This window comes from Streptomyces daqingensis, from assembly GCF_014645895.1.
Taxonomy (GTDB): Bacteria; Actinomycetota; Actinomycetes; order Streptomycetales; family Streptomycetaceae; genus Streptomyces; species Streptomyces daqingensis.
This window is the reverse complement of sequence record NZ_BMMP01000003.1, coordinates 1-57671: the sequence shown is the minus strand read 5'-3', so window position 1 is coordinate 57671 and position 57671 is coordinate 1. Positions and strand designations below refer to the sequence as shown.

Genomic DNA, 57671 nt, shown 5'->3' with positions numbered 1-57671 from the left:
CCGGCGGAGCAGTCGCCGCTGCCGCCGGAGGTCATGCCGAGAGCCTTGTCGCCGGCGAAGAGGGAGCCGCCGCTGTCGCCGGGCTCGGCGCAGACGTCGGTCTGGATGAGGCCGTTGACGGTGCCCTCCGGGTAGGAGACGGAGGCGTCGACCGCCGTGACGGTGCCGTCGTGGACCTGGGTGGTGCTGCCGCTGCGGGTGACCTCCTGGCCGACCTCGGCCTCGGCGGCGCCGGTGATCTCCTGCGTGCTGCCGTCGTAGAGGTTCACCTCGCTCGGGTGCTCGGTGTCGCCGGTGTAGGTGGCGATGCCGTAGTCGGCACCCGGGAACTCGCCGTCGCCGCTCTCGGCGATGACCGGACCGCCCTCGGACTCCGACCAGCTGGCGATCGCCGTGGTGCAGTGGCCCGCCGAGAGGAAGGCCGGCTTGCCGTCGAGCGTCACGTTGAAGCCGAGCGAGCAGCGTCCGCCGTCACCGTGGATGGCGTCGCCACCCGCGATCTTGGTGGTGAACTTGCCCTCGCTGCGCTTGATCTCGACCGCGCCGCCCTGCGCCTTCGCCTGCTTCTTCAGCTTGGCCAGCTTTTCGCCCTTGACCGTCTGGTCGGCGGTGATGACGACCTTGTTGGACTTCACGTCCACGGCGCGGGCGGTACCCGTCATGTCGTTCTTGGTGAGCGTGTCCTTCACCGAGGCCAGCTTGGCCATCGTGTGCTTGACGACCTTGGCCTCGGCGCCGGCGGCCTCGACCTGCTGCTTGTCGGCGGCGTCGGTGACGTTGACGACCAGCTTCTTGGCCTTGGCGTCGTAGTAGGAGCCGGCGTCGGCCTTGATGTCGGACGTGAGCTGCGAGGCAAGCTTCGAAGCCGACGCGCTCGACAGGGACTTGAGGCTCGGCGCGTCCTCGGACGCGCTGGCGCTCCAGGTCAGCGAACCGGCGACCAGTGCCGCGACACCCGCGCCGGCGATAGCCATCCGCCGCTTCGTTATCTGCTTCTTGTCGCTCAACTCAAAACCTCCAGTGGGGGGTTGGGGCGACCCGGACCAGAGGGAACGCCCCGGAGGAAGTACGGACGCCGAATCTCCCCGGCAGGGAAGTCACGTCCATGCCAACTCGTACCGAGGAGTATTACGAGAACGAAGCGCACCACACAAGGCCGATTTCACTTCTGCCCGTGAAAAACTGGCCCGTCGCAGGCAGTCGCACTTGTCGAAATGTGACGCGCGTCGATCCACAGACACAAGGCACGGCCCCAATAACGAGCAGTCATGCCCTGAACTGGCACAAGATGCAGACTTGTCCTGTTTCGTCCCCCAATTACGGCCCCACTCACGGGATTTCAACCGCGAAAAGCGGGAGCTAATCAGGAAAGCCATTCCGGGGAAACTCGCACCCGCGAAGAACCATCTTCACGGGGATTTCACATTCGTTTCGGCGGCTACTCCGCCGTTTCCGTTCGCGCGCTTCTCCATCCGCCGCCGACCACCGCCACGGGACGGCCCGCGCATCCCGTCGGCCCGTACAGGAGGCCTCGGCAGCGGAATATCAGCCGGGTCGCGCCGTAGCTCCGACGCGCCCGCACGTGGCCCCGACGCCGCAGGCGCCTGTCTCCGGGACCGAGGGCACGCGTCTCAGGCGCCGCAGTCACAGCAGTCGCAGCAGCAGCCGTCGCCCTCGCAGCAGGAGCAGCCCTCACAACCGCAGTCGCAGCAGTCGCACTTGTGGCACCAGCCTTCGCGGGACTCCCCCGTCCACGGGTCGTGGTACGGGTCCCTGCAGCAGATCTGGCCAGTGCAGCAGAGCCCCGACCAGACGGCACAGCCGGCGAGGAGGCCGCGGCGCCGCTGCGGCGGGGGCGGCGGGCCGGTGGGGTCACGGGTGATCCACGGCGACTGGCCGGGAGGCCGCTCACCTGACGCCTGCGACGGCAGGGCGTCCTGCGGCTCCTCACCGGACGGCGCATGCGCGCAGCCGCCGGCACCGGAGCCGAAGACCCGCCGCACCGAGCGCTGCAGCTCGTGTGCGAGCAGTACGTGCGCCAGCCCGCCGTCCACGAAGTCGACTTCGCGCAGCGCCAGCCGCACCCCGTGCACGGCGTCGTCGCACAGCCGCCGCGCCTCCGCCAGATCGGTGCCCGTCGCGGTCAGGGGGTTCCACAGGCCCGCTTCCTCGTCGGCCGCCAAGTCCTCGACGGCGTCGAGGAGATGGGCGAGCCTCCCGAAGAGGCGTCCCGCCTCCGCGAGGGGTTCGGCGTTCGCGGGGCGTCCCGCCAGTACGGCGGTGTGCGCGAAGGCCGCGGCGGTGGCCGTCTCCGTCGGCTCGGTCACCGTCAGCAGCGATCCGCCCCGCACGACGGCCAGTTCGGCATCCTGCTGCCGCTCCACGGCGTCGACCAGGACCGCCGTGTCGAAGCCGAGCTCAGCCCCCGTACGCGCACCCGCCTGCGCCCAGCCGGACGCGATCCGCCGGGCCACGGCGGCCACCGGCCTGCGGCCCAACACGCCGTCGCCGTCCACCACATGGTCCTGCACCTTCGCGGAAGCGAGCACGAGCGAGACCGAGGCGGCCAGGCGCGCGCCCTCCCCCTGCGCGACCGGCGCACTGCGCATGCCGCGCAACGGGCAGGGGCCCGCGGTGCGCCGGCGGCCGTCGGCAGCGCCCGTCCGCCGCGACTGGGCGTCGACGAGCACCGAGACGATGAGGCCGTCGTAGTTGGTGGCCACCCTGCTGAACTGGCCCTTCGCCCCGCGCAGCGCGAGACAGAGCCCGCAGAGGTGCGCCATCCACTCCGTCTTCAGATGGCCGCCGAGCCGATGGCTGCACGGCCGTATGATTCCGAACAACGTTCCCCCGCTTGCCCGTTGACCCCTCGCACAGTGTTTCGCACGCGTCGTGCGGCGGCATCACTTTATCGGCAGGCCAACATGGTGTGCGGGCCGCCCGCATCCTTCTGCCCGAACTCGGAACCGACCCGGTCCGCACCTCGCAGGCCGCGAAACTTGCACACCGTCACCACGCGGGCCCCACTGTTTCCCTGACCGAGCGCCATATGTTCTGCACCAGTACCGTCACGAATCCCGTTCTGGGCAGGTATCCGCTTGGCGCAACATCCGCATCATGGACGACGATAGGGATGCGGATCCGCGGCGGAGCCGCTCGATGGCAATGCGGACGACCGCGCAGAGGAGAGGAGGCGTCCATGGGATCGGTGCGCAAGGCGAGTGCCTGGCTGGGCCTCGTCGACGACAGCGAAATGCGTTACTACGACGACGATTACGCCGAGGGGCCGGAGCCCGGGGACGCCGCGCGGGAGCCGTGGGTGACGGATCCGCGGGTCAGGGTGACAGCCGAGGCCGCGCAGGACCAGGGCACCCGAATCGCCACGGTCACACCCGACGGGTTCCGCGACGCCCGCGGCATCGGCGAACTCTTCCGCGACGGCGTTCCCGTCATCATCAACCTCACGATGATGGAGTCCGCCGACGCCAAGCGCGTCGTGGACTTCGCCGCCGGGCTCACCTTCGGGCTGCGCGGGTCCATCGAAAGGGTGGCGACGCGCGTGTTCCTGCTGACTCCCGACGACTACAAGATCGTGGGGGGCGAGAGCCGCCGCGCCGCCGAAGGCGGCTTCTTCAACCAGAGCTGACCCCCGCGTCGCCGGCCCCGGCACGGCCCGAGCCGGCGGTCACGCGGGGGCGGCCCCGGAGGCCGCTGCCTCCGGCGGTCGCTACGGCCGGGTACCGGCGCTCGGCAGCAGGGCTTCGTCGTCGCCGGAGCGCGGCGCGCCCGGCGCCCGGGGCGACGCGCCGCGGCTGCGGTCCGGCTGCCTCGGCAGCCTCCCCGCCGCCGTCCCGCGCTCGCCGGCAGCCTCCTGCCCGCCCCGCGCGGCGCCCGCCGCACGCTCCTCCATCGCCGCGCTCCCGCGCTTCGGCGCCTGGTCCGTCCCGCCCGCCGCGGCTGCGGTCTTCACGCCCTCGGCCGAGCCGAACTCCGCCTGGCCCTCGTCCGCCGAAGCGGCCTCCGGGAGGTCCTTAGCCTCGTCCCGCCCGGGCTCCATCGTGCGCGGCAGCCTGAGGGCAGCGAGCGCGCCGAGGAGCAGCAGGACGGCGCTGACGGCCAGCGTGACGTGCATGCCGTGCACGAACGCCTCACGCGCGGCCGAACGGAGCGCCTCGCCGGCGGGCCCTCCCAATCGGGCGGCGATGCCGTACGCCTCGCCGAGCGAGTGCCCGGCACCGGCTCCGGCGGCGTCGGAGACGCCCGGCACGTCGCGCACACCGGGGGCGTACGCGGCGTTCATGACGGTCCCGAGCACGGCGATGCCCATGCCCGCCCCCAGCTGGTACGCCGTCTCGCCGATCGCGGCGGCACCGCCCGCGGTGGACGCCGGAGCCTCGCTGAGCATGGACTCGTAGCAGCCGAAGAGCGTGGTCTCCAGGCCGAAGCCGAGCAGCACGAACCCGCCGATGAGCAGCGCGGGCCGGTCCTCCTGGCCGACTCCCGTCAGCACGAGCACCGCGAGCGCGGTGAGGACGAAGCCGAACCCGACCATGGTGCGCGGTCCCAACACGCCCAGCAGGCGCGATCCGGCGAGCCCGGCGGCGACGGCCGCCAGCGAGAGGGGCAGCAGCCGCAGTCCGGTCTCCAGCGGAGAGAGACCGAGGACCAGCTGGAGGTACTGGGCGGCGATCAGCGCGAGGCCGACCAGCGCGAGGACGGTGAGGACGATGCAGCCGACCGCCGTGCCGAAGGCCCGGCGTGCCACTGCGCGTACGTCGATGAGCGGGTACGGACGCCGGCGCTGGCGCCGTACGAAGAGCGCGAGGAGCGCCGCGCCCGCCAGGAGCGGGACGGCCGCCTGGGGCGAGAACGGGTCGCCGCTGCCCGCCTCCTTGACTCCGAGGATGACGCCGAAGAGGCCTCCCGCGGCCATCACCGCACCGAGAACGTCCCAGGGGCCCTCGCGGCTGCCCGTGGACTCCGGGAGCAGCCAGCGGCCGACGGGCAGGCTGGCGGCCATCAGCGGGATGTTGATGATGAAGACCGAGCCCCACCAGAAATGCTCGAGCAGCGCACCGCCCACCAGGGGGCCGACTGCGGCGCCGACCGCGGCCACGGCGCTCCAGATGCCGATGGCGAGCGCACGCTCGCGCCGGTCGGGGAAGACCTGGCGCAGTATCGAAAGAGTGGCGGGCATGATCATCGCGCCGCCGACGCCGAGCAGGGCCCGCGCCGCTATGAGTATGTCCGGTGTCTGTGCGTAGGCGGCGGCGGCGGAGGCCACAGCGAAGAGCGCGTAGCCGAAGAGCAGCACGCGGCGCCGCCCGATCCGGTCGCCGAGCGTGCCGAAGAGGATGAGCAGCGAGGCGCAGACGAGCGGATAGGTGTCCACGATCCACAGCAGCTCGACGGAGCCGGGCCGCAGATCGCCGGAGACCGCCGGTACGGCCACGTGCAGCACGGTGGCGTCGATGGCGACCAGCAGCAGGCTGGTGCACAGGACGACGAGCACGACCCAGCGGTTCGCGGCTGGCGCGGCGGCAGAGGCAGGGCGTCCTGCCCCGTGCACGGGAGCATTCGCCTTGGGCCCTTCGGCTCCGGCTGTGGTCGTCCCGGACATCTGCGCACCTCCTCTCGCGCTCGCCCTGGGCGGCGGGGGGCGGCACCGGGCGGCGGTGCGACGCCTCTGTCCGCCACGGCGGAGACGGACGTCGTCGAGCCCGGAGCAACTAGGGCGAGTGGCCGTCAGGGTACGCGAGTCTGCCGGACGACCGCGTGGCGCATGTCACCAGCGCACAGTGGGCACACGCCCGCTCACAGCCGCGCGCGCCGGGGCACCGCCGCCCGTCGCGCCGTCAACTGGCTTGCGCGGAAGGGGAACACGAGGGGAAAAGGACGGCGGAATTCCCTGGCAACCGACGGTGAACAGAAATTCGCCCAGGAGCACCGGAAGGCACTGGAGAGCATCCGGAATGCACGGGTTAAACCCTGGATAAGCCACAGGAATTCACGCCCCCAAACACCGCCATGAGACACACTCCACATCACATCGTCATCACGAACCCCCTGACGTGTACAGGCATCTCTCAGAGCCGTTGTAACGTCGATTGGGTGCGTATCGACCGACTACTCGCCCGGCTGGAACAGGAGCCCGAGCGACCGAGCACCAGCGGCGTCCCGCGGATGAGCCGGACCCGCAAGCTGTTGTTCGGCGCGACAACCGGGCTCTATGCGGTGATTGTCATAGCCGTCCTGTTCAGCACGGACCTGGTGCGGCTGGACTGGCAGGTCATGCTGTTCCGGCCGTACAAGCAGTGGCCCGAAATGCACGCATTCCTGGACTACTTCGTCGTGCTCGGGCAGCGCGGCCCCACGGCCGTGCTCGTCGCCGCCTGGCTCGGCTGGCGCTCCTGGCGGCAGCGCACGCTGCGGCCGCTTCTCGTGCTCGGGACGTCCCTGCTGGCCCTCAACATCACCGTGGGGGCAGTCAAGATCGGCCTGGGCAGGCTCGGCCCGCACTACGCGACCTCCGTCGGATCGGCCGAACTCTTCGCCGGCGGCGACATATTCCCGTCGGGTCACACGGCGAACGCCGTCGTGACCTGGGGCGTCCTCGCCTATCTCGCCACCACGCCGCGCGCCCGCCGCGTGCTGTCCGTGGTCGCCGCGTTCTTCGCTCTCGGAGTCGGCGCGACGACCGCCTATCTCGGCACGCACTGGGTGAGCGACGTACTGCTCGGCTGGGCCGCGGGACTGCTGATCCTGCTGGCGCTGCCCTGGGCTGAGCCGGCCATCGCCACCGCCGAGGACCACGTCCTCGCCTGGCGGGACCGCAGGAGCACCTCGCGGATCCCCGGCCTGGCTCCCTCGCCGCTCTCCCCCGTCACGCGGCAGCCCCTGCTTCCGTCCGGCAGGGCACGCCCTGCCGAGGAGATGACGGCGGAGGAGGCGCAGCACGACACCGCCGTCGTCGGGGGCCGCGCCCCGGCCCAGCCCTCCCCGGGCACGGGAGTGGGCGCCGCCCGGCTGCACCACGCTCCCGGACGGCAGCACCCGCTGCGCGCGGAGCGGGCGCCCGTCACGCCGCAGCCGCCCGCGGGACCCAGGCGCCCGTACGGGGACCGCTCGCAGCCCCGCCCCGCACCTCTGGGGCCGCGCGGCAAGTAACCACGCGCGGCAGGGGTACCGGCCCGCGCCGGACCGGTACGCGCCGCATGAGTGTGGCCCCGGAACCCTTGAGGGTTCCGGGGCCACACTCGTGTGCGCAGCGGGGCCGGCGCGGGCTCAGCCCGGCCAGCAGCGCACCACTGTGCCGGTGTCCTTCGCGACGGAGAAGTTGAGCCGTCCGCTGAGGTACTCCATGGTGATGATCGCGTCCGGCGGGAGCGACCGCACGGTGGTCCAGCCGCGTGCGTAGGCGCGCTCCTCGGCCTCGGACGCGGAGAGTCCGACGTAGCTCTCCGGCTCGTCCTGCGGTGTGCCCTGGGGGGTGGATTCCGGTGCCATGACGCAACCGTACCGCCGGAGGTACGGGACGTATCGTCACCTCGTCACACTCTTGTCACAGTGACCGGCGGCTGCTCCGGGCTTCCCGGTGTCACTCGTACGAGGCATGTACGCGGACTGGAATTGCCGCGCACCGGACGCTTCCCTTTCCTTGCCGAATTCTTTCGCGAACGCTCCGTCAGAAACCCTGCGGGGCGGGCGGATTACTTCGGCGGTGGTTCTTCCCGCGAAGCCGCGTGCGGTCCCGGAAATAGACCCGGGCTCTCGCGCGAACGCTTTCCGGGAACCGACCGGACGCGCGCTACGACTCGAAGGGGAAGTCGCGGCGCGTGACCGATCATGCGATTACCGTCACTCGAAGTCGTGACCGTGTGACTGCCAGTGCGGCAAGCGCCGATACGGAAGTCGGAAGTGAAACCCGGACTTCCGGTCCGTCAGTTTTCGCCCCGGGCCCTCTCCAGCCGGTCCCGCAGGGTCTCGACCAGCGGCAACAGCTCTGCCGGTTCCCGCACTTCGAAGTCGAAGCCGAGCATGAGGATGTAGGGGAGGATCACTTCCAGCGAAGGCCCCGCCGTACGGAAGAGGCAGCTCTCCCCGTCCACCGCCTCCAGCGTCCCCCAGGAGCGGGAGACGACCTCCGCGGCCCGCTCGACCGGCACGCGCAGCAGCACCGCGGCCTGAGCCGGGTAGGCCCGTACGGAGACGCCCTCCGAGACCCAGGCGGCGAGGTCGTCCGCCGGAGGCGTGCGGGGCGTGAAGCGGGACCCGTGGGGCGGCGTGAGCGTGATGCGGTCGACTCGGAAGGTGCGCCAGTCGGCGCGTTCCACGTCCCAGGCCACGAGGTACCAGCGCCGGTAGGTGCTCACCAGGCGGTGGGGCTCCACGACCCGCCGCGTGGCCGTTCCGTCGTGCGCCTCGTAGGCGAACCGGAGCTGCTGGTGATCGCGGCAGGAGTGGGCGAGCTCCGTGATGACCGACGCCTCGACGGACGGGGCCCGGTGCGTCGGCAGCATGGGCACGGTGTAGGCGTTGAGGGCGCTCACCCTGCGCCGCAGGCGGTGCGGCAGCACCTGTTCGAGCTTCGCCAGGGCCCGCTCGGAGGACTCCTCGATGCCCTGCACCCCGCCGTTCGCAGCCGTACGCAGACCGACGGCGACGGCGACGGCCTCCTCGTCGTCGAGCAGCAGCGGAGGCAACTGCGCACCCGCGCCGAGCTGGTACCCGCCGGCCGTGCCCGTCGTGGAGTGCACCGGGTAGCCGAGGCCGCGCAGTCGGTCCACGTCCCGGCGCACGGTGCGCGGCGTGACTCCCAGGCGAGCGGCCAGCTCGGCGCCGGACCATTCGCGGGTGGATTGCAGCAGGGACAGCAGACGCAGCAGCCGTGCCGAGGTCTCGACCATGCCGCCGAGTCTGCCACCGCTTGCGGACAGCTAGAGTCCGCAGGGGCCCGGCCGATGGCCGGGCCCCTGCCCTTGTTCGCTGTAAGAGTGCTCCGCCGGAAGTCATTCGCCTCCCGCTACGGGGCGATCGCCGTCTACCAGCGATACCAGCGTGCCTTGCCTCCGCCCGCATTGGTGGTGCGCAGCAGGAAGCCGAGCAACCAGATCACGAGTACCGCTACCGCGATCCACCACAGGGCCTTCAACGCGAAGCCCGCTCCGAAGAGGAGCAGGGCCAACAGCAGTACGAGCAGAATAGGAACCATGTGAACGACACCTCCATGGCTTCGAGTTGCCCACTTCACTGCTTCTACGCATCCGAAAGGCAAACCCTTAGGGAAAGGTCGTTGTCGAGCGTGTAGTACGGCCGCACCGTCCGCTCTCCCCCGGCGTCGGTCACACGCTGCGGCGGATAGCTGAAGATCAGCCTCTTGTCGGGGATGTCATCGAGGATCCGGGCGATCCGGACCGGTCCGGCGTCCCCGTCCGGACGCAGCCACAGGTCCCATACCCGGTGTCCCGGCCCCAGCGCGGCGAGCTGCAGTTCGGCCGTGAAGCCCGTCGCCGCCTCCGGCTCGGCTCCGGTCTTCCAGGCGGTCCGCCCCCCGGGACGGCCGGGCGCACGTACCTCTGGGGCCACCGGACTGCACACCGCGGGCCCGCCGTCACGGGGCCGTGCCTCGATCCGGGCGCCGCTGTCGAGCCGCGCGCCGAAGAGCACGCCGCGCAGCCGCATCAGGCCGTCCTCGACGTGCAGCTGCCCCGCCTCCGCGTGCGGCCAGCGCAGCCACGAACGCACCGTGAGGTTGCCGTACTTGGTGGCGTAGGGGATGCGCACGCCCAGCCAGGTACGTCCCTGCCGCGGTACGCGGTCCACGAGTGAACGCAGGTCGTTCAGCCCGGAGCGCAGCCGCTGCGGCTCCGCTTCGGCCACGGCGAGGAAGGCGTCCCAACGGCCCTCGGGCAGCGTCATGATGCTCGGCAGGACGGCGCGCATCACGCCCTCCGTCCCGGCGGGGCCGAGCGGCAGCCGGACGGTGTCCTCCGGGCCCTCTCCCCCGCCGCGGCGTCTCAGGAGCAGCGCGGCGCCGCCCTCCACCGCCCGCGCCATGCCGGAGGCGGCAGCCTGCCCCTCGGAAACGCGCACGTCGATGGTGATCCCGCCCGCGGTGTCCGCCGTGCAATCGGCTTGCGGGCGGAGGGACTTGGGCTTCGGGGAGTGCGGCGGCCAGTCCACCGGGGGGCGCACCTGTGCGGCCGGGGCGGCGCCCGCTGCCTCTCCCCCGTATGCGGCTGCCGGCGGTGTCCCGGTGGCGCGGGTGGTCATGCCTGTCCTCCCTGCAGTGCGATGCGTCGGGCGCACAGGGCGTCCTTGGCCGCGTACGCCCCGCTCAGCAGCGCGGCGCGTGCTCTGTGGACCGTGGCTCCGCGGCGGTTGACCAGCTGCGTCAGAAGGTCCTCGTAACGTGCCGCGACGTGCGCGGGGTCGAACCGCGCGGACGCGGCAAGTGCGGTCCGTCCCATGCGCTGCCTGAGAGCGTCGTCGTTCATCAGACGCAGCAGGGCGCCGGTGACGGCGGGAACGTCGCCCGTCGGTACGAGCAGCCCGTCGGACCCGTCGCGGATGATCTCGCCGGGACCGTGCGGGCAGTCGGTCGCCACGACGGGGAGACCGCACCGCATGGCTTCGACGATGGTCATGCCGAACGACTCCAGGCTCGAAGTGACGGCCCCGATGGCCCCCTTGGCCCATTCGGCCTCGATGGGGTGCGCGGGCCCCATCAGGAACACGTGGTTGTAGAGACCGAGTTCGTCGATGAGAGCCCGGAGGCCGTCCCGTTCGCGGCCGTTGCCGTAGATCCGCAGGCCCCAGTCGGGGCGTTCCGCGACGACGCCCGCGAAAGCGCGTATCAGCACGTCGTAGCGCTTGGCCGGGGCCAGACGCCCGGCGGCGACGACCCACTTGCCGCTGCTGTCCGCCGGGCCGACCTGCGGCGCGGGGACGCTGTTGGGCAGCGCCTCGACGCGGACACCCGGCAGGCGGAGTATCCGCCGGTAGTCGCGGGCGTCGGCCTCGGTGACCGTCGTGACCGCGTCGAGGCGGGGGTAGGTGTCGCGCAGCATCAGCTTCATGCGCGCCGAGTGCGTGGCCAGCGTGAGGTGCTCCTGGCCCAGCCGGGCGGGCCCGCGGCGCGTCTGGCGCGCTATGTGGGCGTTGAGCCCGGGGCGGGTGCCGATGACGACGTCCGCCTCCGTGGCCGCCAGGTACTCGCCGATGCGGCGGTCGGTGAGGGCGCTGTACTGCGGATGACGGCCGTCGCAGTCCGGGAACACGCGGGCGTGAAGGGCGTGTTGGGGATCGTCTCCCGCATAGTGCGGGCTGTGCCGCCGCATGTCGACGAGCGAGCGCAGCCGGACTCCGGGACCAGGGTCGAAGAACGGCCGGTCCCTGTACCGGAACACGGAGACGACCTCGACGTCGTGCTGCTCCGCCAGCTTCGACGCCAGGTTGTACGTGGTACGGATCGTCCCGCCCATCCCGTAGCCGCTGTTGATCAGAAACGCGATGTGCATGTGCCCGCCCCCCACGCGTTCGACGCGGTCAGTCCCCTGCTGTCCGCCTTCCGATGGGTAGACCGGGCAGGAAGGGTGATGGTTGGGCGCTATCACGTACTTGTCCCAGAACAGTTTCGAAACTGTGAAGAAGATTCTGGAACTTGCCTGCCCACTACACCGGTTGACCACTCCCGGAGCAGGACACGGTGCCCTCCCCCGAGCATTCCGGTCGTCCCCCGCGCGTGACCGCGACCACGGCTCTCCCGTTGTCCATGGGACAAGAACCGAACGCCAGGAGCCCCTGTGTCCCCCTTGCTCGATGTCAGCGACGACGTACGCGCCGAGATCGGCGACGATGAAGCCGACAGGCTGCTCGCCGGCGAGAACGCCCCGGGCGCCTACGACTGCACCTCGTGCCGCACTCCCGGCGACACCGGTCGCATGCCCACCACCGCCGTGCTGTTCGTGGGCGAGGAGACGGCCGTCCTCGCCTTCGCGCACGCCGCGTGCATCCCCTCGCAGGTGGTGAAGGTCTCGGAGGAGCAGGTGCAGGGAGCGGTCCGCACGATCACCGCCGAGGCCGGGGCCGCCGGCACCGCGGGCGCGGCCGCCGCGGACCCGGGGTACGGCTACGGCGCCGGTCCGGCAGCGGGCCACAACGGCGGCTACGGCTACGCGCCCGATCACGGCCAGGGCTTCGGGAACGCCCCCGGTCCCGTCCAGCAGTTCGGAAGCGTCCCCGGCCAGGCCGCGCACTACGGTGACGGCTACCGGGAGGGGTACGGCGGCGGCTACGGCTACCAGGAGGGCGTCCCGGCCCCTGCCGGGTACGCCGCGCCACCGTCCGGCCACCCCGGACGACCGGCTCCCGACGCGTACGGGACGTCTGCGGGCGCGGCGGCCCCCTCGGGCACGGTGCCCCGGCCCGCCTCACCCGCCGCGCCCGGCCGTCCGTCCCCGGAGCGTGCGGTGCTGAGCGTCACGTGCGGGCAGGTGCTGATCGGGCGGACCGTCCACGCCGCCGTCGTCGTCGAGCCGACGTCCCGCATCGCGCGTCCGGGCGCGAGCGGCCCCGGCGACGACTTCCTGCCGCTCCTCGCCGAGCAGGGCTTCCAGCACGTCACCGGCCTCGGGGAGCCGCCGGCACCCGTGTCCGGCTGGTCCGTGCTGGTCGCCATGGGCCAGCTCCACGCCATCCTCCAGCCGCCCTCCGGCGGAACCGGCCAGCCCACCGCCTGGTGGCAGGCGCACCAGGCGCTGCCCGTCACCGAGGAGTGGCGGGAGTCCGCCAACAGGAACGGGACGGTGCTCGTCTACGCGGCGCCCACCGGCTCCATCGGCCACCAGCCCCGGGAGGACCTGCTCCGGGAGGCCCTCGTCCAGGCCGCGGCACGAGGAGTGCTGGTCGCGGCCACGATGCCTCTGCAGGGCTGACGGTCTCCCGCGGTCCTCCGGGCGGCGGGAGCCCCCGGACGTGCCGTGCGGGCCATGCCCCGCACGGCGCTCCGTTCGCACGTACGCCCCTGACCCACCCCTGCGAACAGGTCATTCGCCGCGCCGCCCCGCATCCGCCGGGCGGCGCGGTCGTTTGGCCAGACGTGCAGCCTTACGAACCTTCCAGAGCCCACCGCCCGTACCGCGACCAGGGACTCATCCCCGGTATGCGCCACAGCCGCGAATCCCCCTCGCCCGGCTCCGGCACACCCATCTACGACGCCCTGTACGCCGAGTACAGCAGGCTCTTCCGTACGCTGCCCGGCGACCGCTCCGGCGAGGAGGAGCTGCGGTTCGAGGGCTTCGGCCTGACGCACGGCACGGCGGCCGGCCAGCTGGGCGGCGGGAGCTGGCGCGGCGGCGAGTGGCCGCACGAACTGCTGCCGAAGCGCACCGGCGGCAAGCCCGCCGCCCTGCCTCCGGGACAGCAGAACGGACGCACGTACGGACACTGAACGACGGCGACGGCACCGGAACCGTCGCACGGGCGCCGCACACCGCAGCGGGTGCGGCGCCGGCCGGCCCGCGAAGGCCGGCTACTTCTTCTTGCCGCGCTTCTCACGCACCCGCACCGACATGTGCACGGGCGTCCCCTCGAAGCCGAACTCCTCGCGCAGCCGCCGCTCGATGAAGCGCCGGTAGCCCGCCTCCAGGAACCCGGAGGCGAACAGCACGAACCGCGGCGGCCTGACCCCGGCCTGCGTGCCGAAGAGGATGCGGGGCTGCTTGCCGCCCCGCACCGGGTGCGGGTTCGCCGCGACGATCTCGCCGAGGAAGGAGTTGAGCTTCCCGGTGGGGACGCGGGTCTCCCACCCTTCGAGCGCCGTCTCGATGGCCGGTACGAGCTTCTCCATGTGCCGTCCGGTGCGGGCCGAGATGTTCACCCGCGGCGCCCAGCGCACCTGGACCAGGTCCCTCTCGATCTCCCGCTCCAGGTAGAAGCGGCGCTCGTCGTCGAGGTTGTCCCACTTGTTGTAGGCGATGACGAGTGCGCGTCCGGCCTCCACGGCCATGGTGATGATGCGCAGGTCCTGGACGCTGATCGACTCCGTCACATCGATCAGGACGACCGCGACCTCGGCCTTCTCCAGGGCGGCCGCGGTGCGCAGCGAGGCGTAGTAGTCGGCGCCCTCCTGGAGGTGCACGCGGCGGCGGATGCCCGCGGTGTCGACGAACATCCAGGTGCGGCCGGCGAGTTCGATCAGCTCGTCGACCGGGTCCCGCGTGGTGCCCGCCTCCTCGTTGACGACGACGCGGTCCTCCTTCGCCACCTTGTTCAGCAGCGAGGACTTGCCGACGTTGGGACGCCCGATCAGCGCCACGCGCCTCGGGCCGCCGACTCCGCCGGCGCCGAAGGTCTGCTCAGGGGCCTCCGGCAGGGCGTCGAGGGCCACGTCGAGAAGGTCGCCCGTACCGCGTCCGTGGAGGGCGGAGACGGGGTGCGGTTCACCGAGGCCGAGGCCCCACAGGTAGGCGGCGTCGGCCTCGCCCGTCGGCCCGTCGACCTTGTTGGCGCAGAGCACGACCGGCTTGCCGGCCTTGCGCAGCATCCGCACGACGGCCTCGTCGGTGTCCGTGGCCCCGACCTGGGCGTCCACCACGAAGACGACCGCGTCGGCGGCCTCCACCGCGAACTCGGCCTGGGCCGCCACCGACGCCTCCATGCCGAGCACGTCGAGCTCCCAGCCGCCGGTGTCGACGACCTTGAAGCGGCGGCCCGCCCACTCGGCCTCGTAGGTGACGCGGTCCCGGGTCACGCCCGGGCGGTCCTCGACGACGGCCTCGCGCCGGCCGAGGATGCGGTTCACCAGAGTCGACTTGCCGACGTTGGGGCGGCCGACGACGGCGAGCACCGGCAGCGGCCCGTGCGAGGCCTCCTCCAGGGCACCCTCTACCTCTTCGGCTTCGAAGCCCTCTTCCGCGGCGAGCTCCATGAACTGGGCGAACTCGGCGTCGCCGAGCTCACCGTGCTCGTGCGCCGGCTCGTCGCCGTGCTGGTTCTGGTCGTTCATGCCGTCTCGTCCTCGTCGTTCCTGATCAGGTGGTCCGCGTCCGCCCGGAGGTCTCCGGGCGGCTCGCTGCTGCAAGTGTGCCGGGCCGGCCGTCCGCGGCGGCCGGCCCGTGGTGCCTGTGGGGCGCCCCGCGGGCGCCGGGGCGTGCTCAGCGTTCCGTCTGCCGCCGCGCGCCCGCCAGGTGGTCCGTCAGTCTGCGCTGGATGCGCGAGGTGGCCTCGTCGAGCGCCTTGCGGGTACGGCGCCCGCTGCCGTCTCCCGCTTCGAAGGGGTCGCCGAAGACGACGTCGACCCGGCTGCGCAGTGCGGGAAGCGCCCTGACAAGTCTGCCCGGCCGGTCGTTGCTGCCCAGCACCGCCACCGGGACGACGGGCGCTCCGGAGCGTACGGCGAAGTAGGCGAGTCCCGAGCGCAGCGAGGCGAAGTCGCCCTCGCCGCGGGTCCCTTCGGGGAATATCCCCAGTACCCCGCCGCCCTCCAGCACGGCCAGCGCCCGCTGGATCGCGGCGCGGTCGGCCGAGCTGCGGTCGACCTCGATCTGCCCGATGCCCCGCAGGAACGGGCCGAGCGGGCCCACGAACGCCTCCCGCTTGATGAGGAAGTGGACGGGGCGGGGCGCGATGCCCATCAGCATCGGTCCGTCGATGATGTGCGAGTGGTTGACGGCGAGGATCACCGGACCGCTCGCGGGCACTCGCCGCGCACCGAGCACGCGGGGACGCCACAGGCCGTGCATCAGGCCGAGGCCGATACGGCGCCCCGTCGCGGCCCCCCGCGCACCGGGTGCTCCCCCGGTGGACGTCACTTGGAGATCTGCCCCGCCTTCTCGTTCGCCACGGAGGCCGTGCCGGCTTCGCGGGACTTCTCCGACGCCGCGTTCTCGACGAGCGTCACCACGCACTCGACGACCTGTTCCAGGGAGAGTTCCGTGGTGTCCACCTCGACGGCGTCGTCCGCCTTCTTCAGCGGGGACGTCTTGCGGCTGGAGTCGGCCTGGTCCCGCTTGATCAGCGCTTCACGGGTGGTGGAGACGTCGGAGGCGTCCTTGCCCTTCAGCTCGCCGCTGCGGCGGGAGGCGCGGGCCTCCGGCGAGGCGGTGAGGAAGACCTTCAGGTCGGCGTCCGGAAGGACGGTGGTGCCGATGTCCCGGCCCTCGACGACGATGCCGCCCGCCGCTCCGGCCGCGATGGACCGCTGCAGATCGGTGATGCGGGCACGCACCTCGGGCACCGCGCTGACGGCGCTGACCGCGGCCGTGACCTCCTGCGTGCGGATCGGGCCCGAGGCGTCCGCGCCGTCCACGGAGATGGCGGGCGCCGCCGGGTCGGTCCCGGAGACGATCACGGGCTTGCCGGAAGCGGCCGCCACCGCCTCCGCGTCGTCGACGGGAACGCCGTTGGTCAGCATCCACCACGTGATGGCGCGGTACTGGGCGCCGGTGTCCAGGTAGCTCAGGCCCAGCGCCGAAGCCACCGCCTTCGAGGTGCTGGACTTGCCCGTGCCGGAGGGGCCGTCGATGGCGACAATCACTGCAGACACGCTGAGGAGGACCTTTCTCTACACGGGCAGGGCGGGCAGGGCCGAACGGCCACGGGCCAAGGCTACCGGCTGCGGGGACCGCCCAGTTCTGCCGGTGGGAACCTCACAGGCGCCGCAGCGACCAGCCGCGGTCGCGCAGCGCCGACTCCAGCGCCGAGGCGGCACCCGGCTCCACCATGAGCTGGACGTGGCCGGCCTGCTGACCGGTGGCGTGCTCGATCCGTACGTCCTCGATGTTGACGCCGGCGGCACCGGCGTCCGCGAAGATACGGGCCAGCTCGCCCGGGCGGTCGCTGATGAGCACCGCCACCGTCCGGTAGACCGCGGGCGCCTGGCCGTGCTTGCCCGGGACGCGGGCCCTGCCGGCGTTGCCCCGGCGCAGCACGTCCTCGATGCCGGCGGCGCCTCCGCCCCGCTTCTCCTCGTCCGCGGAGTCGAGCGCGCGCAGTGCCCGTACGGCCTCGTCCAGGTCACCGGCGACGGCGGCGAGGACGTCGGCGACGGGCCCCGGGTTGGCGGCGAGGATCTCCACCCACATGTCCGGATCGGACGCGGCGATGCGCGTGACGTCCCGGATGCCCTGCCCGCACAGGCGGACCGCCGTCTCGTCCGCGGACTCCAGGCGGGCCGCGATCATGCTGGAGAGCAGCTGCGGGGTGTGTGAGACGAGCGCGACGGCGCGGTCGTGGGCGTCGGCGTCCATGACCACGGGGACCGCGCCGCACAGCGCGATCAGTTCGAGCGCGAGGTTCAGCACCTCGGTGTCGGTCTCGGGCGTCGGCGTGAGCACCCAGGGCCGCCCCTCGAAGAGGTCGGCGGTGGCGGCGAGCGGACCGTTCTGCTCGCGGCCCGACATGGGGTGACTGCCCAGGTAGGCGACGGGATCGCCGCCGAGTTCGCGCAGCTCACGGCGGGGGCCGCCCTTCACGCTGGCCACGTCGATGCAGCCGCGTGCCAGGCCGAGACGCTGCACGTCCGCGACGACGCGCGCCACATGGGCGGGCGGCACCGCCACCACCGCGAGGTCGACGGGGCCGTCCGGCTCGGCGTCCGTGCCCGCTCCGAGGGACGCCGCGGTACGGATCCGCTGCGGATCGGTGTCCCGCAGATGCACCCGCACGCCGCGCGCCGTCATGGCGAGCGCCGCTGAGGTGCCGATGAGGCCCGTGCCGACGACGAGGGCGGTACGCATTACTGGGCGATGTCCTTGCGGAGAGCGGCGGCGGCGCCGAGGTACACGTGGTTGACCTCGGACCTGGGGAGATCCGACTCGATGTGGGCCAGCACGCGCACCACGCGCGGCATGGCACCCGCGACGTCCAGCTCCTGGGCGCAGATGAGCGGCACGTCGGTGATGCCGATCTTGCGGGCGGCCGCGGCGGGGAAGTCGCTGTGCAGGTCGGGAGTGGCCGTGAACCAGACGCTTATCAGGTCCTCCGGAGTGAGGCTGTTGCGCTCCAGGACGCTCGTCATCAGCGCCGAGACCTGCTCGTGCATGTGCCCGGCCTCGTCCCGCTCCAGCTGGACGGCTCCCCGCACCGCTCGTACCGCCACGTGCCCGCTCCGCTCCTTGTGCGCCGTGTGCTGCCCGGTCCAGCGTAGATCCGTCCACGGCGGGCGCGTACCGGCGGACCGACCAGTGAGACGGCCGTGACCGGCGGGGAGGGGCGCCCGGGCCGGGCGTGGGCGCCGGCCCGGCCCCCACGCCCTTCACGGCCGGAGAGTCAGAGGCCGACCTCGTCCATCAACATGCCGACCTCGGTGTTCGTCATGCGGCGCAGCCATCCGGACTTCTGGTCGCCCAACGCGATGGGCCCGAAGCGGGTGCGGACGAGCTTGTCGACCGGGAACCCCGCCTCCGACAGCATGCGCCGCACGATGTGCTTGCGCCCCTCGTGCAGGGAGACCTCGACCAGGTAGTTCTTGCCGGTGTTCTCGACGACCTTGAAGTGGTCGGCCCGCGCGTAGCCGTCGTCGAGCTTGATGCCGTCCTTGAGGCGCTTGCCCAGGTCGCGCGGGAGCGGCCCCTGTATCGCGGCGAGGTAGGTCTTCTTCACCCCGTACCGGGGGTGGGTCAGCCGGTGGGCCAGCTCACCGTGGTTGGTGAGCAGGATCAGGCCCTCGGTCTCCGTGTCGAGCCGGCCGACGTGGAAGAGGCGCGTCTCCCGGTTCTGCACGTAGTCGCCGAGGCACTGGCGCCCCTCCGGGTCCTCCATCGAGGCCACGACACCGGCGGGCTTGTTGAGCGCGAAGAACACGTGGGACTGGGACGCGATGGTCAGGCCGTCGACCTTGATCTCGTCCTTGTCCGGCTCGACGCGGACGCCCTGCTCCACGACGATCGAGCCGTTGACCTCGACGCGGCCCTGCTCGATCAGGTCCTCGCAGGCACGCCGGGAGCCCATGCCGGCACGGGCGAGCACCTTCTGCAGCCGCTCGCCCTCCTGCTCGCCGAAGGTCTTCGGGAGCTTCACCGCCGGCTTGCTGTGCCGCGCGCGGTTACGGGCCTCGATCTGGGCGTCGTACTCCCTCGGGCGTGCGGGCGCGGAGGCGTTGCGCGCGCGGGCCTTCGGGGCACCCGACTTCGTCACCTTCCCGGGGCCGCTCTTGGCGGCGTTCCTCGCCGCGACGCCCCTGGCCGCCGAGCCCTTGGGGCCGCCCGCCGAGGACTTGCCCGCACCCGCCTTGGGGCTCTTGGGGCCGCCCTTGGGGGGCTTACCCGCCGAACTCTTCGCGGCGCCCTTGGGGCCGCCGCCCTGCCCGGCACGCTGGCCGCGGCCGTCAGGCCGGGACCCGGCCGAGCGCGGGCCGCCGCCCGCCTGCCCCTCGCCCTTGCCGTAGCGGCGCTCCTCCGGCCGCGGGCGTCCCGCACGCTGCTGCTTCCCTGCGCCCCCTCCGGCTGCGCGGGGGGACGGCTTCTTGCCCCCGCCCCTGTTCTGTCGGTTTCCGCCGGTGCTGCTGCCGCTGCTTCGCATCAATGATCCGTCTGCGTTCTGTCAAGGACTTCGTCGCCGCTGTCGTCTACGTCGAACGACGGCATGCCTTCCTGGGAGTCCCCCTCGACGGCCTCGGCCTCGGGGAGGAAGGGCGCCAGTTCCGGAAGCTCGTCGAGGCCGCGAAGGCCCAGCCGCTCCAGAAAGTAATGCGTCGTCCTGTACAGGATCGCACCTGTCTCGGGTTCCGCGCCCGCCTCCTCCACAAGGCCCCGCTGCAGGAGCGTACGCATCACGCCGTCGCAGTTGACTCCGCGCACCGCGGAGACCCGTGAGCGGCTCACAGGCTGGCGGTACGCGACCACGGCGAGCGTCTCCAGCGCGGCCTGCGTGAGGCGCGCCTGCTGCCCGTCGAGCACGAAGTTCTCGACGGCTTCGGCGTATTCGGGGCGCGTGTAGAAGCGCCAGCCCTCCGCGACGAGACGCAGCTCGAAGCCGCGCCGCTCGCGGTCGTACTCGTCGGCCAGCTCGCGGAGGGCGTCCGAGACCTGCCGACGGCGGCGCCCCAGCACCTTCGCCAGGTGATCCTCCGTGGCCGGCTCGTCCACGACCATCAGCACGGCCTCGAGGGCGGGCTTGAGCTCCAGCTCCGCCACGCCGCCCTCCCCGGGGGCCTCGTCCGGCAGCGGACCGTCGGGTGCCTCGCGGGTCGTGTCCGCTCCGAGGGCTTCCTGGATCTCGTACGTCTCCTCGCTCATGCGTGGATCTCCTCCTCGGGCTCCGGGGGCCCCGGCGGGCTCTGTGCGGGCTCGGTCGGCCCGGGCGCCGGCTCGGGCTCATGTGCGGGCGCGGGTACGGGCGCCGGCGCGGCGGGCTCGGGCGCGGACTTCTGTCCCGGCTGCGGCGGCTCCTGGTCGAACTCGTCGGTCACCAGCGGCTCCAGGTCCTCGGGGCCGCTCCAGCGGACCGTGAGCGCGCCCAGCGCCTCCTCCTGGTCCAGCGACACGGCACGCTCGCGGTACAGCTCGAGAAGGGCGAGGAAGCGGGCGACGACGGTGAGGGTGTCCGCGGCGTCCTCCGTGAGCTGGAGGAAGCTGGCCTCTCCCAGCTCACGCAGCCGCGCCACCACCACTTCCGCCTGCTCCCGCACGCTCACCAGCGGTGCGTGGATGTGCTCGACGTAGACCTGCGGCTTCGGCTTGGGCTGCATCGCCTTAACCGCGAGGCGCGCGAACCCCTCCGGCCCGATGCTGATCACCACGTCGGGCAGCAGCTCGGCGTGGTGCGGCTCCAGCCCGACGGTACGGGGATGGCGGTGCGCCTCGTCGGCCATGCGCCCGGCGAAGATCCCGGCGATCTCCTTGTACGCCCGGTACTGCAGCAGCCGCGCGAACAGCAGGTCGCGGGCCTCCAGCAGCGCCAGGTCGGCCTCGTCCTCGACTTCGGCGGCGGGCAGCAGCCTCGCGGCCTTCAGGTCGAGCAACGTGGCGGCGACGACGAGGAATTCGGTGGTCTGGTCGAGGTCCCAGTCCGGGCCCATGGCGCGGATGTGGGCCATGAACTCGTCCGTGACCTTCGACAGCGCGACCTCGGTGACGTCCAGCTTGTGCTTGGAGATCAGCTGGAGGAGGAGGTCGAAGGGGCCTTCGAAGTTGTCGAGGACGACCTTGAAGCGACCGTCGTCGGCGGCCTGTCGCTCCTCGTCCGGTTCCCCGTCGGCCTGCTCCCGCGGGGCGCCGCCCTGCTCGGGCGCATCCTCGGCGGCCGGCTCGGCGGTGGCGCCTTCCGCGCCCGCGGTCTCCGGCGTACCGGCCGCGTCCAGGGCGGCGGCCGCGCCCGGGTCGGCGTCCGTGTCCGGGTCGGCGTCCGTGTCCGGGACAGGGGTGGCGTCCGCCTCCGTGCCCGGAGTGGCGGGTGCCACGTCGCCGTCCGGACCGGGCGGTCCGTCTGCCGCCTCCTGCCCCGGGGCGTCCAGCGGCGGTGCCCCTGCGAGTGGTTGCTGTGCGGCGTCCACGTCCGGCTCGACGACACCGGGCGTATCCGGTACGTCTACCGACGCGGCCTCGCCGGCGGGCCCTGCCGGGCGGAAGTCTGCCGACTCCCGCGCAGGCGCTGCGGGTTGGTCCGGCGCGGTCGGCTCCGGTGGCGTCTGCTCCGTCGTGGAGCGTTCCGGCTCGGCGGCCGGTCCGGCTGGCGCGGCCGGCTCAGCGGCGGCGGGCGGAGCTCCCGAAGCCGACGAAGTCCCCGGCCCCCGCCCGAGAGTGCGGCGGGCGGCGCGGGGTGCGGAGCCGGCGTCGTGGTCAGGAGTGGGCATCGCCGGGCAGCGTACTGGGGAAGGGCCCGCTCAGGCGCTCCGCCTCACTCATGTCCCCGTGCTTTCGGGCGCGGTCACCGGAGACGCGAGGCCGTGCCCCCGGCCGCCATCGGTGCGGAACCGTCAACGTCCCCGCAGCCTCCGTACGAGGATGCTCGCCTCGCCGCGTGATTCCAGGTCCGCGAGGACGACCGCGACCGCCTCGCGCACGATGCGTCCGCGGTCCACCGCGAGTCCGTGCTCGCCCCGCAGCACGAGCCGGGCGTGCTCCAGGTCCATCAGCTCTTCCGCCGAGACGTAGACGGTGATCTTCTCGTCGTGGCGTTCGCGGCCGCTGGGGCGGCGGTTGGCGCCACGGCCGCGGCGGGGGGCCGCCGTCTGACGGCTGCGGGGCTCGGCGCCCCGGCCGGACTTGGGCTTGGGCTGCGACTGCGCCCGGACCTCCGCTGCCGGCTGGAGCGGCTGGGGCTGCGACTGCGCGCCGAGACGCTGCGAGTCGGCCGCGACGCGTCCGGCGTTCTGCGAGGTGCCCTGGCTCCGGGCGCCCTGGCCCGGGACGGTGTGCCGCCGGCCACCGGGCTGCTTGCCCTCCCCCGCGGTCTCCCTGCCGGAGTGCTCGCCGTCGCCCTCGCCCGCCGGGAGGCCGTCCGCCCCGGGTTGAGCGCCCCCGCGCGTGCTGCCGGGGTCCTCGTTCTCGGCCGCGGCGCTGTGCTCGCCGGAGCCGTCACCGCCCGCCGCGGACTCCTCGGCGCCCTCCGCGGAGTCGCCGGGGACGTTCGCCGCCTCGAGCTCCGAGGCGGGTGACGGGACGCGTGCTGCTTTGCCGGAGGGGTCTTCGCCGTTGCCGATGTGCTGGGACGCGGGAGCCGAGGGCTGGACTGCTGACCCTCCGGTCGTGCGGAACAGTTCGTCAGCTGCAGGGAGACTCACTCGGCGTGGCACCGGGCGAGCACCTCCCTGGCGAGCTGGCGATAGGCGGCGGCGCCGACGGAGTTGGAGGCGTAGGTCGTGATCGGCTCACCCGCGACGGTCGTCTCGGGGAACCGGACCGTACGCCCGATGACGGTGTGGTACACGTTCTCGTCGAACGCTTCGACGACGCGCGCCAGCACTTCGCGGCTGTGGACCGTGCGGGAGTCGTACATCGTCGCCAGGATGCCGTCGAGTTCGAGCTCGGGGTTGAGCCGCTCCTGCACTTTCTCGATGGTCTCCGTCAGGAGGGCCACGCCGCGCAGGGCGAAGAACTCGCACTCCAGCGGAACGATCACCTTGTGGGCGGCGGTGAGCGCGTTGACGGTCAGCAGGCCCAGCGAGGGCTGGCAGTCGATGACGATGAAGTCGTAGTCGTTCTGCAGCGGTTGGAGCGCCCGCTGCAGCGTCGACTCGCGCGCGACCTCGCTGACCAGCTGCACCTCCGCGGCCGACAGGTCGATGTTGCTCGGCAGCAGGTCCATGCCCGCCACCGCCGTCTTCAGCAGCACCTCGTCCGGTGCCAGCCCCCGCTCCATCAGGAGGTTGTAGACGGTGAGTTCGAGCTCCATCGGGTTGACGCCCAGGCCGACCGAGAGAGCACCCTGCGGGTCGAAGTCCACGAGCAGCACGCGGCGTCCGTACTCGGCCAGGGCCGCGCCCAGGTTGATCGCCGAGGTCGTCTTGCCGACGCCGCCCTTCTGGTTGCACATCGCGATGATCTTCGCCGGGCCCGGTTCGCTGACCGGTCCCGGGATCGGGAAGTACGGAAGGGGGCGGCCGGTGGGGCCGATGCGTTCGCGGCGCTGCCGCGCGGCGTCGGGCGCGAGTGTGGCCGCGTACTCGGGGTCCGGTTCGTACTCGGCGTCCGGATCGTAGAAGTGCCCCTCGGGCAGCTCGCCGTAGGCGAAGCGGTGGGGGTCACTGTAGTCGGCGAGTTCGGCGGACTCGTCGCCCGCGGAGTTGCCGGCCATGGCGTTCACTTGGCGGCCGTCCATGCTCTGGTGGGCTGTGGTTGCGGATGCTGCGTTCTGGTGGGCGGCGAAGGTTCGGACAGCTACGGAGCCGACACCCTCGGACCCCGAGGACTCCTGGCCCCGCACAGGTGCTCCCGGTCGACCACCCCCGGGAGAAAATGTCGACTCATTCACAAGTCGTCCTACCTCCTTGGTGACCAGGAAACTTCTAGACAGGTCAGCGTGACACCATGCCGACGTTTGGCGACTCTATGGCGTGTCGGGCGTCCTCAGCAACACAATCCACCGGAGACGCCACGATGTGTCGAGCAGCCAACACCCCGATGTCAAGAGGCAATGAGCGTCACGGGCCCGGTCCGGACGCGGCGCGAAACAGCCGGGAGGGTTGCACGCAAGGCGAGTTGAGCCCCCTGACAGGCCGCCGGACGCACGCCGCCGGCCTGCCCCCCGGGTACGGGAACAGGCCGGTGACGTGCGGTGTTTCGCATTGACGGCGGCCGTTGACCCACCGCCTCTGTTCCGCAATCAGCCCAGCAGAGTGCCGAGTTCGCGGTTCGGCAGCCCGTGCGCCTCGGCGACGGGACCGTAATAGACCTCTCCGTCATGGACGTTGAGACCCTTCGCGAGGGTCGCGTCCCTCCGCAGCGCCTCGCGCCAGCCGCGGTTGGCGAGTTCGACGATGTACGGGAGCGTGGCGTTCGTCAGCGCGTACGTGGACGTGCTGGGCACCGCGCCGGGCATGTTGGCTACGCAGTAGAAGACCGAGTCGTGGACCTGGAAGGTCGGCTCCGCGTGGGTCGTGGGCCGGGAGTCCTCGAAGCAGCCGCCCTGGTCGATCGCGATGTCGACAAGGACACTTCCCGGCTTCATGCGGGAGACTAGCTCGTTGCTCACGAGCTTCGGCGCCTTGGCGCCGGGGATCAGCACAGCGCCCACGACGAGGTCGGCCTCGAGGACGGCGCGCTCCAGCTCGTAGGCGTTGGACGTGACCGTGCGCACCTTCGTGCCGAAGATCTTGTCGGCCTCGCGGAGCTTGTTGACGTCCTTGTCGAGCAGCGTGACGTGGAAGCCGAGGCCCGTGGCGATCTGCGTGGCGTTCCATCCGGACACGCCGCCGCCGATGACGACCGCACGCCCGGCGGGCACCCCCGGCACGCCGCCGGGGAGCACGCCCCGGCCGCCCGCCGAACGCATCAGGTGGTACGCGCCGACCTGCGGGGCGATGCGCCCCGCCACCTCGGACATCGGGGCCAGCAGCGGCAGGGACCGGTTGGCGGACTCCACGGTCTCGTAGGCGATGGCGGTCGTACCGGACTGCGCCAGGGCGTCCGTGCACTCGCGGGAGGCCGCGAGGTGCAGGTAGGTGAAGAGCGTCTGGTCCTTGCGCAGCCGCCCGTACTCCTCGGCGATCGGCTCCTTGACCTTCAGCAGCATGTCGGACGTCGCCCAGACCTCGTCGGCGGAGCCGAGGATCTCGGCTCCGGCGGCGACGTACTCCCCGTCGGGGATGGAGGAGCCGGCGCCGGCGCCCTCCTCGATGACGACCTGGTGTCCGTTCCGTACGAGTTCGTGCGCCCCGGCCGGGGTGATGGCCACGCGGAACTCGTTGTTCTTGACCTCGCGGGGGATGCCGACCTTCACGTCGATCACGGTCCTTGACTCTGGGGTTTCTCGGGGATTTCCGCGCCGGTGGACAGCGGAAGTGATCGTGGCGACATCCCATTACAGCGGCAGATGTGAGGTATGCCGGATGTTGCGCGGGCAGCCACGGCTCCGCCAGTTTAATGAAGGATGCTTCCGTGTCCAGCCTTACAAAGCAGCAATTTTTTCGGGATCAGCTATTAGTTTCGCAGGCCGACCCTGTGTCGTACCCGCCATTGTGCGATCGGAGCAGCTCATCGGCCGCCCTTCGCTGCTTCCGGCCCTCGCGGACGTCCCCGATCCGGTCGCAGGCATCCGCGAGCCGCAGCAGCAGCGCGGCGTGCAGCCTGGCGTCCCCCGAGGGCCGGACCGCCTGGATCGCGAGCCGGCAGGTGCGCACCGCCTCCTGCGGCCTGCCCGCGTACTCCTGCACCCTGGCCACCTCGCTCAGGGCCCGGGCGTGCGCCCGCGCGTCCTGCAGCCTGCGGAAATTGGCGGCGGCCGCGCGCCATTCGCGCAGCGCGTCGTCGAGCCGTCCCGCGCAGGTGTGCACGGCGCCCAGCCGGCCGTGCACGCGGGCCGCGGCGGCCTGGGCGTCGCGGGTCTGGTGGTGTTCGAGAGCGCGGCCGTACCAGTCGGCGGCGCGCGCCCAGTCCTTCACGTCCTCGTACGTGCTGCCGATCGACTCCAGGGCGCGCCCCGCGGCGAAGTGGTCAGGCACCCTGCGCCCCCTGGGGCCCTTCCGCCCGTCGCGGGCGGCGTCGAGCGCCGCGCGGTAGCGGGCGAGGGCGCGGGAGTGCCTGCCGGTACGTGCGTCCAGGTCGCCCAAGTTCAGCAGCGCCGCTGCCCGTTCGCGCTGCAGGCCGCCGCGTTCGGCGACGTCCAGCACCAGTTCGTGCAGCCGGTAGAGCTCCGGCGCGGCCTCCTGCGGGGAGCGGTGCGCGTCGAAGGCCCGGGCGAGCGCCGAGATCAGCCTGCGGGCCAGTCCGTCGAGGCGTCCCTCTCCCTCGTCGACGGCGAGGCGGGCAGCGGCGATCATCGCGGGACGCCTCTCCTCCAGCCACTGCCGTGCCGCCTCCGCGGTGCCGAAGCGGACCGTACGCGGCAGGAAGGCGAGCCTCTTGCGGGCCTCCGAGCCCTCGGGTTCGGTGATCGCGTGGCAGGCCCTCAACTGCCGAACCGTGCGCTCCAGCATGCGGGCCCGCGCGAGCATCGACTCCTCCGGGCCCTCACGCTCCGCGAGTTCGGCGCGCAGCAGGGGGTCGAGGCAGCGCGGCACCTCGTAACAGCCGGGCGCGAGCGTGCTGTTGTGGACCAGGCCCAGGCGGAGGAACTCCTCGAGAATGCTCTGCGCCGTGGCCACCGAGCACCCGGCGAGGGACGAGGCGGTGTGCGCGTCCGCCAGTCCGGCCGGTGCCAGGGCCAGCATGCGCAGCACCCGCGACGGCGCCTTGGCGAGGGAGTCCGCGACGAGCCGGAAGGCCCGCTCCAGCGGGTCGGTGTGCGGCAGCAGTCCGAGCTGCTTGGCCGCGTCGGCCACGGAGAGCTTGGGGCGCGCGGCCAGCCAGCCGCCCACCATGACCAGCGCCGCGGGGAGGTCTCCGCATGCCTCGGCGACGAGTTCGGCGCTGCCCGGATCGACCGTCGTACGATGCGGCGCGCCCGCGCGGGACGCCAGGAGCGAGACGGCAGCGGGCCGCTCCAGGCCCCCGAGGGTGCACGGCCGGACGTCGGGCACGCCCGTGAGCGGACCGGAGGCCACCGCGAGAACGAGGCAGTCGCGGTTGTCGGGCAGCAGGTCGAGCACCTGTTCCGCGCTCGCCACGTCGTCGAGGAGGAGCAGGACGCTGCGGGTGCCGAGCGCCGCCCGCAGCGTCTCGGTGAGTTCGTCGTCCCCCGCGCCCGCGGGTACGGGGTCGGGCCCCAGGGAGGCGAGCAGATCGCGCACGGTGCGCTCCGTGGGGACGGGCGTACCGCCGGGGTCGGTGAGCCGGGCCCTCAGCACGCCGTCCGGGTAGCGGCCGGCCGCCCGGACGACGAGGGCCTCGGCGAGGGACGTACGTCCGGAACCCGGGCGCCCCGCGATCAGCAGGACGCGGCTGTGCGGCGCCGGGCGCCCCGACAGGGTGTGCAGTCCGGCACGCTCCAAGTCGGCCTGCAGCTCGCTGAGTTCGCGGCCGCGGCCGGGCAGTTCGCGGCTCGTCCCCGCCTCCTGGCCGGCATCCGTTGTGAGGCGCTGCGCCGGGTCGCCCGCAGTGACCGCACCGTCCTTGCGGGGGTGGGGCGGCCCGCCGGGGGTGTCCGTGCCTGTGGGCTGCACCGCTTGCTCCGTCACGGGCCACGCTCCCGTCCGCCTGCGCCTGTACGAGCCCGCCGCAGTGTGGGCGGGAACGCACAGAGCGTAGTTCACGGCGGCCGTGCGGATGTGTGGCGCGCTGCGCGTGCCCGCCGTCCGGGGGCCGCGCAAGTACGCGGCGGGGGCCGCCGGATGCCGGCGGCCCCCGCCGCGTACTGGGGTCCGGCGGGCCCTACGGCCGGAACGGCCGGGCGGGCCAGGGGGCGTCGGCCGGGCGCAGCCCGTCCGGGCCGTCCGGCGACGCCAGGGCGGCGCTCAGCGCGAGCGCGCCCACCACCAGGCAGTTGTTGTGCAACTCCCCCGCGAGAGCCCCCTGTACGAGCTCGGCGAGCGGCACCCTGGCGTGCTCCATGTCGGCCTCCTCCTCGGAGACTTCGAAGCGCTCGCCCTCGGCGACGGACACGTCACGGGCGAGGAAGATGCGCACGGCCTCGTCACAGCCGCCCGGAGTGGTGTAGACGTCCGCCAGGACCCGCCAGTCGCCGGCCTTGACGTGGGCCTCCTCGTACAGCTCGCGCTGCGCCGCGTGGAGCGGGTTCTCACCGGGGACGTCGAGAAGTCCGGCGGGGATCTCCCACAGCTTCTGCCGCACGGGGTGGCGGTACTGGCTGAGCACCAGCACCCGGTCCTCCTCGTCCAGGGCGAGGACGGCGACGGAGCCGGGGTGCACCTGGTAGTCGCGGCGGGCGACCGAACCGTCCGGCATGACCACGTCGTCGGTGCGCACGCTGGTCTTCTTGCCCTCGAACGGCACCTCGGTGGAGGTGACTTCCCACGCTTCCGGCGAGTCGGCGATGCGGCTGCCGCCGGGACGCGTCCGCGGGTCCCGCTGTGTCATGCCTTGCCCTCGCTCTGCTGACGGTCCACGGCTGCCTTGACCAGGCCCGCGAAGAGGGGGTGCGGCCGCGTCGGCCGGGAGCGGAGCTCGGGATGGGCCTGGGTGGCCACCAGGTACGGGTGCACCTCCCGCGGGTACTCCAGGTACTCGACGAGCTTGTTGTCGGGCGAGGTGCCCGAGAAGACCAGCCCCGCCTTCTTCTCGAGTTCGCCGCGGTAGGCGTTGTTGACCTCGTAGCGGTGCCGGTGGCGTTCCTCGACGTACTGCTCGCCGCCGTACACCTCGCGCACGATCGACCCCTCGGCGAGCTTCGCCGGGTAGAGCCCCAGCCGCATCGTTCCGCCCATGTCGCCGTCGCCCGCGACGATGTCGAGCTGCTCGGCCATGGTGGAGACCACGGGGTGCTCCGCGCCCTGCTCGAACTCGGTGGAGTTGGCGCCCTCGATGCCCGCCAGGTGCCGGGCCGCCTCGATGACGATGCACTGCAGCCCGAGGCAGAGCCCCAGCAGCGGCACGCCGTTCTCGCGGGCGTAGGTGATGGTCGCGACCTTGCCCTCGACACCGCGCTCGCCGAAGCCTCCGGGGATGCAGATCGCGTCGCAGTCCTCGAGCTGGCGGCGGGCGCCCTCCGCCGTGCGGCAGTCGTCGGACGTGACCCATTTGACCTTCACCCGCGCGTTGTTGGCGAAGCCGCCGGCGCGGATGGCCTCCGTGACGGACAGGTAGGCGTCGGGCAGGTCGATGTACTTGCCGACGAGGGCGACCGTCACCTCGTGGTCGGGCTGGTGCACGCGGCGCAGCAGGTCGTCCCACTGCGTCCAGTCGACGTCGCGGAAGGGCAGGTCGAGTTTGCGTACGACGTAGGCGTCGAGGCCCTCGGCGTGGACCACCTTCGGGATGTCGTAGATCGAGGGTGCGTCCCTGCAGGCGATGACGGCCGCGTCGTCCACGTCGCACATGAGGGAGATCTTGCGCTTGATGGAGCGCGGCACCTCGCGGTCGGCGCGGAGCACGATCGCGTCGGGCTGGATGCCGATGCTGCGCAGCGCGGCGACGGAGTGCTGGGTGGGCTTGGTCTTCAGCTCGCCGGACGGACCGATGTAGGGCAGCAGCGAGATGTGCACCACGAAGACGTTGTCCCTGCCGACCTCGTGGCGGACCTGCCGGACGGCTTCGAGGAACGGCAGCGACTCGATGTCGCCGACGGTGCCGCCGACCTCCGTGATGACGACGTCGACGTCGTCCGTGGCCATCCGCCGGATGCGGTGCTTGATCTCGTTCGTGATGTGCGGGATGACCTGCACGGTGTCGCCCAGGTAGTCGCCGCGGCGCTCCTTGGCGATGACCGAGGAGTAGATCTGGCCGGTGGTGACGTTGGCCGTGCCGTCGAGGTCCACGTCGAGGAAGCGCTCGTAGTGGCCGATGTCCAGGTCGGTCTCGGCGCCGTCGTTGGTGACGAACACCTCACCGTGCTGGAAGGGGTTCATGGTGCCGGGGTCGACGTTCAGATACGGGTCGAGCTTCTGCATCGTGACGCGCAGGCCCCGCGCCTTCAGAAGCGCCCCCAGGCTGGAGGCGGTGAGCCCCTTGCCGAGCGAGGAAGCCACACCCCCCGTGACGAAGAGGTGCTTGGTCGTCATGGATGTGGGCGGCAATGCCAAGAGGTGCTCCCGTGGTCGCGAGGTGGGCTGCGCACCGGAGCCCTGACTCCGTTCACGCAGTCGGTGCGCAGCAGATGCTCAGGGGTACCGTCGCTGCGGTTCGGGGGGCTTTCCGTGCCGGGAATCCGAAGACGGATCCGGGAACTCGCGCCCACCGGTCCACGGGCCACCAGGGTATCAGCGACGCCGGAGGGCTGTGTCTCGCCAGTACGGGAGTGCGTCAGGGCTCACAGGGGGGCCGTCCGGAGCCGGGTTCCGTCCCCTACCGTGAGGGTGCGGTCGCGCCTTGTGAGTGACCGTCCCGCAAGCTCACCTCTTCGGCTTATCCGTACTGTGGCGAGCGCGACGCACAAGGCTCCGGCAGGTCGTATCCTGCTCGGACGCTCGATCGGACATGTGATTGAGCAGTACTGATATTCGCAGGTCATCGCACGTCCCACGGGGGCGAGCCACAGTTCGACTGGAGATGCACGTGGCTGGGCGCATCGAAGATTACGCACTCATCGGGGACATGCAGACCGCCGCCCTGATCGGCAGGGACGGGTCGGTGGACTGGCACTGCCTTCCGCGCTTCGATTCCCATGCCGTCTTCGCGAGTCTTCTCGGCACGGAGGAGCACGGCTTCTGGCGGGTGGGCCCGCAGTCCAACGGGGACGAGCCGCCGAAGGCGGCCCGCAGGCGCTACCGGGGCGACTCGCTGATCCTGGAGTCCGAGTGGGACACGCCACGCGGCACGGTCCGCGTCATCGACTTCATGCCGCCCCGCGAGCAGCACGCACCGCAGCTGGTGCGCATCGTCGAAGGGGTGAGCGGCCGCGTTCCGATGCGTTCGGCGCTGCGCATGCGCTTCTCCTACGGCTGGGTCGTGCCGTGGGTGCAGCAGATCGAGGGCCGTACGGTCGCGGTCGCCGGGCCCGACTCGGTGTGGCTGGACACGGAAGCCGACACCTACGGCAAGGATCTGACGACCTACTCGGACTTCACGATCGCTCCGGGCGAACGCGTCGCGTTCACCATCAGCTGGCAGGCGTCGCACAAGAGCCCGCCCGCCGAGCCCGACCCCGAGTCGGCGCTGGAGGCGACCGCGGACTTCTGGCGTGAGTGGGTCGACCACTGCACGTACCACGGGCCCTACCGCGAGGCGGTCGTACGGTCGCTGATCACATTGAAGGCGCTGACGTACGCGCCGACGGGCGGCATCGTCGCCGCGCCGACGACCTCGCTCCCGGAGTGCATCGGCGGCATGCGCAACTGGGACTACCGCTTCACGTGGCTGCGTGACGCGGCGATCACCCTCTCCTCGCTGCTGCGCACCGGCTACCACCAGGAGGCGCTGGCCTGGCGGGAGTGGCTGCTGCGCGCCGTCGCGGGCGACCCGGAGAACCTGCAGATCATGTACGGCATCGCGGGCGAACGGGAGTTGGGCGAGGCGGAACTCAACTGGCTTCCCGGGTACGAGGACTCCACTCCCGTCCGCATCGGCAACGGCGCTGCGGGACAGCTCCAGCTGGACGTCTACGGCGAGGTGACCGAGGCTTTGCACCTCGCCCACATGACGGGCCTGGCACGCAACGACTACGCCTCCCTGCTGCAGTTGAAGCTCATCGGCTACCTGGAGGACCACTGGGACGAGCCGGACGAGGGCATCTGGGAGGTCCGCGGGCCGAGGCGGCACTTCGTGCACTCGAAGGTGATGGCCTGGGTTGCGGTCGACCGTACGGTCAAGCTCATCGAGTCCGGCGACGTAGACGGGCCGCTCGAGCGGTGGCGCGACCTGCGTGACGAGATCCACCGGGACGTGTGCGAGAAGGGGTACGACAAGGAGCGCAACACCTTCACGCAGTCCTACGGTTCGCGTGAGCTGGACGCCTCGCTGCTGCTCATCCCGCAGATGGGCTTCCTGCCGCCCGACGACAAGCGCGTCATCGGGACGGTCGAGGCGATCCAGCGTGAACTGTCCACGGAGGACGGCTTCGTCCTGCGCTACCCGACGTCGCAGCTCGACGGCGACAACGTCGACGGGCTCCAGGGTGAGGAAGGCGCGTTCCTCGCCTGCTCGTTCTGGCTCGCCGACGACCTGGCGATGATCGGGCGGGTCGAGGAGGCGCGGAAGCTCTTCGAGAAGCTGCTCTCGCTCCGCAACGACCTCGGCCTGCTGGCCGAGGAGTGGGACTCCAAGCTGCAGCGCCAGGTGGGCAATTTCCCGCAGGCCTTCAGCCACGTCCCGCTGATCGACACGGCCCTGCGCCTCACGGCGTCGGGGGCGTACGGGGGCTGACGCCCGCCGGGCCCGCCGCCCGGGCCCCGCGCCCACCGTCCGAAGACGGACCACGCCCGCTGCCGGGGACCACCGGCAGCGGGCGTGGCGGTTGAGGGACGGCTTCCCCCGGGCCGGCGGGGAGGGACCGGGGGAAGTCAGGCCGGGGCGGTGCGCCCGGCCGTGCCCTCAGAACGGTGTCAGCGTGAGAGTGATCTCGCTTGCGCCACCGTCCTCGATGTAGGACGCGAACCCGGCGACGTCGTCGAAGGCGAAGCCGTAGGCCTTGCCGTCCACCGTGGCCTCGTGCATGGCCTTGACGTACAGGTGGGCCGTGTCTCCCTTGTAGAACTCCGCGGGGTCCGTCGTGGGCTGGTCGGCGATCGAGGCGAGCGTGGTGCGGTTGAACGCGGCTCCCAGGATCGCTGCCACCGGGCCGGTGGTCCCGTCGTTCGGCGCGGCGAGCGCACCGTCGCAGAAGAGGACGTCCTTCGTGCTGGGCTTGTCGAAGGAGACCTCGGCCGGGCCCGTGAAGGAGAACTTCCCGCCGCTGACACGCCCTGTGAACTTCCCGGCGTTGGTGGTGACGGTGAGGTCCTTCCCGGAGTACGTGTTCCACACCTCGTCGATGTACGCGTCGAAGTAGTCCTCGGCGAAGAGGCCCGAACCCATGCCGTGCCCGGGGGCGATGACCCGCTTGTCGTCGACGACGAGCTTCGAGAACGCCTCGGCGCCCTTGAGGTCCTGGAAGACCTTGGCCCGCGCGCCGTCCTTGAGCGTGCCGGTCGTCTGGTCCTTGTCGCCCTTGAGCTGGATGGACAGCGGCACGCTGAACATGTCGACCATGGTGGTGTTGCAGTACATGGCCCCGTTCTTGTAGGTGAACTCCGCACAGTCGTGCAGCACCCCGTAGTTGGGGTCGGACTCCACCCAGGCCGCCGGGTAGGCGAGCGCGGCCTTGCCGTCGCCTCCCTCGACCGCCTTGAACTTCAGCTTCTCGCCGAGCGCGAAGTAGATCCGCCCCGACATCTCCGGCAGCTGGAGGACCGTCTCCCCGCTGCCGGCGAGCGGGATGGCGTAGTCGGTGAACCCGTCGGACCCGTTGTCGCCGAGTGCCACCGGCTTCAGCTCGCCCTCGGGGGTGACGCGGACCTGGTTGGTGCCGTCGTTGCCCACGATGTAGACGTGGATCGAGCCGTTGTCGTACTCGCCGCTGTTGTTGACGATCTTCAGGGGCATGGCGGCGGCCTTCGAGCCCGCCTTCCTCCGGGTGACGCCCCCCGCCTCGGTCACGAGCAGGCCCGTGGCCGGGGCTACGAGGGCCGCGGCGGCTGCACCGCGGATGAGAGACCTGCGGCTGATCACTTGAGGGCACCTCCGGTGGTTTCCACGGACACGTAGTCCACGGACATGGATCCGCCGGGCTGCGTGGCGGCGGTGGGGGTCTGCTGGCCGGCGACCCCGTCGGGGAACGCCCCGCCCATGGCGAGGTTCAGCAGGATGAAGTGACCGTGGTGCGTGGCGTCCGCCCAGGTCTGGGCGTCCACGTCGGTCTCCTTGACGGTGTGGAAGTGCTGGCCGTCGGCGTACCAGCGCAGCTCCTCGGTCTCACCGCTGCGGTCGAGTTCCAGCGCGTACTCGCTGAACTCCGTCTTGCAGGCGCCCGCGCACTCGTGGGCCTTGCCGATGCCGGTGGTCTCGTTGCACGGACCACCGGGGTTGACGCCGCAGTGCAGCACACCGTGTGTGGTGGTCTGCCCGTTGACGTTCTCCATGATGTCGAACTCACCGACGCCCGGCCAGTTGTGGTAGTTGCCGCGGTACTCCTCGCCCAGGGTCCAGAACGCCGGCCAGTAGCCGAGCGCCGCCTCCCCGGACTGCTCGGGCAGCTTGATCCCCGCTTCGATCCGCATGACGCCGCCCTCGGGGGCCGCGAAGTCGGTCCGCTGGGTCTCGATACGGGCCGAGGTCCAGGTGTCGCCGTTCTTGAGGGCGGTGATCTTCAGGTGCCCGTCGCCGTCGAGTTGGAGGTTGTCGGGGCTGTCGGTGTACTCCTGGATCTCGCCGGTGCCCCAGTTGGACGGGCCGCCGGGGTAGCTGTGCCCCTTGTCGATGATCCAGTCGTCGCCGGAGGGAAGTTGCCCGGCCGCGCCGTCGAAGTCCGTTCGCCAGACCTCTTCGAGGGCGGCTGCCTTCTTCCCGTCCCGGCCGGCGTCGTCCGCCTGCGCGCTGGGCGCCATGCAGGCGCCGAAGAGGGCGAGCGCCGCGATGCCCGCGAGTGCCCAACGCCGTCTGTCGCTCTTCAAGAGCATGATTTACGCTCCTCGCTCGTGGGGGGTGAGAGCGCTCTCACGTCATGGCCTGTACGGTGCCCATAGTTCGAGGATTGGTCAAGACCTAGGCAAAGAAAAGGAGTTGACGGTGCACACATTCCGCGATTCCCGTCCGACCCTGGAGGCCGTGGCGGCCCATGCCGGGGTCTCGCGTGCGACGGTGTCGCGGGTGGTCAACGGCGGTGCGAACGTACGGGCAGAGGTCCGCGAGAAGGTGCGGCAGTCCGTGGAGGAGCTGGGCTACGTGCCCAACAACGCGGCCCGCACCCTCGTCACCCGCCGCACCGGAGCCATCGCCGTGATCATCGCCGAGCCGGAGAGGCGCGTCTTCGCGGACCCGTTCTTCGCACAGCAGTTGCGCGGTATCAGCCGCGAACTCTCCGACAGCGACATGCAGTTGCTGCTGATCCTGCTCGAACAGCAGAAGGACTACGAACGGATCGGGCGCTACCTGTCGGCCGGGCACGTCGACGGCGCCCTGATGTTCTCGCTGCACGGCGACGACCCCCTCCCCGGCATCGCCTCCCGCACGGGACTCCCCGCCGTCTTCGGCGGCCGGCCCGGCTGGCCGGGCGCCGAGGACGACCCCGGTCTGCTCTACGTCGACACCGACAACCGGGGCGGGGCACGCCAGGCCGTTGCACATTTGCAGGAGCGAGGCCGCAGCAGGATCGCGCTCATCAACGGACCTCTCGACCAGACCTCCGCGCTCGACCGTCTCTACGGCTACTGCGACGCCCTGGGCATCACCGTCCACGAGAAGGACCCGGCCCTCGTGGCGCAGGGCGACTTCACCGCCGGGGGCGGCGAGCGCGCCATGGCCGAACTGCTGCGCAGCGCGCCCGATCTGGACGCGGTGTTCGCCGCGAACGACCTGATGGCCTCCGGTGCGCTCCGCACCCTCAGGACGCGGGGACTCCGGGTGCCGCAGGACGTGGCCGTCGTCGGCTACGACGACCTGGAACCCGCCGCATGGTCGGAGCCCGCCCTCACCACCGTGCGGCAGGACGTCGAGGGGATGGGCCGCATCATGGCCGAGCTGCTGCTCGGGCGGATCGGTCTCAAGCCCGGCGCGGCGGCGCCGGCACCGGTCGTGACGCCTGCCTCGCTGGTCGTCCGCGACTCGAGCTGAGGGTGCGGGACGGGAGTCGGGCCGGGGCCGCCCGTCCCAGGCCGCCCCGGAAGTCCCGTCCAAGGGTGGCGTCGAGGCCGTCGGACCGGGGCCCTCAGATTGGGATGCCGTCGGCCCGTGGTCGTCGGACCTGGGGCGGTCAGGCCGTCAACTCGTCGTAGACGCTCAGCACCTGGGCCACGGTGGCCTCCTCCGTCGGCCACTCTGAGGCCCGCGCGCGCCCCTCGGCCGCCAGCCGCTCCCGCTTCACCGGGTCGGCGAGCAGTCCGGTCACTCCGGAGGCGAGGGCGTCCGCGTCCCCGTACGGCACCAGGACCGCGCCGTCGCCGACGAGTTCGGGAACACCGCCGACGGAGGTCGCGACCAGCGGCACACCGCTGTGCAGCGCTTCCTCCGCGAGGAGGGATCGGCCCTCCCAGCGGGCGGTGAGCACCGCGACGTCCGCTCCGGCGAGGAGCTCGAAAGCGTCCTCACGGCGGCCCAGCAGGCGTACCGGGAGCTCCTCGTGGTCGACGCGCCGCTGGAGCTCCCCGCGTTGCGGCCCCTCCCCCGCGATGGCGAGCAGCGGCTGCGGGTTCAGGCCGCGCCAGGCACGCGCGGCCGTGAGCAGCGTGCCGTAGCCGTGGTGGACGTCGAGACGGCCCACGGAGAAGACCAGCGGGCGGTCGGCCGCACCGACGGCGGCACGCGATTCGTGGTGCCGGCGCTCCTCTTCGTCCGCCGGCCACGGCTCGGCGTCGGCACCGGCACGGCGGACGCGGCCCGGCAGCACGACGGGTGCGAGCCGCGCGTCGCGCGCCCCCGCCCGCCGGGCCCGGTCGACGAGGTCCGTCGTCGCTGCCAGGACGACGGTCGCGCCTCGGGCCACCCGGCGCTCCACGAAGCGTCTCCAGTGGGCGCGGGCGCCCGAGGCGTGGCCCCTGCGGTGCCAGGTGACGACGAAGGGCACCCGGCGTCGCCCCGAGAGCGCCAGAGCGGTCAGCGCCGGGAGTGAGGCCCTGACGCCGTGCGCGTGGACCAGGTCGGCGTCGGCGCAGACGTGGCGCAGTGCCGCGGCCGCCTCCGCCTCGATGCGCCCGGGAAGCGGCACGAAGCGGGCGCCGGCGCTCTCGAATCCGTACGCCGCCTCCGCGCCGGGCGGCGCGCAAACGGTGACCCGCAGCCCGCGTGCCACGAGCCCCTCGGCCAGGGACCGCACATGGGCGCCGGTGCCCGCGCTGGCACCGTCGACGACCTGTACGGCGTGGGGTGGTGCCGGACCGAGGGACGGCGGGGGCGGAGCGGCGGGACGGGTCACAACTGGTCTGTCTCCAAAGCGACTTGCGGGGACGGTAGGACGGTCGGCTGCTGCCTGGGTGCCCTGCGGCGGGCGGCGGGGACTCGCCCGTACGGCCGGTGCGACCAGCATGCCAGCCTGCGGCGGTGCCTTCGGACCATACCGGCGCCGCGGGCGCGGCTCCACGCGGAGGCCCGTCACGGCTATCACCCACACGGAGGACGCTGCGAACGGCCGGATCACGACGCCGGCCAGGCCTCCAGCCCCAGGCTCTCGCGGGCGGGACGGCACACGGCTCCCGACTCGCACCGGCGAGCTGCCACGGGCCGGACTTGTGGCCGGCCGGTGCGGGCGTTCAGCTCCCCGTACGGGCGGCTTCCAGCAGCTCCTCGGCGTGCGCACGGGCGAGTTGGGAGTCCTCCTGGCCGGCCAGCATCCGGGACAGCTCGCGCACCCGGTCCTCGCCCTCCATCGCCTTGACTCCGCTGTGCGTGACGGAGCCGTCGTCGGTCTTCTCCACCACGAGGTGCCTGTCGGCGAACGCGGCGACCTGCGGAAGGTGCGTGACCACCACGACCTGAGCGGAACGGGCGAGCCGGGCGAGGCGCCGTCCGACCTCGACCGCGGCCTTTCCGCCGACGCCCGCGTCGACCTCGTCGAAGAGGTAGGTCGGCACGGGGTCGGAACCGGCGAAGACCACCTCGACGGCGAGCATCACGCGGGAGAGTTCGCCGCCGGAGGCGCCCTTGGCGATCGGCCGGGGCTGCGAACCGGGGTGCGGTGCGAGCAGCAGCTCGACCTCGTCCGTCCCGTGCGGCCCGAACGCGACGCCACGGCCGTCGAGTTGGAGGCTCTCGGCGCCTTCTGCCGCGTCGGTGCGCTTGAGGGCGAACGTCACGCGGGCGTGCGGCATGGCGAGTTCGGCGAGCTCCTCGGTGACGGCGTCGGCGAAGCGCTTGGCCGCGTCCGTACGGGCGTCGGTCAACTGCTGGGCGAGCGCCGTCAGTTCGGTGAGCAGCGTGTCCCGCTCCGCGGTGAGTTCGCCGATGCGCTCGTCGTCGCCCTCGAGTTCGGTGAGGCGGGCGGCGCTCTCCTCCGCCCAGCTGAGCACCGCCGAGATGTCCTCCCCGTACTTGCGGGTGAGCTGCGTCAGCGCCGCCCTGCGCTCCTCGACCGCCGCGAGCCGCAGCGGGTCGGCGTCGAGATTGTCGGCGTATCCGGCCAGCTCCCCCGCCACGTCGCCCATGAGGATGGAGACCTCGCCCAGCCGGTCCGCCAGGGCGGCCAGCGCCGGGTCGTGGGCGCGTACGGCTTCCAGCGCGCGGTGCGCCGCGGAGACGAGCGCTCCGGCGTCCACGGTCTCCGGGTCGGCGGGGTCACCGGCCAGGGCGCCGTGTGCGGTGGTGGCGGCCGAGGCGAGGGCTTCGGCATGGCCGAGCCGCTCCGCTTCGGCGGCGAGTTCCGCGTCCTCGCCCGCCTGGGGTTCGGCCGCCGCGATCTCCTCCAGGCCGAAGCGGAGCATGTCCGCCTCCTGCGCGCGTTCGCGGGCGAGGGTGGTGATCTCGTCGAGTTCGCCGCTGACCTTGCGCAGCCGCTGGTACGCCTTGGTCCACGCGGCGAGCGGCACGGACACGGCCTCGCCTGCGAAGCGGTCCAGCGCCTGCCGCTGCCGTGCGGGGCGCAGCAGCCCCTGCTGGTCGGTCTGGCCGTGCACGGCGACGAGGTCGTCGCTGAGCTCGGCGAGGAGGCCGACGGGGACGGAACGGCCGCCCACATGGGCGCGGGAGCGGCCCTCGGCCGAGACGGTGCGGCTGACCAGCAGCTCCCCGTCCTCCACCTCGGCGCCCGCCTCGACCGCGCGCGCCGCCGGGGCCGAGTCGGGGGCCACGACTATCCGCCCCTCGACGGACGCCGCCTTCGCTCCGGCCCGTACGAGCGCCGCGTCGGCGCGTCCGCCGAGCAGCAGCCCGAGGCTGGTGACGACCATGGTCTTGCCCGCACCCGTCTCACCGGTCACCGCGGTGAAGCCAGGGGACAGTTCGACGACGGCGTCGTCGATCACGCCCAGGGACCGGATCCGCATCTCCTCCAACACGGGTACGACCATACGCAGTCCGCGGAGGTACCCCCACCCCTGGTCCGTCCCGGCGGGAACGGTGCGGGCGGTGTCCGGCCGGCCCGTCGTGCGGAACACGGCCCGAGGGTGGCGCCGGGCACCGCCGCGCGGAACCGTTCCTCAGTGCGGCGCCCCGCGCCAACCGGCCACGGGCAACGCGAACTTGGCGACGAGGCGGTCGGTGAACGAGGCGTGGTGCAGCCGTGCGAGGCGTACCGGCACGGCTCCCCGCCGCACCTCCACCCGTGCGCCGGCGGGCAGTTCGACACTGCGCCGCCCGTCGCACCACATCACGCCGTTGGGAGTCTGGGGCTGCACCTCGACGGCGAGCACGGAGTCCGGGGCGGTCACGAGGGGCCTGGCGAACAGCGCGTGCGCGCTGATCGGCACCATGAGCAGCGCCTCGACCTCCGGCCACACGACGGGGCCGCCCGCCGAGAAGGCGTACGCCGTGGAACCCGTCGGTGTGGCACACACCACACCGTCGCCGCCGAACCGGGACACCGGCCGGTTGTCGACCTCGGTGACGACCTCCAGCATCCGCTCGCGGGCCGCCTTCTCCACCGACGCCTCGTTGATGGCCCAGTCGTGGTGCACGGTGCTCCCGTCGGTGCGTACGAGCACGTCGAGCGTCATGCGCTCCTCGACCTCGTAGCCCCGGGTCACCACGCGGTGCACCACCTTGTCCAGGTCGTCCCGCTCGGCCTCCGCGAGGAAGCCCACGCGGCCGAGGTTGACGCCCAGCATCGGGACGCCCGAGGCCCGCGCGAACTCGGCTCCGCGCAGCAGCGTCCCGTCGCCGCCCAGGACCACGATCAGCTCGCAGCCCTCGACGGCGTCGGAGGTGGAGGGCACCCTGCGCACGGACTCCGGCAGCGGCAGGTCCGTGGCCTCCGCCTCCAGGACCCGCACGCCGATCCCGTTGCGGAGCAGGCCCTGGACGACGAGTTCGGCGCTGCGCACGGCAGCGGGACGGCCCGTGTGGGCGAGCAGGAAGACGGTGCGTTCGCCGTCCCCCGCCCCACCGTCCCGCGAGCCGCTGCGTCCACCGGTGGATGTCGTCATTTCGGGCCCTCCGCGACAGCTTGGTCGACAGCGGCCGGGTCGATCTCCGGTGCACCGGCGCGCAGCCACAGAAAGTACTCGACGTTGCCCGACGGCCCCGGCAGGGGACTCGCCGTCACTCCCATCGTCCCGAGGCCGAGCGCGGACGCCTGCCCGGCGACGGCGCTGACCGCCGCGGCACGCAGCTCCGCGCTGCGCACCACGCCGCCGCTGCCCAGCCGTTCCCTGCCGACCTCGAACTGCGGCTTTACCATGAGCACGAAGTCCGCGTCCGGGGTGGCGCACCGCACGAGGGCCGGGAGCACGAGCCCGAGCGGGATGAAGGAGAGGTCGCCCACGACGAGGTCCGCCGGTTCGCCGTCGACGTCCTCGAGCGTCAACTCCCGTACGTTGGTGCGGTCCTTGACGATGACGCGCTCGTCGCTCCGCAGCGACCAGGCGAGTTGGCCGTAGCCGACGTCGACGGCGACGACCTCGCGGGCCCCGGCGCGCAGCAGCACGTCGGTGAATCCGCCGGTCGACGCTCCTGCGTCAAGGGCGCGGCGGTCCCGCACGGCAAGGCCGAGCGGCACGAACTCCGCGAAGGCGCCCGCGAGTTTGTGTCCTCCGCGGGAGACGTAGCCCGGGTCCTTCTCGTCCTCGCGGACGACGACCGCGGCACTCGTCTCCACCTGCGTGGCGCTCTTGGCGGCGACGTTGCCGCCGACGGTGACCCGTCCCTCGGCGATGAGCCGGCCGGCGTGTTCACGGGAGCGCGCCAGCTTGCGGCGCACCAGTTCCGCGTCGAGTCGGCGTCGCGGCACGGATCAGCTCCCCGGGTGCGGATGGCCGGCCGCGCGGGGCGCGGGGCCGGGAGCGGGGCGGTCGAGGGCGGTGAGGGTGTCGCGCAGTCCCCGGTGCACGTCCTCGTAGACCTCGAGATGGCCCGAGACCGCGAGGTGGTCCGCGTCCTCCAGACGCCGCAGGTGCGCGTCGACGGGCGAGTACCCGGTGGGCTCGACCCGCAGGCCGAGGGGGCGGGGGCCGTCGTCGGGCTCTCCGCCGACGGCCCCCGGCGCCTCCTCGGGCGGTTCCCCGCTCCCGTCCGGGACGTACGGGCCGGTCACGGCTCCGGGGGCGCCTCCCGCGTCCGCCGCCGCGTCCGCTCCGGGCACGGCGTGTCCGGCGGGAGCGTGGGCGTGCTCTTCCCGGGCGTGGTGCGCGGACGCGTCCGCCGACGCCGGGGCCGCCGGACGGGGCTGCTCCGGGGGCCCGTTCTCCGCTGGGTACTCGGAGGCGGCGGGACCTCCGTCGTGCTGCGCCGGAATCGCACCCGGCATCGGCTCACTCATGCCTCTGACGCTACCGCTTCCGCCGCACCTCCCGGCCCCGGAGCCGTGATCGCGAGGCTCACGGTCTCAGCGGCGCGGGCGCACGTTTCCGGGCGGCCGGAACCACGAGCGGGGTTCCCGTCTCCGGGTCCTCGATCACCCTGCAGAGCATGCCGAAGACCTCCTCCACCAGCTGCGCCGTGACGATGTCGCCGGGAGCTCCCTGGGCGACGACGCGGCCGCCGCGCATGGCGATGAGGTGCGTGGCGTAGCGGGCGGCGTGGTTCAGGTCGTGGAGGACGGCGACGAGTGTGCGGCCCTGCTCCTCGTGGAGTGCGGCGCACAGGTCCAGCACCTCGATCTGGTGGGCGATGTCGAGGTACGTCGTCGGCTCGTCGAGCAGCAGCAGCTGCGTCTGCTGGGCGAGAGCCATCGCGAGCCACACCCGCTGACGCTGCCCTCCGGAGAGTTCGTCCACGAAGCGGTCGGCCAGGTCGTCGACCGCCGTGGCGGCCATCGACTCGCGCACGACTCGCTCGTCCTCCCGCGACCACTGCCGCAGCAGGCCCTGGTGCGGGTAGCGGCCGCGTGCCACGAGGTCGGCGACGCTGATCCCGTCAGGGGCGACGGACGACTGGGGCAGCAGGCCGAGCGTGCGCGCCAGCCTCTTCGCCGGCATGCGGCTGATGTCGGCGCCGTCCAGCAGCACGGAGCCCGCGGCGGGCTTGAGCATCCGGGACAGGGCCCTCAACAGAGTGGACTTTCCGCATGCGTTGGGCCCGACGACGACCGTGAAGGAGCTGTCCGGCACCGCGATGTCCAGGTTCTCGCTGATGGTGCGCCGGTCGTAGGCGAGGGTGAGCCCCTCCCCCGAGAGCCCCACGCCGGCCCCGGCGGCCGGCCCCGGGGAGGGCGCGGACAGCGCGGCGGGCGCCTCCGCGACGCCTTCCTTCGCGACGCCCTTCGTGGAACCCTCCTTGACGCCCATCGCGGCGTCCTCCCTCACGGCCTCCGCCGGCTCCGCCCGCGGTGTCTGCTCAGTCATCACGGTCGTCCTCGCACTGGTCGCACTGATAACACTGGCCCTCGTACCGGTCGCCTTCGTGTCCCTGTCCCCCGGCTCGGACGGCCGGGCTGCTCCTCGGCCCGCGGAGGCGTCCGCCGCGCTCATATCCGTCCCGCCCTGCGCTCCGTGGCCAGGAGCCACACCAGGTAGCCGCCGCCCAGCAGGCCCGTGACCACACCCACCGGCAACTCGCTCTCGCCGAAAGCGCGTTGGGCGACGAGGTCGGCGGAGGCGAGCAGCGCGGCTCCCATGCACATCGACGGAAGCAGGTTGGGGCCGGGCGACTTGGTCAGCCGCCGCGCCAACTGCGGTGCCGTCAGGGCCACGAAAGCGACCGGACCCGCGGCCGCGGCGGCCAGGCCCACCAGAAGCACGGCCGCGGCGAGCAGCACGAGGCGGACCCGCTCCACCCGTACGCCGAGGGCGTACGCGGCGTCGTCGCCCATCTCCATCATGCGCAGGCCCCGGGAACACCCCAGGACCACCAGGGGCACGAGGACGGAGATGCCGCCCAGCAGCGGCAGGACGTCCTCCCATCCGCGCCCGTTGAGGCTCCCCGTCATCCAGAGCACGGCGCGTCCGGCCTCGGTGATCTGGGCGCGGGTCAGCAGGTACCCGTTGACGCCGGTGAGGATCGCGGCCACGCCCACGCCGACGAGTACCAGCCGGTAGCCGTGCATCCCGCGCCGCCAGGCCAGCCCGTACACCAGCAGGCCCGTGAGGACGCCGCCCAGCAGCGCGCCGCCCGCCAGCGCCGCGCTGCCGCCGCCGACGACCACGATGGCGGTGAGGGCGCCCGTCGCCGCACCGTGGGTGAAGCCGAGGACGTCGGGGCTGCCGAGCGGGTTGCGCACGACCGCCTGGAAGACGGCACCGCCCAGCGCGAGGGCGGCACCGACCGCGAGGGCCGACACGGCGCGCGGCAGCCGGAGTTCGTTGACGATGAAGGCGTCGGCGGGGTCGCCCTGGCCGGCGAGCGTACGCAGCACCTCCACCGGGCTCATGGGGTATTCGCCGCTGCCGATGGCGATGACGGCCACGGCGAACGCGAGGACCGCGCACACCGTGCCCGTGACGAGCGCCCGGGGCTGGAACACCACGGAGCAGCCGCCCGCGGTACGTATGACGCTCATGCCTGCGCCACCCTCCGGCGCCGGACGAAGTAGAGGAAGAAGGGCCCGCCCAGCACGACCGTGACGATGCCCACCTGCAGCTCCGCCGGCCTGCCCAGCACCCGTCCCAGCACGTCCGCCCCGAGCATCAGCACGGGCGCGAGCAGGGCGCAGTAGGGCAGCATCCAGCGCAGGTCGGGGCCGGTCAGCGACCGCACCATGTGCGGCACCATCAGGCCGACGAAGACGATGGGGCCGCATGCCGCCGTCGCGGCGCCGCACAGCAGCGTCACCGCGACGATGACGGCGGCGCGGGTCACCTCCGGACGTGAGCCGAGCGCGCGTGCGGCGTCCTCGCCCAGGGCGAGCGCGTTCAACGGCCTCGCCAGGAGGATCGCCATCAGCACGCCGGTGAGGATGAAGGGCAGCGCCTTGGCGTTGATCTCGTCCTGCGCCCTGGCGAGCGAACCGACCGTCCAGAAGCGCATCCGGTCGAGAGAGGCGGTGTCGAGGAGCTGCACGGCGTTGACGTAGGAGACGAGCGCCGCGTTGAGGGCCGTACCGGCCAGGGCGAGACGCGCGGGAGTGGCTCCGCGGCCGCCGCCGACGGCGTACACGCCCACCGAGACCACGGCGGCGCCGAGGAAGGCGAAGCCGATGTAGCCGGTGTAGCCCGTCACCCCGAACAGGGAGATCGCGGTGACGACGGCCGCCGCGGCACCGGCGTTGATGCCCAGCACGCCGGGATCCGCCAGCGGATTGCGGGTGAGGGCCTGCATCAGGCCCCCGGCCAGGCCGAGCGCGGCACCGGCGAGCAGGCCCAGCAACGTCCGCGGCAGCCGCATCTCGTGGACGACCGTGTACGCGGAGGAGGCGGGGTCCTGCAGACCGCTGAAAACCTCGCCGCCGGAGAGCTGCTTCGCCCCGACGGCGAGGCTGAGGACGCACACGAGCAGCAACAGGGCGGCGGCGCCGAGCAGTCCGGCGGCGCGCAGCAGCGCGCGGCCGCGGCCGGCGCGCTCCGTGCCGCGGCCCTCGGTGTGCGAACTCGCGCCGCCGCCGGGGCGGTCGCCGCCGGCCGGTCCCCCCGGGGAGCCGGACCGGCCCGGTTCCGGGGGCGTTGCGGGAGGCGCGGGCCGAGGGTCGGCCGAACCCCCGTGCGTATGGCGGGACTTGATGAGCGTCACGTACCGGCTCCGGTCGGGGCCAGGAGGGGCGGACCCTCGGCCACTGGACAACTGGGACTTTGGTTAGGTTAACCTAACCAGCATCCCGGCACACAGCCGACCGTACGACCTTGAGAAGAGAAGGCCAGTCATGCCCAACTCGTCCGCGCACACCGCCCTCTCCCGCCGCGGCCTGCTGGCCGCCGGCGGCGCCTTCGGTCTCGGCGCTCTGCTCACCGCCTGCGGAGGCGACGGCGGTCAGGGGTCCGGGTCCGGCAAGGGCGGCGCCTGGTCCTTCACGGACGACCGCAAGAAGAAGATCAGCCTGGACGCGGAGCCGAAGCGCATCGTCGCCTACGTCGGCACCGCCGCGGCGCTGCACGACTTCGGCGCGGGGGACTCGGTCGTCGGCGTCTTCGGGCCGACGAAGAAGAAGAACGGCGAGCCGGACGTACTGGCCGGCGACCTGGACGTCGGCAAGCTCAAGATCATAGGCAACGCCTACGGCGAGTTCGACATCGAGAAGTACGCCAAGACCCGGCCCGAGCTGCTCGTCACCAACATGTACGTCCAGGACGCCCTCTGGTACGTGCCGGACGAGAGCAAGTCGAAGATCCTCAAGCTCGCGCCCGCGCTGGCCCTCAAGACCGCCGAGACCTCGATGCTGGAGTCGATCAAGCGCTTCGCCGAACTCGCGGAGGCACTCGGCGCCGACCTGAAGGCGAAGAAGGTCGCCGACGACAAGGCGCGGTTCGAGAAGGCGGCCGAGAAGCTGCGCAGGACCGCCAAGTCGAGCGGCCTGAAGGTGATGGCCGCCTCCGGCTCTCCGGACCTGATGTACGTGTCCGACCCGAAGGCCAACGCGGACCTGAAGTACTTCAAGGAGCTCGGCGTCGACATCGTCGTGCCCGAGAAGCTCAGCAAGCAGGGCTTCTTCGAGGAGCTGAGCTGGGAGAACGCCGACAAGTACAAGGCCGACGTGATCATGCTCGACAACCGGACGCAGGCTCTCCAGCCGGACGCCCTGAAGTCCAAGCCGTCCTGGTCCGACCTGCCCGCGGTCAAGGCCGGGCAGGTGACGACGTGGGACGCCGAGCCGCGCTTCTCCTACGCCGGTGCCGCACCCCTCCTCGAAGCGCTCACGAAGGCGATCGAGGAAGCGAAGAAGGTCCGCTGACCTGGAGGGCCGGCGGGCGAACAGCCCGGCCGGCGCCGGTCCGGCGGCCCGCCGGACCGGAAGCCGCGCCCCCGCCCCGTCGCCGTGCAGCAGACACCGCCGCAGACCCACGCACCGCGCGGCACCGCCCGGGCCGCCCAATTGGCCGGCCCGGCGTGAAGCACTCGGACCGCCCAGTACGCACGGACGGTCTCCCCGTCCGCAGAGCACTCCGGGAGGAGAGCCAGCATGAGTACCGCAGCCCCCGAAGCCCCCGCCCTCGCCGTTCCGTTCGAGTTCTTCGACGTGCACGTGGTGGCGGCCCGGCGCCTGAGCCCCTCGATGGTGCGCGTCACCTTCGGCGGTGAGGCCCTGCGGAGGTTCGCCTCGGGCGGGCGCGACCAGCGGATCAAGCTCTTCCTGCCGCACCCCGGCCAGGACGCGCCGGTCGTGCCGAGCGACGCCGGCGACGCCTGGTTCACCGTCTGGCGGGCCATGGACCCGGACGTGCGCGGCATCATGCGCACCTACACCGTGCGCGAGCAGCGGCGGTTCCCCCGCGAGGAGCTGGACGTCGACTTCGCGCTGCACGGCGTGGGCGACCCGGCCGACGCGGGCGGGTCGGGCTTCGTCGCCTCGGGCCCCGCGTCGCGGTGGGCGGCGAGCGCACGCCCGGGCGACCGCGTCACGCTCCTCGGCCCTGTGGTCGACGACAACGGCGGCGTCGACTTCAGGCCGCCGCCCGGCACCGACTGGGTACTCATCAGCGGTGACGAGACGGCCCTGCCCGCCGTCGCTGGGATACTGGAGTGGCTGCCGCCCGGCACCCCCGCGAAGGTGTGGCTCGAGGTGTCCCAGGCCGGCGACATCCAGGACCTGCCGACGGTGGCGGACGCCGACATCACCTGGCTCGTCAGGGACAACACCGCCCGGGCGCGCACGGACTTCGTCCTCGGCTCCCTCAGGGCCGCGGATCTCCCCGAGGGCACTCCGTACGCGTGGATCGCGGGCGAGGCCGGGACGGTCAAGGCCCTGCGGCGGCATCTGGTGCGCGAACGCGGATTCGACCGCCGGGCCGTGAAGTTCACGGGCTACTGGCGGGCGGACACCACGGAGGAGCAGCTCATCGAGGAAGCGGTCACGAGCGCGGCGGCAGCCGGCAGCGACTGACCGGGCAGAGCGGCCCGGCGGGCGGGGAGGGGCGCCCGCCGGGCCTTACAGCCCGAGGCGCGCCAGCGCCGCTCCCGCGTCGAGCCGGCACGTGCCGTCCCCCGCCGCGCCCCATGCCGCACCGCACAACGCCCGCAGCCCGTCGAGCACTTCACCGTCCCCGTCGAGCCCGAGCCCGTCCGGGCCCGCCCACGCGCGCCAGCCACCGCATCCGATGACCGGCCCCCGCGCCTCGCGGGGCGGCCGTCCTCCGCTCCCGCCCGTGCCCGCCTCCGCCGGCGCCTCCGTCAACTCCGGCTGCGGCTCGGCCAGTCCGCGCAGATCGCGCGCGACATAGGTGGGCCGATGCTCGGGCGGCGCGGCCAGCAGCTGCGCGCCGCCCGTCACGCCCGTCAGGACGAGCAGCGAGTCGACTCCCCCGGCGTGGGCGCCCTCTATGTCGGTGTCGAGGCGGTCGCCGACGACCAGCGGACGCCTCGCCCCCGTCCGCAGGATCGTCTCCTTGTGCATCGGCGGCAGCGGCTTCCCCGCGATCTGCGGCTCGGGGGCCTCCCGCATCCACCGCGTCGCGACCCGTACGACCTCCACCGCGGCCCCGTTGCCGGGCATGATGCCCCGGTCGCCGGGGATCGTCATGTCGCCGTTGGACGCGTACCAGACCGCGCCCCGTCCGACCGCGAGCGCCGCCTCGCCCAGCCGGCCCCAGTGCAGCTCCGGGCCGCCGTAGCCCTGGACCACCGCCTCCGGGTCGTCGTCGGCGGACTCCACGACGGTCAGGCCCCGTTCACGCAGCGCCTGCCTCAGCCCGTCACCGCCGACCGCCAGGACGCGGGCGCCCGCGGGATGCTGCTCGGCGATCAGCCTCGCGACGGCCTGGGCCGAGGTGATCACGTCGGAGGCCTCCGCGGGCACGCCCAGGCGGCTGAGGTGCTCCGCCACCGAACCGGGGGTCCGGGCCGCGTTGTTGGTCACGTACGCCAGCCGCATCCCGGCCTCGCGGGCGCCTTCCAGGGACGGCACGGCGTGCGGCACGGCCTCTCCGGCGACGTACACGACCCCGTCCAGGTCGAGCAGCGCCGTGTCGTATTCCTCCCGCAGCGCACGGCTGCAACCGGAGGGGCGCGTGCGCGCAGTGCCCTGCATGGTCTCTCTCCTCGCGACGGTCCTGCGACGGTCCTTGCTGCCAGGCCGGTCCCCCGGCCGCACCGGCCCGGCCGTCGGGGACGCCACGGGCACGCAGTACTCCCCCGATCATCCCGTCCCGCCCGGACGCACCCTCCCCCGCCCCCGCGGTCGCCCCGGCTTAGCATGCAGGGATGACCAGTGACGGCCTCCGGCTCTCCCCCTTCCGCGGGCTGCGCTACGCCCCGGGGAAGGTCAGCGGTCTCGCCGCGGTGACCTCCCCGCCGTACGACGTCGTGGTCAGGCCCGACGAAGTGCGCGATCTGGAGACCTCCGACCCCTACAACATCGTCCGGCTGATCCTGCCGGAGGCCGACGACGAGTCCGCCCGTCAGACCAAGGCCGCCCGGACGCTACGCCAGTGGCTGGCCGAGGGCGTGATGGCCTTCGACCCGCGGCCCGCGCTGTACGTCTACGAGCAGCGGCGCGGCGACGTGCTGCAGCGCGGACTGATCGGCGCGCTGGAGCTGTCCCCGCCCGAGGACGGCAAGGTGCTGCCGCACGAGGGCGTCATAGACGAGGTCGTCGAGGACCGCGCCGCCCTGATGCGCGGTACGGGCGCGAATCTGGAGCCACTGCTGCTCTCGTACCGCGGGGACGGCACCGCCTCGGGCGCCACAGCCGTGATCGAACAGGCCGTGCTCCGTGCACCGTTGCTCGCCACCACGACCGAGGACGGCTTCTCGCACCGCCTGTGGTCCGTGACGGATCCGGGCGAACTCGACGCGGTCCACGCCGACTTGTCACAGCACCGCGCTCTGATCGCGGACGGCCACCACCGCTGGGCGACGTATCTGCGCCTGCGCGACGAGCACTCGAAGAGCGCCGCCGCGGGTGAGGACTCCCCCTGGAACCACGGCCTGGTGCTGCTCGTGGACACTGCCCGCTACCCCCTGCGCGTACAGGCGATCCACCGCGTACTGCCCCGGCTGCCGCTCAAGAGCGCGCTGGACGCCGTCGACGCGCAACAGGCCTTCCGCGTGACCCCGCTGGCGCAGGCGCTGCCCCAGGCGCTCGAAACCCTCGGCTCCACACCCGGCAACGCCTTCCTACTCACGGACGGCAGCGGCACCTTCCACCTCCTGGACCGCCCCGCACCTGCTCTGCTGGAACGGGCCCTGGACGCGCGGCGCCCCGAGGAGTGGCGGCAGCTCGACGCGGCCGTGCTGCACTCCGCGCTGCTCGAGTCCGTGTGGCGCGTCCCGGACCGCCCGCAGGACATCGCCTACATCCACGACGCGTCCGCCGCCGTCGGCAAGGCCGCCCAACTCGGGGGCACCGCGGTGCTGATGCGGCCGGTGCGCGAGGAGACCGTGCGCCGGCTCGCGGAGCAGGGCGTCACGATGCCCCGCAAGTCCACGTCGTTCGGCCCCAAACCGGCGACGGGGCTGGTGCTGCGCGTCCTGGACGAAGGGACGCACTGAGCCTGCCCGTCCGCGGCCCGCTCCCCGGCACCTGGCACCCGGCGACCCGTCCGTCCTCCTCGCGGCCGCGCACGGGCCGCCGCGTCCGCTGACCCGTCCACGGCGCTCCGGTGCGCGCCGCCGGCCCCCGCCGGCCGACAGCGCTGTGCGCGGCGCAAACGTCATCTTCATCACTCAGGCACCCACCCCATGCCGCCCTGATCCAGTTCGAGTTAGGCTAGCCTTACCTGACCGCGCGGCCCGTGCGGTGCAGTTTCGTCCGTGTCAGGAAGGACAGTTCATGAGCAGCAGGTCACACCTGCTCAACGACAGGACGGCGGAGGACTACCGGCTCTCCCTCACGGCCGGTGTCGAGCGAGTGGCACAGCGGATCGCCCGAGCCGACCGCCCGTTCACGGGTATCGAACCGGCTCAACTCGCCCCGGCCGTATCGGATGTGAACCTCGAGGAGCCTTTGGGCGACCCGGCTGCTGCACTGGACGAACTGGAGACGGTCTACCTGCGCGACGCCGTCTACTTCCACCACCCGCGCTACCTCGCCCACCTCAACTGCCCGGTGGTCATCCCGGCAGTGCTCGGCGAAGCCGTGCTCTCCGCCGTCAACTCCTCACTGGACACCTGGGACCAGAGCGCGGGCGGCACCCTCATCGAACGTCGCCTCATCGAGTGGACGGCCGGCCGCATCGGCTTCGGACGCGCCTCCGACGGCATCTTCACCAGCGGCGGCACCCAGTCCAACCTGCAGGCCCTGCTGCTCGCCCGCGACGAGGCGTGCCGGCTCGTGGAGAAGAACTCCGCGAGCCCCCTGCGCAAGCCCGAGATCCTGCCCAGGCTGCGCATCCTCACCTCCGAGTGCAGCCACTTCAGCGTCGAGAAGGCCGCCACGCTCCTGGGCCTCGGTCCCGACGCCGTCATCACCGTGCCGTGCGACGACGACCGCAGGATGCGTACGTCCGCCCTCGCCGCCGAGCTCGAACAGTGCGAGCGCGAGGCCCTGGTGGTGATGGCCGTCGTCGCCACGGCCGGGACGACGGACTTCGGCAGCATCGACCCGCTGCCCGAGATCGCCGACCTGTGCGAGAGCGCGGGCACCTGGATGCACGTGGACGCTGCCTACGGCTGCGGACTCCTCGTCTCCCGGCGGCGCCACCTCCTCGACGGCATCGAGCGGGCCGACTCGGTCACGGTCGACTACCACAAGTCCTTCTTTCAGCCGGTGAGTTCGAGCGCGGTCCTCGTCCGGGACGAGACCACGTTGCGTCACGTCACCTACCACGCCGACTACTTGAACCCGGCGCGCGCCGCGGAGAACAGCATCCCCAACCAGGTCGACAAGTCCATCCAGACCACCCGCCGCTTCGACGCGCTCAAACTGTGGATGACGCTGCGCATCATGGGCGCCGACGGCATCGGAGAGCTCTTCGACGAGGTCGTGGACCGGACGGCCGAAGCCTGGCGGCTCCTCAGCGACGACCCGCGCTTCGAGGTCGTCACCCGACCCCAGCTCAGCACGCTCGTCTTCCGCTACGTCCCGCACTCGGCCGAGGGACGCAAACTCGTCGACGAGGTCAACCTGCATGCCCGCGAAGCCCTGTTCGCCTCCGGAGAGGCAGTCGTGGCATCGACCGTCGTGGACGGCAGCCACTACCTGAAGTTCACCCTGCTCAACCCGGAGACCTCCCTCTCCGACATCGCCGCCGTCCTCGACCTCATCGCCGAGCACGCAGGCCGCCACCTGACCGAACACCACGGCCTGACGAGCGGGGTCGGCCAGTCAGCCGCACGGAACACCGCACGGGGCGGCGGCGCTACTCTGCGTTGCACGCAGAGCGGCCCCGAACTGAGCCGCCGCGCCGGCTGACCACCCGCCCCGCACTCGCAGATCCGGAGACCGACTGACGTGTCCACACAAGACACCCTCCCTGTACACGACTTCGTCGCCATCGGGCTCGGCCCCTTCAACCTCGGGCTGGCCTGCCTCACGGAGCCGATCGAAGAACTCGACGGCCTGTTCCTGGACGACAAGCCGGAGTTCGACTGGCACTCGGGGATGCTGCTCGAAGACAGCACCCTGCAGACGCCGTTCATGTCGGACCTGGTCACCCTGGCAGACCCCACCTCCCCCTTCTCCTTCCTCAACTACCTCAAGGAGATCGGGCGCCTCTACGCGTTCTACATACGCGAGAGCTTCTATCCCCTGCGGGCCGAGTACAACGACTACTGCCGCTGGGCCGCCTCGAAGCTGAGCTCGGTACGGTTCAACCACCGCGTCACACGTGTGGAGTTCGACGAGCGCGACGGGACGTACCTCGTGCACGCCGACGACAGCGCCTCCCACGAGCAGCGCACGTACCGCGCGCGCAGACTCGTCCTCGGCACCGGCACCCCGCCCCACATCCCGGAGCCCTGCCAGGGCCTGGGCGGCGACCTGATCCACAACTCCCGGTACTTGGACACCAAGTCCGCGCTGCAGGAGAAGTCCTCGATCGCCGTCGTCGGCAGCGGCCAGAGCGCGGCGGAGATCTACTACGACCTCCTCCAGGACATCGACGGGCACGACTACCACCTGACGTGGGTCACACGCTCCCCGCGCTTCTTCCCGCTCGAATACACCAAGCTGACGCTGGAGATGACCTCCCCGGAGTACGTGGACTACTTCTACGGACTCCCCTCCGAGACGCGCGACCGGCTCAACGCCTCGCAGAAGAACCTCTACAAGGGCATCAACACCGAACTCATCGACGGCATCTTCGACTTGCTCTACCAGAAGAGCCGTCGCGGCCCCTGCCCCACACGGCTGATGACCAACACCGCGCTCACGGACGCCTCCTACGACCCCCGGTCAGGCTCGTACACCCTCGGGCTGCGGCAGGAGGAGCAGAAGCAGGACTTCTCCCTCACCGCCGAAGGACTCGTCCTGGCCACCGGCTACCGCTACCGCACACCCGAGTTCCTCTCGCCCCTCACCGACCTCATCGGCTGGGACGAGCAGGGCCGGTTCGACGTGCGCCGCGACTACCGCATCGACAGCGGAGCCTCACCGGGCAACGAGATCTTCGTCCAGAACGCGGAACTGCACACCCACGGCTTCGTCACCCCCGACCTGGGCATGGCCGCCTACCGCAACTCCTGCATCATCCGGGAGCTGCTCGGCCGCGAGTACTACCCCGTCGAACGCTCCATCGCCTTCCAGGACTTCGCCGCCCCTGTGGCGGACACCTCCCCGGACACCGCTCCGGCAACCCGGAAGGAGGCACCGACAGCATGAGCACCCGCACGGGCGACAAGGCCGGCGGCACGCAGAGCCCGCACGACCGGCCCCTCGTACACACCCGTAAGGACCCGGAACTGGGCGAGTTCGCCCTCACGTTCGTGGACCCCGCCGCCGACGCCCCGCTCCTGCACCGCTGGGTCACCCACCCGAAGTCGGCCTTCTACCTGCTGCAGGACGCCGAGCTGCCGGACGTCGAACGGGAGTTCACGGACATCGCCGCGTCGGAGCACCACGACGCCTTCCTCGGCCTGCACGAGGGCGAGCCCCGCTTCCTCATGGAGCGCTACGACCCGGCACACGTCGAGCTGAAGGGACTTTACGAAGCCCGGCCCGGGGACGTCGGCATGCACTTCCTCTGCGCACCCACCGACACGCCAGTGCACGGGTTCACGCTCGCCGTCATCACCACCGTGATGGACATGCTCTTCGCCGACCCGGCCACCGAACGCGTCGTCGTCGAGCCCGACGTACGCAACACCGCGGTGCACGCCCTCAACGAAGCCGTCGGCTTCCGCGTCGAACGCACCCTCGCCAAACCCGAGAAGAACGCCTACCTGAGCATGTGCACAAGGGACCAGTTCAAGGCCGCATGCGAAGCACGAGGAGGGAAGACCAGCCGATGACCACCCCATCCGCCCTCACGCCCCGCGACGCCGTGGCCCACCTCACCCCCGAGCACTGGGAACGAGCCGGCCGACTGCTCATACGCAAGGCGCTGGCCGAGTTCACCCACGAACGGCTGCTCACCCCCGAGCCGCTGGACGGCGACGGCTGCTTCACCGTGCGCAGCGACGACGGCTCCACCGAATACCGCTTCTCCGCACGGAAGTTGTCCCTGGACCACTGGCAGGTCGACGCCGACAGCATCACCCGCCACCGTGACGGCGCCCAGCTCCCCCTGGACGCCCTCGCCTTCATCACCGAACTCAAGAGTTCGCTGAAGCTGGGCGAGGAGATCCTCCCCGTCTACCTCGAAGAGATCAGCTCCACCCTGGCCAGCACCGCGTACAAGCTGACGCGCCCGCCGGTGAGCGCCGGCCGGCTCGCCCGCTCCGGCGCCTTCCAGGAGATCGAAGCGGGCATGACCGAAGGCCACCCCTGCTTCGTCGCGAACAACGGACGTCTGGGCTTCGACGTCGCCGAGTACCGCGCCTACGCCCCCGAAGCGGGCGCGCCCGTGCGGCTGATCTGGGTCGCCGCGCACCGCGGCCACGCCACCTTCACCACGTCCGCCGACCTCCGGTACGACAAGCTGGTGCTGTCCGAGCTCTCCGCGGCCACGCTGCGCCGCTTCTCCGCCACCATGTCGGAGGCGGGCCTGGACCTGGACGACTACTACCTCATCCCCGTCCATCCCTGGCAGTGGTGGAACAAGCTGTCGGTCACCTTCGCCGCCGAGATCGCCCATCGGCACCTCGTCTGCCTCGGGCACGGAGACGACGAGCACCTCGCGCAGCAGTCCATCCGCACGTTCTTCAACGCCTCCGACCCCCGGAAGCACTACGTGAAGACCGCGCTGTCCGTACTCAACATGGGCTTCGTGCGTGGACTCTCCGCCGCCTACATGAAGGCGACCCCCGCCATCAACGACTGGCTCGCCGAGCTCGTCTCCGGTGACGAAGTCCTCCGCGATTCCGGCCTGGCCGTCCTCCGCGAATGCGCCGCGGTCGGGTACCACCCCGCCCCGTACGAGGCCGCCGCCCCCAAGGGCTCCCCGTATCTGAAGATGCTGGCCGCGCTCTGGCGGGAGAGCCCGGTCCCGCTCCTCGGCCCCGGAGAGCGGCTCGCCACCATGGCGTCGCTGCTCCACGTCGACAGCGAGGGCTCCTCGTTCGCCTCGGCCCTCATCGAGCAGTCGGGGCTCGACGCCGCCACCTGGCTGCGCCGCTACCTCGACACGTATCTCACTCCGCTCCTGCACTGCTTCTACGAGTACGAGCTCGTGTTCATGCCGCACGGCGAGAACGTCATCCTCGTACTCGACGAGAACGGCGTACCGAAGCGGGCGATCTTCAAGGACATCGCCGAGGAGATTGCCGTGATGAGCGAGGACACCCCGCTCCCGCCGGAGGTCGAGCGCATCCGCGCGGACGTGCCCGAGGAGATGAAGGTCCTCTCCCTCTTCACCGACGTCTTCGACTGCTTCCTGCGCTTCCTCAACGGGATCCTCGCCGACCGCGGCACCCTCGACGAGGACACCTTCTGGTCGACCGTCGCCGAGTGCGTCCGCGACTACCAGAAGTCCGCCCCGCACCGGGCAGACCGCTTCGAGCGCTACGACCTCTTCACGGAGTCCTTCGCCCTGTCCTGCCTGAACAGGCTCCAGCTGCGCAACAACCAGCAGATGGTGGACCTGCAGGACCCTGCGGGGGCCCTGCAGCTCGTCGGCACCCTGGAGAACCCTCTGGCCCGCTACGCGGCCTGAGAAACGACAAGGGCGGGACCTCCCGGGGGAGGTCCCGCCCTTGTCGTTCGTTCGGCTCAGGCTCGGTCAGCTCTCCGCGCCGGAAGCCCCTTCGTCCCGCTCGGACCGGGCCTCCTCATGCACGGCCTTCACGGTCTCCGAGGCGTCGTCGTCCTCGGCATCCGGATCGAGCGCGTCCACGAACTCCACGCCGTCCAGCTCGGCCAGCCTGTCGGAGGCGTCGGTGGCGCCGCTCTGGTCGGCCTCCAGCGCCTTCGCGAACCACTCACGGGCCTCGTCCTCGCGCCCGACCTCCAGCAGCGCGTCGGCATACGCGTAGCGCAGACGGGCCGTCCACGGCTGCTGGGAAGTGGACGCCAGCTCGGGGCTCTGCAGCGTCACCACAGCCGCCTCGGCCTGCCCCATGTCCCTGCGGGCACCGGCTGCCACGAGACGCATCTCCACCTGCCCGGCCTTGTCCAGCTTCTGCACCTCCGGCTCACCGGCCATCGCCAGTGCCTTCTCCGGCCGGCCCATCCCGCGCTCGCAGTCGGCCATCACGGGCCACAGATGCTGCAGACCGGTCATACGACGGGCAGCCCTGAACTCGGCCAGCGCCTCGGCGTACTTCTCCACCGCGTACGCGGCGAAGCCCGCGGCCTCCCGTACGGACGGCACCCGCGAGGCCAGCCTCAAAGCGACCTTCGCGTAGCCGTACGCCGCTTCGGGGTCCTCGTCGAGCAGCTTCGCCACCATCACCAGGTTCTTGGCGACGTCCTCGGCCAGCGTCTTGGGCAGGCTCATCAGCTCCTGCCGGACGTCCTTGTCGAGCTCGGCTCCCGTGACGTCCTCGTCGATCGGCAGCCGCTTCAGCGGCTCCCGGTCCTGCCGGCGGTCGTCGCGCCGGTCGTCCCTGCGCTCGTCACGCCGGTCCCCGCGCTCACGGCCCGGCCTGCGCGGAGGACCGCCGCGGTCGTCGCGACCGCGGTCGTCGCGCCGACCACGGAACCCCCCACGCTCCCGCTCGTCCCGGCCACGGCCACCGCCCTGTCCGTACGGACGCCTGCCGCCACCCTGCTCATCGTCGCGGCGCGGTCCCCGCTCATCGCGACGAGGCCCCCGCAGACGGTCGTCCCGCCGCTGCTCGGACCGCCTCTCGCCGCCGTACCGACGGCCCTCGGACCTGCCGGCGTCCGGACGCTTGTCTCCGAAGCGGCCACCACCGGAGCGGCCGCCGCCACGACGGTCGTCCCTGTCGCCACGGCTGTCCCGGTCGCGATCCCGGTCCCGATACGACGGCCGGTCACCCTGATCCCGACGGAAGCCACCACGCCGGTCGTCGCTACGCCGGTCGTCGCTACGGCGGTCGTCACCGCGGCGGTCGTCACTGCGGCGCGGACCACCACCGCTCCTACGGCCCCTGTCCCCGTCCCGGCCACCACTGCGCGGTCGGTCCCGATCGCTCCGTTCACGCCGCGAGCTGTCGCCCCGGCCCCGGCGATCGTCCCTGCCGTCCTGCCGGCCGCCTCGAGGCCGGTCCTCGCCGCGGCCCGAACCGGGTTGGCTGGGACGACCCTCAGCTCGGTCGTCGGGCGAATTCGTGGACATCGGGTGACTCCTGTCTGCGGTTACCGCATTTCATTCTGCCGCGCCGCACAAATGACTTTCCAGAAAAACAAGAAAGCCCGTGACCCACAGCGCATGCACGCTGCAGGCCACGGGCCCATAAGAATAGTTCGGCGGTGTCCTACTCTCCCACACGCTCCCGCATGCAGTACCATCGGCGCTGTAAGGCTTAGCTTCCGGGTTCGGAATGTAACCGGGCGTTTCCCTCACGCTATGACCACCGAAACACACCACCACCACACCGGGTGGTGGAAACCTATATCGGCAACACACACTCACTCTGCAATTATTTGTGGTGTGGTTGTTGCCTCAGAACTGACACAGTGGACGCGAGCAATCAATGGTCAAGCCCTCGGCTTATTAGTAC

The 57671-nt window shown here is 72.0% G+C and carries 48 protein-coding genes, 1 rRNA gene and 1 pseudogene (1 of these 50 running past the window's edge); 14 read left to right on the top strand and 36 right to left on the bottom strand.

Annotated elements, in window-relative coordinates:
* Window positions 1-974, bottom strand: the 5' portion of a protein-coding gene (locus tag IEY56_RS05230; protein ID WP_189036213.1) for a S1 family peptidase. It extends 64 nt beyond the left edge of the window; 974 of the gene's 1038 nt are visible here — the first part of the coding sequence; the start codon lies at window positions 972-974; the stop codon falls past the left edge of the window.
* 657 nt (window positions 975-1631) lie between these two features.
* Window positions 1632-2843: a DUF5685 family protein gene (locus IEY56_RS05225; protein ID WP_189035901.1), complete on the bottom strand. Its 1212-nt coding sequence runs from the start codon at window positions 2841-2843 to the stop codon at window positions 1632-1634.
* Between the two features lie 356 nt (window positions 2844-3199).
* Here IEY56_RS05225 and IEY56_RS05220 point away from each other — a divergent pair, with 356 nt between their 5' ends.
* The gene (locus IEY56_RS05220) at window positions 3200-3646 is read left to right on the top strand and encodes a cell division protein SepF (RefSeq protein ID WP_045866593.1); all 447 of its coding nucleotides are present in this window, start codon (window positions 3200-3202) and stop codon (window positions 3644-3646) included.
* 81 nt (window positions 3647-3727) lie between these two features.
* Here IEY56_RS05220 and IEY56_RS05215 read toward each other — a convergent pair whose 3' ends face one another.
* Window positions 3728-5620 carry an MFS transporter gene (locus tag IEY56_RS05215; protein WP_189035900.1) on the bottom strand — a complete coding sequence of 631 codons (1893 nt, stop codon included), beginning with the start codon at window positions 5618-5620 and terminating at the stop codon, window positions 3728-3730.
* A 491-nt stretch (window positions 5621-6111) separates the two neighbouring features.
* Between IEY56_RS05215 and IEY56_RS05210 the strand changes: the two genes are divergently transcribed.
* Window positions 6112-7167 (top strand): phosphatase PAP2 family protein, encoded by a 1056-nt coding sequence (locus IEY56_RS05210; protein WP_229711627.1) that lies wholly within the window; start codon window positions 6112-6114, stop codon window positions 7165-7167.
* Between the two features lie 117 nt (window positions 7168-7284).
* On the opposite strand, the gene IEY56_RS05205 is transcribed toward IEY56_RS05210, so the two are convergent.
* From IEY56_RS05205 to IEY56_RS05185, 5 genes are all read right to left on the bottom strand, one after another.
* The gene (locus tag IEY56_RS05205; RefSeq protein ID WP_045866595.1) at window positions 7285-7506 is read right to left on the bottom strand and encodes a proteinase inhibitor I78; all 222 of its coding nucleotides are present in this window, start codon (window positions 7504-7506) and stop codon (window positions 7285-7287) included.
* A gap of 434 nt (window positions 7507-7940) precedes the next feature.
* On the bottom strand, window positions 7941-8906 hold the full coding sequence (locus IEY56_RS05200; protein ID WP_189035898.1) for a helix-turn-helix transcriptional regulator: 966 nt from the start codon (window positions 8904-8906) through the stop codon (window positions 7941-7943).
* A gap of 134 nt (window positions 8907-9040) precedes the next feature.
* Window positions 9041-9211 carry a hypothetical protein gene (locus IEY56_RS05195; RefSeq protein ID WP_045866597.1) on the bottom strand — a complete coding sequence of 57 codons (171 nt, stop codon included), beginning with the start codon at window positions 9209-9211 and terminating at the stop codon, window positions 9041-9043.
* Between the two features lie 44 nt (window positions 9212-9255).
* A complete protein-coding gene (locus IEY56_RS05190) occupies window positions 9256-10272 on the bottom strand; it encodes a hypothetical protein (protein WP_229711626.1) in 1017 nt (338 codons plus the stop codon).
* Window positions 10269-11519 carry a glycosyltransferase family 4 protein gene (locus IEY56_RS05185; protein WP_189035897.1) on the bottom strand — a complete coding sequence of 417 codons (1251 nt, stop codon included), beginning with the start codon at window positions 11517-11519 and terminating at the stop codon, window positions 10269-10271. Before IEY56_RS05185 ends, IEY56_RS05190 begins: the two co-directional genes overlap by 4 nt.
* Before the next feature lie 294 nt (window positions 11520-11813).
* Here IEY56_RS05185 and IEY56_RS28275 point away from each other — a divergent pair.
* From IEY56_RS28275 to IEY56_RS05175, 3 genes and pseudogenes are all read left to right on the top strand, one after another.
* A pseudogene (locus IEY56_RS28275) lies at window positions 11814-12110 on the top strand (hypothetical protein); the annotation flags it as partial.
* Window positions 12111-12416: 306 nt separating this feature from the next.
* A complete protein-coding gene (locus tag IEY56_RS29190) occupies window positions 12417-12935 on the top strand; it encodes a DUF8842 C-terminal domain-containing protein (RefSeq protein ID WP_506004000.1) in 519 nt (172 codons plus the stop codon).
* 227 nt (window positions 12936-13162) lie between these two features.
* Window positions 13163-13450, top strand: coding sequence for a hypothetical protein (locus IEY56_RS05175; protein WP_045866600.1), 288 nt, complete (start codon window positions 13163-13165; stop codon window positions 13448-13450).
* 81 nt (window positions 13451-13531) lie between these two features.
* Here IEY56_RS05175 and der read toward each other — a convergent pair whose 3' ends face one another.
* From der to pyrG, 14 genes are all read right to left on the bottom strand, one after another.
* Window positions 13532-15007: a ribosome biogenesis GTPase Der gene (der, locus tag IEY56_RS05170; protein WP_189035895.1), complete on the bottom strand. Its 1476-nt coding sequence runs from the start codon at window positions 15005-15007 to the stop codon at window positions 13532-13534.
* Window positions 15008-15155: 148 nt separating this feature from the next.
* Window positions 15156-15743 carry a lysophospholipid acyltransferase family protein gene (locus IEY56_RS05165; RefSeq protein WP_189036211.1) on the bottom strand — a complete coding sequence of 196 codons (588 nt, stop codon included), beginning with the start codon at window positions 15741-15743 and terminating at the stop codon, window positions 15156-15158.
* Window positions 15744-15808: 65 nt separating this feature from the next.
* On the bottom strand, window positions 15809-16546 hold the full coding sequence (cmk, locus tag IEY56_RS05160; protein WP_189035894.1) for a (d)CMP kinase: 738 nt from the start codon (window positions 16544-16546) through the stop codon (window positions 15809-15811).
* 103 nt (window positions 16547-16649) lie between these two features.
* Complete coding sequence (locus IEY56_RS05155) at window positions 16650-17738, bottom strand: prephenate dehydrogenase (protein WP_189035893.1); 1089 nt, start codon at window positions 17736-17738, stop codon at window positions 16650-16652.
* Complete coding sequence (gene aroH / locus IEY56_RS05150; protein ID WP_189035892.1) at window positions 17738-18100, bottom strand: chorismate mutase; 363 nt, start codon at window positions 18098-18100, stop codon at window positions 17738-17740. The genes IEY56_RS05155 and aroH overlap by 1 nt, the downstream gene beginning before the upstream one ends.
* 170 nt (window positions 18101-18270) lie before the next feature.
* Entirely contained in the window at window positions 18271-19521 is a 1251-nt protein-coding gene (locus tag IEY56_RS05145) for a pseudouridine synthase (RefSeq protein ID WP_189035891.1), read from the bottom strand.
* Entirely contained in the window at window positions 19521-20237 is a 717-nt protein-coding gene (gene scpB, locus IEY56_RS05140) for an SMC-Scp complex subunit ScpB (protein WP_189035890.1), read from the bottom strand. Before scpB ends, IEY56_RS05145 begins: the two co-directional genes overlap by 1 nt.
* Window positions 20234-21493, bottom strand: coding sequence for a segregation and condensation protein A (locus IEY56_RS05135; protein ID WP_373292034.1), 1260 nt, complete (start codon window positions 21491-21493; stop codon window positions 20234-20236). Before IEY56_RS05135 ends, scpB begins: the two co-directional genes overlap by 4 nt.
* A 423-nt stretch (window positions 21494-21916) precedes the next feature.
* Complete coding sequence (locus IEY56_RS05130; RefSeq protein WP_189035888.1) at window positions 21917-22723, bottom strand: hypothetical protein; 807 nt, start codon at window positions 22721-22723, stop codon at window positions 21917-21919.
* A complete protein-coding gene (locus IEY56_RS05125; protein ID WP_045866608.1) occupies window positions 22720-23913 on the bottom strand; it encodes a ParA family protein in 1194 nt (397 codons plus the stop codon). Before IEY56_RS05125 ends, IEY56_RS05130 begins: the two co-directional genes overlap by 4 nt.
* Window positions 23914-24264: 351 nt before the next feature.
* On the bottom strand, window positions 24265-25380 hold the full coding sequence (gene ald / locus IEY56_RS05120) for an alanine dehydrogenase (RefSeq protein WP_189036210.1): 1116 nt from the start codon (window positions 25378-25380) through the stop codon (window positions 24265-24267).
* A gap of 193 nt (window positions 25381-25573) precedes the next feature.
* Window positions 25574-27715 carry an NB-ARC domain-containing protein gene (locus IEY56_RS05115; protein ID WP_373292033.1) on the bottom strand — a complete coding sequence of 714 codons (2142 nt, stop codon included), beginning with the start codon at window positions 27713-27715 and terminating at the stop codon, window positions 25574-25576.
* Window positions 27716-27908: 193 nt separating this feature from the next.
* Window positions 27909-28574 carry an NUDIX domain-containing protein gene (locus IEY56_RS05110; RefSeq protein ID WP_189035887.1) on the bottom strand — a complete coding sequence of 222 codons (666 nt, stop codon included), beginning with the start codon at window positions 28572-28574 and terminating at the stop codon, window positions 27909-27911.
* Complete coding sequence (gene pyrG / locus IEY56_RS05105) at window positions 28571-30214, bottom strand: CTP synthase (protein WP_189035886.1); 1644 nt, start codon at window positions 30212-30214, stop codon at window positions 28571-28573. The genes IEY56_RS05110 and pyrG overlap by 4 nt, the downstream gene beginning before the upstream one ends.
* A gap of 487 nt (window positions 30215-30701) precedes the next feature.
* Here pyrG and IEY56_RS05100 point away from each other — a divergent pair, with 487 nt between their 5' ends.
* The gene (locus tag IEY56_RS05100; RefSeq protein ID WP_189035885.1) at window positions 30702-32513 is read left to right on the top strand and encodes a glycoside hydrolase family 15 protein; all 1812 of its coding nucleotides are present in this window, start codon (window positions 30702-30704) and stop codon (window positions 32511-32513) included.
* A gap of 168 nt (window positions 32514-32681) precedes the next feature.
* On the opposite strand, the gene IEY56_RS05095 is transcribed toward IEY56_RS05100, so the two are convergent.
* On the bottom strand, window positions 32682-33857 hold the full coding sequence (locus IEY56_RS05095) for a beta-1,3-glucanase family protein (protein ID WP_189035884.1): 1176 nt from the start codon (window positions 33855-33857) through the stop codon (window positions 32682-32684).
* Window positions 33854-34804 carry a glycoside hydrolase family 16 protein gene (locus IEY56_RS05090; protein ID WP_189035883.1) on the bottom strand — a complete coding sequence of 317 codons (951 nt, stop codon included), beginning with the start codon at window positions 34802-34804 and terminating at the stop codon, window positions 33854-33856. Before IEY56_RS05090 ends, IEY56_RS05095 begins: the two co-directional genes overlap by 4 nt.
* Window positions 34805-34913: 109 nt before the next feature.
* Between IEY56_RS05090 and IEY56_RS05085 the strand changes: the two genes are divergently transcribed.
* Window positions 34914-35957 carry a LacI family DNA-binding transcriptional regulator gene (locus IEY56_RS05085; protein WP_229711625.1) on the top strand — a complete coding sequence of 348 codons (1044 nt, stop codon included), beginning with the start codon at window positions 34914-34916 and terminating at the stop codon, window positions 35955-35957.
* 139 nt (window positions 35958-36096) lie between these two features.
* On the opposite strand, the gene IEY56_RS05080 is transcribed toward IEY56_RS05085, so the two are convergent.
* The 8 genes from IEY56_RS05080 to IEY56_RS05045 all read right to left on the bottom strand — a co-directional run bounded on the left by IEY56_RS05080 (window position 36097) and on the right by IEY56_RS05045 (window position 44900).
* Window positions 36097-37254 (bottom strand): glycosyltransferase family 4 protein, encoded by a 1158-nt coding sequence (locus tag IEY56_RS05080; RefSeq protein WP_229711624.1) that lies wholly within the window; start codon window positions 37252-37254, stop codon window positions 36097-36099.
* 334 nt (window positions 37255-37588) lie between these two features.
* Window positions 37589-39340, bottom strand: coding sequence for a DNA repair protein RecN (gene recN / locus IEY56_RS05075; RefSeq protein ID WP_189036208.1), 1752 nt, complete (start codon window positions 39338-39340; stop codon window positions 37589-37591).
* A gap of 129 nt (window positions 39341-39469) precedes the next feature.
* Window positions 39470-40414: an NAD kinase gene (locus tag IEY56_RS05070; protein ID WP_189035880.1), complete on the bottom strand. Its 945-nt coding sequence runs from the start codon at window positions 40412-40414 to the stop codon at window positions 39470-39472.
* Window positions 40411-41217, bottom strand: a complete 807-nt coding sequence (locus IEY56_RS05065) for a TlyA family RNA methyltransferase (protein WP_189035879.1) — start codon at window positions 41215-41217, stop codon at window positions 40411-40413. Before IEY56_RS05065 ends, IEY56_RS05070 begins: the two co-directional genes overlap by 4 nt.
* A 3-nt stretch (window positions 41218-41220) precedes the next feature.
* Window positions 41221-41745 carry a hypothetical protein gene (locus IEY56_RS28265; protein WP_373292032.1) on the bottom strand — a complete coding sequence of 175 codons (525 nt, stop codon included), beginning with the start codon at window positions 41743-41745 and terminating at the stop codon, window positions 41221-41223.
* A 58-nt stretch (window positions 41746-41803) separates the two neighbouring features.
* Window positions 41804-42769, bottom strand: a complete 966-nt coding sequence (locus IEY56_RS05055) for an ABC transporter ATP-binding protein (RefSeq protein ID WP_229711623.1) — start codon at window positions 42767-42769, stop codon at window positions 41804-41806.
* 122 nt (window positions 42770-42891) lie between these two features.
* Window positions 42892-43923, bottom strand: a complete 1032-nt coding sequence (locus IEY56_RS05050) for a FecCD family ABC transporter permease (protein WP_189035878.1) — start codon at window positions 43921-43923, stop codon at window positions 42892-42894.
* A complete protein-coding gene (locus tag IEY56_RS05045; protein ID WP_189036206.1) occupies window positions 43920-44900 on the bottom strand; it encodes a FecCD family ABC transporter permease in 981 nt (326 codons plus the stop codon). Before IEY56_RS05045 ends, IEY56_RS05050 begins: the two co-directional genes overlap by 4 nt.
* A gap of 319 nt (window positions 44901-45219) precedes the next feature.
* Between IEY56_RS05045 and IEY56_RS05040 the strand changes: the two genes are divergently transcribed.
* Both IEY56_RS05040 and IEY56_RS05035 read left to right on the top strand, forming a co-directional pair.
* Window positions 45220-46245 (top strand): ABC transporter substrate-binding protein, encoded by a 1026-nt coding sequence (locus IEY56_RS05040; RefSeq protein ID WP_189035877.1) that lies wholly within the window; start codon window positions 45220-45222, stop codon window positions 46243-46245.
* A gap of 228 nt (window positions 46246-46473) precedes the next feature.
* Window positions 46474-47394: a siderophore-interacting protein gene (locus tag IEY56_RS05035; RefSeq protein WP_189035876.1), complete on the top strand. Its 921-nt coding sequence runs from the start codon at window positions 46474-46476 to the stop codon at window positions 47392-47394.
* A gap of 45 nt (window positions 47395-47439) precedes the next feature.
* On the opposite strand, the gene IEY56_RS05030 is transcribed toward IEY56_RS05035, so the two are convergent.
* Entirely contained in the window at window positions 47440-48537 is a 1098-nt protein-coding gene (locus IEY56_RS05030; RefSeq protein WP_189035875.1) for an HAD hydrolase-like protein, read from the bottom strand.
* A gap of 173 nt (window positions 48538-48710) precedes the next feature.
* Here IEY56_RS05030 and IEY56_RS05025 point away from each other — a divergent pair, with 173 nt between their 5' ends.
* From IEY56_RS05025 to IEY56_RS05005, 5 genes are all read left to right on the top strand, one after another.
* Window positions 48711-50000 carry a DUF1015 family protein gene (locus IEY56_RS05025; protein ID WP_189035874.1) on the top strand — a complete coding sequence of 430 codons (1290 nt, stop codon included), beginning with the start codon at window positions 48711-48713 and terminating at the stop codon, window positions 49998-50000.
* Window positions 50001-50280: 280 nt separating this feature from the next.
* Window positions 50281-51861 (top strand): pyridoxal phosphate-dependent decarboxylase family protein, encoded by a 1581-nt coding sequence (locus tag IEY56_RS05020; protein ID WP_189035873.1) that lies wholly within the window; start codon window positions 50281-50283, stop codon window positions 51859-51861.
* A gap of 39 nt (window positions 51862-51900) precedes the next feature.
* Window positions 51901-53268 (top strand): lysine N(6)-hydroxylase/L-ornithine N(5)-oxygenase family protein, encoded by a 1368-nt coding sequence (locus IEY56_RS05015; protein ID WP_189035872.1) that lies wholly within the window; start codon window positions 51901-51903, stop codon window positions 53266-53268.
* Window positions 53265-53897 carry a GNAT family N-acetyltransferase gene (locus tag IEY56_RS05010; RefSeq protein ID WP_189035871.1) on the top strand — a complete coding sequence of 211 codons (633 nt, stop codon included), beginning with the start codon at window positions 53265-53267 and terminating at the stop codon, window positions 53895-53897. Before IEY56_RS05015 ends, IEY56_RS05010 begins: the two co-directional genes overlap by 4 nt.
* Window positions 53894-55699 carry an IucA/IucC family protein gene (locus IEY56_RS05005; RefSeq protein ID WP_189035870.1) on the top strand — a complete coding sequence of 602 codons (1806 nt, stop codon included), beginning with the start codon at window positions 53894-53896 and terminating at the stop codon, window positions 55697-55699. The genes IEY56_RS05010 and IEY56_RS05005 overlap by 4 nt, the downstream gene beginning before the upstream one ends.
* Before the next feature lie 66 nt (window positions 55700-55765).
* Here the strand turns inward: IEY56_RS05005 and IEY56_RS05000 are convergent, their stop codons facing one another.
* The 3 genes from IEY56_RS05000 to rrf all read right to left on the bottom strand — a co-directional run bounded on the left by IEY56_RS05000 (window position 55766) and on the right by rrf (window position 57529).
* Complete coding sequence (locus IEY56_RS05000; protein ID WP_229711673.1) at window positions 55766-56551, bottom strand: tetratricopeptide repeat protein; 786 nt, start codon at window positions 56549-56551, stop codon at window positions 55766-55768.
* Window positions 56548-57150 carry a hypothetical protein gene (locus IEY56_RS04995; RefSeq protein ID WP_189036263.1) on the bottom strand — a complete coding sequence of 201 codons (603 nt, stop codon included), beginning with the start codon at window positions 57148-57150 and terminating at the stop codon, window positions 56548-56550. Before IEY56_RS04995 ends, IEY56_RS05000 begins: the two co-directional genes overlap by 4 nt.
* Before the next feature lie 262 nt (window positions 57151-57412).
* Window positions 57413-57529, bottom strand: a 5S ribosomal RNA gene (rrf, locus tag IEY56_RS04990).
* Between the last annotated feature and the right edge of the window lie 142 nt (window positions 57530-57671).

Bases quoted from the DNA above. Each gene is read 5' to 3' on its own strand.
- IEY56_RS05220 (WP_045866593.1), top strand. From the start codon at position 3,200: ATGGGATCGGTGCGCAAGGCGAGTGCCTGGCTGGGCCTCGTCGACGAC.
- IEY56_RS05215 (WP_189035900.1), bottom strand. From the start codon at position 5,620: ATGTCCGGGACGACCACAGCCGGAGCCGAAGGGCCCAAGGCGAATGCT.
- IEY56_RS05205 (WP_045866595.1), bottom strand. From the start codon at position 7,506: ATGGCACCGGAATCCACCCCCCAGGGCACACCGCAGGACGAGCCGGAG.
- IEY56_RS05200 (WP_189035898.1), bottom strand. From the start codon at position 8,906: ATGGTCGAGACCTCGGCACGGCTGCTGCGTCTGCTGTCCCTGCTGCAA.
- IEY56_RS05195 (WP_045866597.1), bottom strand. From the start codon at position 9,211: ATGGTTCCTATTCTGCTCGTACTGCTGTTGGCCCTGCTCCTCTTCGGA.
- IEY56_RS05190 (WP_229711626.1), bottom strand. From the start codon at position 10,272: ATGACCACCCGCGCCACCGGGACACCGCCGGCAGCCGCATACGGGGGA.
- IEY56_RS05185 (WP_189035897.1), bottom strand. From the start codon at position 11,519: ATGCACATCGCGTTTCTGATCAACAGCGGCTACGGGATGGGCGGGACG.
- IEY56_RS05175 (WP_045866600.1), top strand. From the start codon at position 13,163: ATGCGCCACAGCCGCGAATCCCCCTCGCCCGGCTCCGGCACACCCATC.
- der (WP_189035895.1), bottom strand. From the start codon at position 15,007: ATGAACGACCAGAACCAGCACGGCGACGAGCCGGCGCACGAGCACGGT.
- IEY56_RS05165 (WP_189036211.1), bottom strand. From the start codon at position 15,743: ATGCACGGCCTGTGGCGTCCCCGCGTGCTCGGTGCGCGGCGAGTGCCC.
- IEY56_RS05155 (WP_189035893.1), bottom strand. From the start codon at position 17,738: ATGCGTACCGCCCTCGTCGTCGGCACGGGCCTCATCGGCACCTCAGCG.
- IEY56_RS05145 (WP_189035891.1), bottom strand. From the start codon at position 19,521: ATGCGAAGCAGCGGCAGCAGCACCGGCGGAAACCGACAGAACAGGGGC.
- scpB (WP_189035890.1), bottom strand. From the start codon at position 20,237: ATGAGCGAGGAGACGTACGAGATCCAGGAAGCCCTCGGAGCGGACACG.
- IEY56_RS05110 (WP_189035887.1), bottom strand. From the start codon at position 28,574: ATGACACAGCGGGACCCGCGGACGCGTCCCGGCGGCAGCCGCATCGCC.
- pyrG (WP_189035886.1), bottom strand. From the start codon at position 30,214: ATGACGACCAAGCACCTCTTCGTCACGGGGGGTGTGGCTTCCTCGCTC.
- IEY56_RS05100 (WP_189035885.1), top strand. From the start codon at position 30,702: ATGCACGTGGCTGGGCGCATCGAAGATTACGCACTCATCGGGGACATG.
- IEY56_RS05090 (WP_189035883.1), bottom strand. From the start codon at position 34,804: ATGCTCTTGAAGAGCGACAGACGGCGTTGGGCACTCGCGGGCATCGCG.
- recN (WP_189036208.1), bottom strand. From the start codon at position 39,340: ATGGTCGTACCCGTGTTGGAGGAGATGCGGATCCGGTCCCTGGGCGTG.
- IEY56_RS05070 (WP_189035880.1), bottom strand. From the start codon at position 40,414: ATGACGACATCCACCGGTGGACGCAGCGGCTCGCGGGACGGTGGGGCG.
- IEY56_RS28265 (WP_373292032.1), bottom strand. From the start codon at position 41,745: ATGAGTGAGCCGATGCCGGGTGCGATTCCGGCGCAGCACGACGGAGGT.
- IEY56_RS05055 (WP_229711623.1), bottom strand. From the start codon at position 42,769: ATGACTGAGCAGACACCGCGGGCGGAGCCGGCGGAGGCCGTGAGGGAG.
- IEY56_RS05050 (WP_189035878.1), bottom strand. From the start codon at position 43,923: ATGAGCGTCATACGTACCGCGGGCGGCTGCTCCGTGGTGTTCCAGCCC.
- IEY56_RS05040 (WP_189035877.1), top strand. From the start codon at position 45,220: ATGCCCAACTCGTCCGCGCACACCGCCCTCTCCCGCCGCGGCCTGCTG.
- IEY56_RS05035 (WP_189035876.1), top strand. From the start codon at position 46,474: ATGAGTACCGCAGCCCCCGAAGCCCCCGCCCTCGCCGTTCCGTTCGAG.
- IEY56_RS05030 (WP_189035875.1), bottom strand. From the start codon at position 48,537: ATGCAGGGCACTGCGCGCACGCGCCCCTCCGGTTGCAGCCGTGCGCTG.
- IEY56_RS05025 (WP_189035874.1), top strand. From the start codon at position 48,711: ATGACCAGTGACGGCCTCCGGCTCTCCCCCTTCCGCGGGCTGCGCTAC.
- IEY56_RS05020 (WP_189035873.1), top strand. From the start codon at position 50,281: ATGAGCAGCAGGTCACACCTGCTCAACGACAGGACGGCGGAGGACTAC.
- IEY56_RS05010 (WP_189035871.1), top strand. From the start codon at position 53,265: ATGAGCACCCGCACGGGCGACAAGGCCGGCGGCACGCAGAGCCCGCAC.
- IEY56_RS05005 (WP_189035870.1), top strand. From the start codon at position 53,894: ATGACCACCCCATCCGCCCTCACGCCCCGCGACGCCGTGGCCCACCTC.